This is a genomic window from Streptomyces sp. NPDC091972, from assembly GCF_044756385.1.
GTDB lineage: Bacteria > Actinomycetota > Actinomycetes > Streptomycetales > Streptomycetaceae > Streptomyces.
Genome location: NZ_JBIVSV010000008.1, coordinates 199,661 through 256,721, shown reverse-complemented (window position 1 = coordinate 256,721; position 57,061 = coordinate 199,661). Strand labels below are relative to the sequence as shown.

The window sequence follows — 57,061 nt, the reverse complement described above, 5'->3', positions numbered from 1 at the left end:
GACGTAGGTGTCGGCCGTGACCAGTCGCCGCTCGCGCGGGTCGCGCGCGGCGCCCGCGACACCGGCGGCGTCGCCCTGGATCACCCGCTCGTGGAGCAGCGGGACGGCCGCGTCCCGGGTGAGCACGGCGGCCTCGGCCGCGATGACCGCCGCGCGGCGGGCTTCCCCGACGGGGGCGTCGGCGGCCTTCCTCAGGGCCGCGTCGGCCGCCTCGTCGGAGAAGCGCGAGAGGTTGAAGGTGCCGTCGGAGGCGAAGTCGCTGTAGAGGTAGGCGGCCGGGTCGCCGGAGTCGAGGACGGTGGCCCGCGAGAGGACGAACGCGTCGAACTCGCCCGCGAGGGCGTCGGATTCGATGTTCGCGTACTCGCGGACGTCGAGCCTCACCCTGAACCCGGCCTTCTGGAGCTGCTGTTGCAGCGCGGCCGCGACCTCGGGCATCTCGGCGCGGTCGGTGTAGGTGCCGATGGTGACCGTCGCGCCCCGCGGGCTGCCCGCCTCGGTGCGCCGGACCGGCGAGCGCAGGTCGGCGGCCCAGGGCAGGGCGGGTCCGAGCAGCCCCTCGGCGGCATCGGCCCGTCCCTCGTACACGCCCTCGACCAGGGCACCGGCGTCGATCGCCTCGCGGGCGGCGGCGCGCAGCGAGGGGTCCGCGAAGGCGCCCTTGCCGGTGTTCAGGTACAGCGTGTTGGTGCGCGGCATGGGGACCTCGGTGATCAGGTCCTGGTCGAGGACGGCGGCCTGCGAGACCGGGATCGCCTCGACGATGTCGGCCTCGCCGCTGCGCAGGGCGGCCGCGCGGGCGGTGCCGTCGGGCACGAACCGCACGTCGATGCCGGGGGACTTGGCCTTGGCGCCCCAGTAGCCGTCGTAGCGGTCGAGGGTGGCGGAGGAGGTGCCGTTCACCTTCGTCAGCTCGAAGGGTCCGGTGCCGGCTCCGACCGGGTTCACGGTCCTGCCGGTGTACGCGCGCGCGGCGAGGATGGACAGCTGCGGGGAGCTGAGCCGCTGCGGGACCAGGGGGTCCTCGTGGGCGGTGGTGACGCTGACGGTGTCGGCGTCCACGGCCTTCGCCGTCAGTGTGACGCCGTCCAGGATGCGGGGCTTGGGGGCGGCGCCGGCGGCTCTGGTGAGGGAGCGCACGACCGCCCGGGCGTCGAGCCGGGTGCCGTCGTGGAAGGTGACGCCGTCGCGTATCTCGAAGGTCCAGGTCCGGCCCGACTGCCGCCACCGGGTGGCCAGGGCGGGCCGCGCGTCGCCGTTCGCGTCGAGCTCGACCAGGGTTTCCGCCGTCGACCAGCGCGACAGTTTGAACGCGTCGTCGGAGAGCGGGGAGAGGCCGGAGCGCGGGGGCTGCATCATCGCGACGCGCACACGCTTGCCGGTGCCGTCACCCCCGGCGGAGGCGCCCGAGAAGCAGCCGGTGAGCAGCAGGGTGGACGCCAGGGCGACGGGGAGCAGATGGCGGACGGGCAGGCGCACGGGACCCTCCGGGTAAAGGGGTGGTCAAGACGGTGAGGTGCGCCGACCGTAGCATGATGACAATCATTTTCAATAATCGTGTTCAGGTGCTGATCGCGCGCCGGACGGCGGACGTGGTTGTCCGGGGCGATGCGGCGGGACGGAGCGACCCGACTAGAGCCGCGCCGCCTTGAGCGCCATGTGCAGCAGCAGTCTGTCCTCGCCGTCGTCCAGGTCCAGGCCGGTGAGCTGTTCGACGCGGGAGAGGCGGTAGTAGAGGGTCTGCCGGTGGATGCCCAGTTCGGCGGCGGTGCGGCCGGCCTGGCCCGCGCAGTCGAGGTAGACCTCGGCGGTCCGGGCGAGCTCGCGGTGAGCGGGGGAGAGGAGGGGGCGTACGGCGGGGTCGTGGGCCGGGTCCGGGGGCAGCGCGGTCAGCAGACGGTACGGGCCGATGCCGGACCACTCCGCGACCGGCCCGAACCCCGGTTCCGCGAGCGCCGCCCGGGCCGCCGCCGAGGCCTCCTGCCAGGCCGTGGCCAGCTCGGCGAGGCCCACGCGGGCGGCGGCGACACCCGCGGCGGCACCGGCGGGCGCGGCACCCGGGGCCGGTCCGCTGCCGCCGCCCTTGTTCCCGGTCGGTGCGGACCGGCCGGCGTCGGTCACGCCGGGCCTGGGCGGTCCCGGCTCACCACCATCGCGACCGCCCCGCCCTTGACCGCCCTCGCGTCCCGCCTCCGCGGCCCGTGCCCGTTCCAGCAGCCGTCCCGCCGCCGAGGTCGCCGGTGTCAGGGTGTCCGTCGCGCGCAGGCGCACCAGCACGGCGAGGGACTGGGCCGAGGTGCCCCACGGCACCGTGCACAGGGCCGTCGCGTGCGGGACCGTACGCGCCGAGGGGGCGTCGTCCGGATCGGCGGACGGCCACGGGGCGACGCACACCACGGCGTACGGGCCGTCGGCGCGGGAGCCCAGCTCCGTGCGCAGGGCCGCCACCGCCATGTCGGCCTGCCAGCCGCGCTCGGCGGTCAGCACCGCCCGCAGCTCCCGGCTCAGGTCGGCCCCGTGCTGCGCCTCGTCCGCGAGCAGCGCGCCGATCCGGGCCGTCACCCGCATGGCCGCGTCCAGTTGCCGGTCGGTCGGACCGGGATCGGAGTCCAGGAGCCAGACGTAGCCGAGCACGACCCCCCGATGGCGTACGGGAAGGCAGATCCGCCCCCGGTACACCCCCGCCTCCGGGGTCGGCGGGATGCGTACCGGGGCGCTCGCCCGCGTGATGCCGAAGCCCTCGAACCACGTCCGGACCGCGGCCGTGGAGCGCCGGGTCAGGATCGAGCGGGTGCGGACGGGGTCCAGCGCCGACGGATCGAGGTCGCCCTCGCTGTCGTACACCCCGAAGGCGATCAGCTCGAAGTCACGGTTCTCCAGGGTCGCCGGCGCGCCCAGGAGCTCGGAGATCTCGTCGACCAGCTCCTGGTAGTCACCCTTGTAGTCCCCTGTCACCCGGGCATTCTCGCGCAAAAACACCACGCTTCATACATCTGTCTGAGATCTGCGGCACGGATGCGTGACAGGTGTCGATGGCCCACGATCGGAGGGATCCTTAGGTTTCACGGTGGTTCTATCTGCTGGTCTGTGGAGGTGCCCCGTGCTGGGTCCCGTGATTCTTGCCGCGTCGCGCAGCGACCGGATGCGACGTCTGATCTCGGCGGCCCCGGTGACCAAGCAGGTCGTCGACCGCTTCATCCCGGGTGAGAGCGTCGACGACGTGGTGCCGATCATCGAGGAGCTCACCGGCCGCGGCCTGGAGCTGACGATGGACGTCGTCGGCGAGGACATCACCACGCCCGAGCAGGCCGGCGCCGCCCGGGACGCCTACCTGGAGCTGATCGACCGGCTGCGCGACCTCGGTCTCGGCGAGCGGGTGGAGATGTCCGTCAAGCTGTCCATGTTCGGCCAGGCGCTCCACGGAGGCCACGAACTTGCGCTCGCCAACGTCCGGCCCGTCGTGGAGGCCGCCGCCGCCATCGGTACGACCGTCACCCTGGACGCCGAGGACCACACCACCCTCGACTCGATGTTCGCCATCCACGAGGAACTGCGGAAGGACTTCCCGCAGACCGGCTGTGTGATCCAGGCCTACCTCTTCCGCACCGAGGCCGACGCCCGCCGACTGGCCGAGGCCGGCAGCCGGGTGCGGCTGGTGAAGGGCGCGTACAAGGAGCCCGCCGAGGTCGCCTACCAGCAGAAGCACGAGATCGACAAGGCGTACGTCCGCGTCCTGCGCATCCTCATGGAGGGCGAGGGATACCCGATGGTCGGCTCCCACGACCCGCGCCTGATCTCCATCGCGCAGGAACTCGCCCGCCAGGCGGGCCGCAAGCCTGACGAGTACGAGTTCCAGATGCTCTACGGCATCCGCGGCGACGAACACCTGCGCCTGGCCGCCGAGGGCCACCGCATGCGCGTCTACACCGCCTACGGCACCGACTGGTACGGCTACTTCATGCGCCGCCTGGCGGAGAAGCCGGCGAACCTGCGTTTCTTCGTCCGCAGCATGATCAGCAAGGGCTGAGCCCGAACACCCGCTCAAGTTCAAGGAGTTACGGATCCCATGGACGCTGTGACCCAGGTCCCCACCCCCGTCAACGAGCCGGTGCACGGCTACGCCCCCGGTTCGCCCGAGCGGGCCCGGCTGGAGGCGAAGCTCAAGGAGCTGGCCGACAACCCGGTCGACCTGCCGATGACCATCGGCGGCGAGAAGCGCATGGGCGGCGGCGAGCCCTTCCAGGTCGTGCAGCCGCACAACCACAAGGCCGTCCTCGGCACCCTCCGCAACGCCACCCAGCAGGACGCCCGGGACGCCATCGACGCGGCCCTCGCCGCCGCGCCCGCCTGGCGCGCGATGTCCTTCGACGACCGTGCCGCGATCATCCTGCGCGCCGCCGAGCTGCTCTCCGGCCCCTGGCGCGAGACGCTCGCCGCCTCCACCATGCTCGGCCAGTCCAAGACCGCCCAGCAGGCCGAGATCGACACGCCCTGCGAGCTCGTCGACTTCTGGCGCTTCAACGTCAAGTACGCGCGTGACCTGCTCGCCGAGCAGCCCCCGGCGAACGCCCCCGGCGTCTGGAACCGCCTCGACCACCGCCCGCTGGAGGGCTTCGTCTACGCGATCACGCCGTTCAACTTCACGGCCATCGCGGGCAACCTGCCCACCGCGCCCGCGCTCATGGGCAACGTGGTCGTGTGGAAGCCGTCCCCGACGCAGACCCACGCCGCCGTGCTCCTCATGCAGCTCCTGGAGGAGGCGGGCCTGCCCAAGGGCGTCATCAACCTCGTCACCGGCGACGGCATCGCCGTGTCCGAGGTCGCCCTGGAGCACCGGGACCTCGCGGGCATCCACTTCACCGGTTCGACGAAGACCTTCCAGCACCTGTGGAAGACGGTCGGCGCCAACATCGAGAAGTACCGCACCTACCCCCGCCTGGTCGGCGAGACCGGCGGCAAGGACTTCGTGGTCGCCCACCCCTCGGCCGACCGCGCGATCCTCAAGACCGCCCTGACCCGCGGTGCCTTCGAGTACCAGGGCCAGAAGTGCTCGGCGACCTCCCGGGCCTACATCCCGGCGTCGATCTGGAACAGCGGCTTCCGCGAGGAGTTCGCGGCCGAGGTCGACGGCATCCGCATGGGTGACGTCACCGACCTGTCCAACTTCATCGGGGCGGTCATCGACGAGCGGGCCTTCGCCAAGAGCAAGGCGGCGATCGACCGCGCGAAGTCCGACCCCACCTGCACGATCGTCGCGGGCGGCACCTACGACGACTCGGTCGGCTGGTTCGTCCGCCCGACCGTCGTCGAGTGCACGGACCCGGAGAACGAGGTCTTCACCACCGAGTACTTCGGCCCCATCCTCGCGGTGCACGTCTACGAGGACGAGAAGTACGAGGAGATGCTGACCCAGATGGAGTCGGCGTCCGACTACGCGCTCACCGGCTCGGTGATCGCGTCCGACCGCGCGGCGGCGGCGTACACGATGGAGAAGCTGCGCTACGCGGCCGGCAACTTCTACATCAACGACAAGTCGACCGGTGCCGTCGTCGGCCAGCAGCCCTTCGGCGGCGGCCGCGCCTCCGGCACCAACGACAAGGCCGGCGCCCCCCAGAACCTCCAGCGCTGGACCCTGACCCGCGCCATCAAGGAGACCCTGGTCCCGCCGACCGACTACGGCTACCCGCACATGGGCTGACACCGCGTCAGCCGACGCGAAGGGGCCGGGCTGTCGCCCGGCCCCTTCGCGCGCACAATGCGGACATGTCGTGATCACCGAGGACGGCGTACGCCTGTGGGCCGAGCGTTCCGGGGCGGGGGAGCCGCTGGTCCTGTGCCACGGCGGGCCGGGACTGTGGGACATGTTCGAGGACCTGGCCGCGCTGCTCGACGACCGTGCCACCGTGATCCGTTGGGACCAGCGCGGCTGCGGCCGCTCGGAGCGGTGCGCCGGACCGTGGACGACGGACCGGTTCGCGGCCGACCTGGACGCCGTACGGCACCACTTCGGCCTGGACGGCATGACACCGCTCGGTCACTCCTGGGGTGCGCAACTGGCGCTGAGCCACACCCCCTCATCCACCCGGAGCGGGTGAGCACGCTGGTCCACGTCAGCGGGACGGGCATCGGACCGGTTTCGGACTGGCACGCCCGCGAGTGCCGCGGGCGGTTCTGTCGGACGCCGGGCACATGCCGTGGCTGGAGGCGCCGGAGGCCTTCCGGGGAGCCGTGTACGGGGCGCTCGCCCAGCCGGGCTTCACCGGCACCACCGCCTCTCGTCTCCGTGGCGGTGGCCCACCGGTCAGGAGGCCGCCCGTACCAGCGTCTTCCCGATGTTCCCGCCGCGCAGCATCAGCAGGAACGCCTCCACGATCCGGTCGAAGCCGTCCACCACCGTCTCGTCCGGGGTGAGGGTGCCGTCGAGCAGGCGGGGCACGGCGAACTCGTACAACTCCTGCTGCACATCGGTGTGGTCCCGGACCAGGAAGCCCTCCAGGCGCAGGCTCTTCTCCACCACGTCCGCGTGGTCGAACACGACGGGCGGGGCGACCGGGGTGTTGTACTGCGCGACCGTGCCGACGCGTACCACCCGTCCGCGGTCCCGCAGCGCGCTGATCGCCGCGGCCAGGTGCTCGCCGCCGACGTTGTCCACGAAGACGTCGACGCCGTCGGGGGCGGCGTTCGTCAGGAGGCCGACGACGGGACCCTCGTGATAGTCGAACGCCGCGTCGTAACCGACCCGTTCGGTCAGATGGCGGACCTTCGCCGGCGAGCCCGCGCTGCCGATCAGCCGGCCCGCTCCCAGCAGGCGCGCGAAACGGGCCGTCGCCGTGCCGACCCCGCCGGCCGCCGCCGAGACGAACACGTCGTCGCCCGCACGGAGCCGGGCGATCCGGGTGAGGGCGACGTACGCCGTGAGGCCCGTGCCGCCCAGCACGCTCAAGTGGGCGGAGAGCGGCACGCCTTCGTACCGGGGGAGGCGTCTGGACTCGGTCGCGGTGACCAGCGAGTGGGTGCGCCAGCCCTTGCGGTGGAAGACCAACTCGCCCTCCGGCAGCGACGGTTCGCGTGAGGCCACGACCCGGCCGAGGGCGCGGCCCTCCAGCGGGGCGTGCAACGCGAAGTCGCCGTCCATCATCTCGCGGTGGTAGGGGTCGACGGACCAGTACAGGTTCTCGACCAGGGCCGTACCCGGGGCGGGTTCCGGGATCGGCGACGCCACGAAACGGAAGTGCTCGGGGGTCGGGAAGCCGGTCGGGCGGGCGGTCTGGTGCACGGTGAGCGCGGTCATGACCGGGACCGTAGGCAGGAATGCGGGCGGGCGGTCAGGGGGTTGGGCTCATGGAACGGGCGGACACCTGAGCCGTCCTCATAGCAGCAGGTGGGGGACGTGGTGAGCGCTGCCGTCGATCTTGCGCCGCAGGAGTTGCGGACCCTCGTGGCGGTCGCCGAGGAGGGCGGGTTCTCGGCGGCCGCGCCCCGGCTCGGCACCACCCAGTCGGCCGTCTCGCACGCCGTGCGCGGCATCGAACGCAAGCTGGGAGCCGTGCTGTTCGAGCGCGGACGGTACGGCGCCCGCACCACCCCGGCCGGCGCCCGGACCGTGGCCCACGCCCGCCGCGTCCTGCGGATGCTGGAGATCCTGGCCGGGGAGGCCCGCAACGCCCCCGAGGCCGCGGTCGCCGGCCCGCTGCGCATCGCCGCCTTCCGCAGTGCCGCCCTGCATCTGCTGCCACCCGTCCTGGGGCGGCTGTCCGCACGGCACCCGGGGATCGAGGCGACCGTCACCGTCGTACGGGAGATCGGGGCCGGAACCGCCGGTGAGGTCGCCGAAGGGCGGGCCGACCTGGGGATCGCCACCTTCGGGACCGGTGCGAAGACCGCGCCGGACCTCGTCGGGGACGTACTCCTCGAAGAGCCCTACGCGCTGGTGCACCCGGCCGGGCACCCCGATCCGCGGTCGCTGCCCCTGGTCGACTGGCGGGAGAACTGCTCCTCGTACACCCGCGAGTGGTGGGCCGCGCAGGACTGGATCCCCTCGGCGACCGTCCGCGCCGAGGACGACGGGGCCGTGCTGTCGATGGTCGGCAGCGGGCTCGGGATGGCGATCATGCCCGCCCTCTCCCTCACCGCGGCCCCGCCCGGCACCGCGGTCACCGACCTCGGACCACACCGGCCCACCCGCCGCGTCGGGTACGTCACCACTCCCGAGCTCGCCGCCACGGCGGTCGTCCGCGCACTCGTCCGGGAACTCAGAGGATCGGTGAAACCGCAGGTCGACGTGGTGTGATCCACTCCGCCGTCTCAGATAGTAGGAAGTCCGAGTAATTGTGGAGACAGACCGGCCCTCCTCCCTTAGCTTTGTAGGAGCCGAACGTCTCGCTCGATCAAGCGAATGGCGGTCGTGAGCCGGGCCCCGCGCAGGCAACCCCTGCGGCCCGTCGCTCCCCGCCCCTCCGGCGTCTCGTTGTCCCCCTGCATGGTTCCCCGGAACCGAAGGAGTCGATTTCTCATGGCCGAGACGACCGCCCGCCGTCGAGTCCGTCACACCTCGCGTACGAGCGAGTCCGACCGCAAGAACGCCGCCGCGGCCCTCCAGCGCGCCCTCGACCGCCGTGACAACGGCGGCTCGACCGGGCACTGACCGGTCCCACCCAGCCGGGAGCCGCACCCGTAAGAGGTGCGGCGCGGGCCCGTCAGGCCCCGCGCCGCACCTCGAAGTGGTCGATCCGCTCCCCGTTCTGCGCGAGCGCCGACACCGTCAGCCGCGGCCGGGGCCCGCTCTCCGCCGCCACCGAGAGCAGTGAGAACCCGCGGTAGCGCACCCGCGACCACTCCACGGTCTCCTTCCGCTGCTGCTGCGACCTCGTCCACTGGAACGTCTCGACGGACTCGTGGTCGTGCACGTGTCCCTCGTAGCTCTCCTTCACCCCCGCGGGGAAGCCGTACAGGTCACGGCCGCCCCCGCCGGCCGTGACGTACACGATCCCGTCCCGCGTCGGGTCGGTGGCGCCGCCGACCGGCACCGGCCGGCCCACCTCGCCGCCGCGGATCGCGTCCGTGCGCTCGTACACGTGGTTGTGCCCGTTGATCACCAGGTCCACCTGGTGCTTCTCGAACAGCGGGAGCCACGCGGCGCGCACCCCGCCGTCGGAGGCGTGCGAGGACGTCGAGTACGCGCAGTGGTGGAAGCAGACGACGACGAAGTCGACATCCGCGGCCGCCCGCAGCTCACCCAGCCTCCTGTCCAGCCACTTCGTCTGCTTTCCGTCCGTGTGACCGAAGTTGGCGGGGATCTCGTACGACACGTCGTTCGCGTCCAGGGCGACGACGCCGACGTTGCCGTACGTGAAGGAGTACGCCCCCGGCGCCGAGCGCGGGTCGAAGCCGCTGTCCGGGAGGGACCAGCGGGCGAGCTGGCCGCCGTAGCCGTCGGGGGAGTACCAGGCCTCCATGTCGTGGTTGCCGGTGGTGACCATCCACGGCACGCTCCGCGCGACCTCCTCGTTCTGCTTGAGGAACAGGTCCCAGAAGCCCGGGTCGTAGCCGTCCGACGTCCGGCCCCGGCCGTTGGCGTCGGCGTAGCAGATGTCGCCGGCGTGCAGGTGGAAGGCGGGCTTCTGGCGCAGCAGGAGGTTGTCGTTGGCGGCCGCCGCGGTGCCGACGCCCTGGTCGCCGAAGGCGGTGAAGACGAACCGCTCCGGGCTCGCCGGGGCCGTGCGGAAGCTGGTGACGGTCGCGCGGTGCGCCGCGTCCGCCGGGTCGAAGCCCTCATGGCCGACGCCGTAGTAGTACGTCGTGCCGGGGAGCAGTCCGTCCAGGGCCGCGTGCAGGTAGTACTGGTCGAGAGCGAGGCGTACGCCGGTCTGCCCGGGGGTGTGCAGGTCGCGCAGCTCGGCCTCGATCCGGTGGCCCAGGTCGTCGGGCCTCGTGCCGACACGGACGTACGGCTTGCGTACCGCGAGCGAGACCTGCCACGAGATCCGCATCTGGGTCCTCGGGTCGGCGCCGAAGGCGAGATGGCGGCCGAAGGGCGCTACGGCCGAGCCGTGCACCGAGGTCGCGGGGGAGGGGCCGGCGGTGGACGACGCCCCGGTGGAGCAGCCCGTCAGCAGGCCGCCCGCCAGCGCGCCCGCGGTCACCAGCGTCCGACGGCGGGTCAGCCTCGTCCGCAGGTACTCGTGCTGCTCGGCCATGTTCATGCGGTGCGCGAGCGCGGGCGGAATGCCGAAGTCGGGGAGGTCCATGGCTGTGAAGTTCCCAGTGGACCTCAACGGCCGCCACACCTGAGGGTGAACGTCAGTCGAAGGGCTGACGCCCACGGCACGCGCGATGTCCGTATCGCGGACACGCGGTGTCATCCCATGGGACGAGGAGTAGGGTTCCCGCATGTCTCGCAGCATCAATCTCGCAGTGATTCCCGGTGACGGCATCGGCCAGGAGGTCGTGGCCGAAGGTCTGAAGGTCCTCTCCGCCGTCCTTCCGCAGGATGTGAAGCTGGAGACCAAGGACTTCGACTTCGGCGCCCGGCGCTACCACGCCACCGGTGAGACCCTCACCGACGCCGACCTCGACGCGCTGAAGAAGCACGACGCGATCCTGCTGGGCGCCATCGGCGACCCCTCGGTCCCGTCCGGTGTGCTGGAGCGCGGCTTCCTCCTCAAGCTCCGCTTCGCCTTCGACCACCACGTGAACCTGCGTCCCTCGAAGCTGCTCCCCGGCGTCGACACGCCCCTCAAGGGCGAGCCCGCCATCGACTTCGTGGTCGTCCGCGAGGGCACCGAGGGCCCCTACACCGGCAACGGCGGCACCATCCGCAAGGGCACCGAGCACGAGGTCGCCACCGAGGTCTCCGTGAACACGGCCTTCGGTGTCGAGCGCGTGGTCCGCGACGCCTTCGCCCGCGCCCAGGCCCGCCCCCGCAAGAAGCTCACGCTGGTCCACAAGAACAACGTGCTCACCTTCGCGGGCCACCTGTGGACGAACATCTTCAACAAGGTGGCCGCGGAGTTCCCCGAGGTCACCACCGACTACATCCACGTGGACGCGGCGACCATCTACCTGGTCACCGACCCCGCGCGCTTCGACGTGATCGTCACCGACAACCTCTTCGGCGACATCATCACCGACCTCGCCGCGGCCGTCTCCGGCGGCATCGGCGTCGCCGCCTCCGGGAACATCAACCCGAGCGGCGAGTTCCCGTCCATGTTCGAGCCCGTCCACGGCTCGGCCCCGGACATCGCAGGGCAGGGCAAGGCCGACCCCACCGCCACGGTCCTGTCCGTCGCCCTGCTGCTGCGCCACCTCGGCTACGAGGCCGAGGCCGCCCGCATCGAGGAGGCGGTCTCCGCCGACCTCGCCGAGCGCACCGGCAAGCCCGCCCGCTCCACGTCGGAGATCGGCGACGCGCTGGCCGTACGAGTAGCCGGCTGACCGGGCGGGCCACTCGAAAAGCATTCGAAGCCGCCGGGTCACTCGCACCCGGCGGCTTCCGCATGTCCCCCGCCGGGTGTCACCATCATCCCCTGGGTCGCATTTCACGCCGTTTCTTCCCCGGCTCCCCGCTTGCGATAATCGAACGCGGAGCCGCGGAATGAGGGAATGCTCGGACGTCCTAGCACTGGTCACTGACAGTAAAAGGGCGTGAGCGCGGCCCGTCACTACACAACCGGTGAAGGACAACCACTCATGACGACGCCCACGATCGAGCTCAAGCCCTCCGCCAGCCCGCTCTCCGCCGCCGAGCGCGAGGCGATCCTGGCCAACCCCGGGTTCGGCCGCCACTTCACCGACCACATGGTGACGATCAAGTGGACCGAGGGGCGCGGCTGGCACGACGCGCAGCTCGTCCCCTACGGGCCGATCTCCCTCGACCCCTCCACGCACGTGCTCCACTACGGCCAGGAGATCTTCGAGGGCCTGAAGGCCTACCGCCAGGCCGACGGCTCGGTCGCCGTGTTCCGTCCCGAGGCCAACGCGCGGCGCTTCCGCAACTCCGCCCGCCGGATGGCGATGGCCGAGCTGCCCGAGGAGCTGTTCATCGAGGCCCTGGACGCGCTGATCGGCCAGGACGCCGACTGGGTCCCGCCGCACGGCGGCGAGGAGTCCCTCTACCTGCGCCCGTTCATGTTCGCCACGGAGGCCGCGCTCGGCGTCCACCCGGCCAACGAGTACCTCTTCATGCTGATCGCCTCCCCGTCCGGCGCGTACTTCGCCGGGGGCGTCAAGCCGGTCACCATCTGGGTCTCCGAGGACCACGTCCGCGCGGTCCCCGGCGGCACCGGCGACGCCAAGACCGGCGGCAACTACGCGGCCTCCCTCCTCCCGCAGGCCGAGGCCGCCGCCAACGGCTGCGACCAGGTCGTCTACCTCGACGCGGTGACCCGCACCAAGGTCGAGGAGTCCGGCTCCATGAACATCGCCTTCGTCTACGGCGACCGGATCGTCACGCCGGCGCTGACCGGCTCGATCCTCGAGGGCATCACCCGCGACTCCCTCCTCCAGGTCGCCCGTGACCTCGGCTACACCGCCGAGGAGGGTGTGATCACCCTCGACCAGTGGCGTGCCGACGCCGCCTCCGGCGCCCTCACCGAGGTCTTCGCCTGCGGCACCGCGGCCGTCGTCACGCCGATCGGGCACGTCAAGACGAAGACGGACGCCTGGAGCCACGGCGACGGCACGCCCGGCGAGGTCACCCAGAAGCTGCGCGAGGCGCTCCTCGGCATCCAGCGCGGTGTCCGGGAGGACAAGCACGGCTGGATGCACAAGCTGGGCTGAGCCCCGAGCGACCCCACCACGGCCGGCCCCGGCCTCCGTCACGACGGAGGCCGGGGCCGTTGCCATGTCCGGGGGGCCGTCGGTTAGAGTGGCGCTCTAAAGTTTGAGCGGCGTTCAAAACGAAGGGTTCGAGATGCGGCTGACCCCCACCGAACGCGACCGGCTGCTCCTCTTCGGGGCCGCCGAACTGGCCCGGGCCCGCAGAGCCCGCGGGCTGCGGCTGAACGTCCCGGAGGCGACCGCGCTCATAGCGGACACCGTGTGCGAGGCCGCCCGGGACGGGGCGCGGCTGGCCGAGGCCGTCGAGCGCGCCCGGTCGGTGCTCGGGCCCGACGACGTCCTGCCCGGTGTCGCCGACGTCGTCACCGAGGTGCACGTCGAGGCGGTCTTCGACGACGGTTCGCGGCTCGCGGTCGTCAGCGACCCGATCGGCGGGGGCCTCGGCGAACGGGCGCCCGGCGCGCTGCTGCCGGGACCCGAGCACGCCGAGCCCGGGCCGGTCGTCCGGCTGACGGTCACCAACACCGCCGCCGTGCCCGTCTCCGTCACCTCCCACTTCCACTTCTTCGAGGCCAACCCGCGCCTGGACTTCCCGCGGGCCGAGGCGTACGGCATGCGGCTCGCCGTGCCCGCCGGCTCGTCGGTGCGGTTCGGACCGGGGGAGTCGGCCGAGGTCGGCCTGGTTCCGATCGGCGGGGCTCGGGTGGCCGTCGGCTTCGCGGGCCTGGTCGACGGACCGCTGGACGCGCCCGGTGCGCGCGAGGAGGCGCTGCGGCGGGCTGCGGCGTGCGGCTATCTGGGAGTGGCGGACGGGGAGGGGGCGCGATGAGCCGCGGTTGGGGAGGTGGTGCTGGTGTGGCCGTGGGGGTCGTCGCCGGCGCGGGGGCCGTGCCCGGCGAACGGTCCGGGAGCACTCGACGGGCGGGGTGCCCGATGAGCCGCACCGCACGCGTGGGCGTGGCGCCGATCGCCTCCGCCCGTGGCGAAGCGGCACGCGTCCACGAGGAGGTCGTCCGATGAGCCGCCCCGGAGGTCACCCCGCCGAGGCGCGCCGCCTCACCCCCCACGAGTACGCCGCCACCCACGGCCCCCGCGCCGGCGACCGGGTGCGCCTCGGCGACTCGGGGCTGGTGATCCGGGTCGAGGAGGACGCGCAGCGCTACGGCGACGAGTTCCTCGCCGGGTTCGGCAAGACCGCGCGGGACGGGCTGCACCTCAAGGCCGCCGCCGTGCGGGAGACCTGTGACGTCGTCATCAGCAACGTCGTCGTGATCGACGCCGTGCAGGGCATCCGGAAGGTCTCCATCGGCATCCGCGAGGGGCGGATCTGCTCGATCGGGCGGGCCGGCAACCCCGACACCCTCGACGGGGTCGACGTCGTCGTCGGCACCGGCACCTCCATCGTGTCCGGCGAGGGGCTCATCGCCACCGCGGGAGCGATCGACACCCATGTCCACCTGCTGTCGCCGCGGATCATGGAGGCCTCGCTGGCGTCCGGGGTGACCACGATCATCGGGCAGGAGTTCGGGCCGGTGTGGGGCGTCGGCGTCAACTCGCCCTGGGCGCTCCGTCACGCGTTCAGCGCCTTCGACGCCTGGCCCGTCAACATCGGCTTCCTGGGCCGGGGTTCGTCCTCCCACGAGGCCCCTCTCGTCGAGGCCCTCGCCGAGGGCGGCGCCTGCGGCTTCAAGGTGCACGAGGACATGGGCGCCCACACCCGTGCCCTGGACACCGCGCTGCGTACCGCCGAGGAGCACGACGTCCAAGTCGCCCTGCACAGCGACGGGCTGAACGAGTGCCTGTCCGTCGAGGACACCCTGAAGGTGCTGGAGGGCCGCACCATCCACGCCTTCCACATCGAGGGCTGCGGCGGCGGACACGTACCGAACGTCCTGAAGATGGCCGGCGTCCCGAACGTCATCGGCTCCTCCACCAACCCCACCCTGCCCTTCGGCCGGGACGCCGTCGCCGAGCACTACGGCATGATCGTCTCCGTCCACGACCTCAAGACCGACCTGCCCGGCGACGCCGCCATGGCCCGCGACCGCATCCGCGCCGGGACCATGGGCGCCGAGGACGTGCTGCACGACCTGGGCGCCATCGGCATCACCTCCTCGGACGCGCAGGGCATGGGGCGGGCCGGGGAGACGGTCCGGCGCACCTTCGCGACGGCCGGGAAGATGAAGGCCGAGTTCGGGGCGCCCGAGGAGCACGACAACGAGCGCGTGCTGCGCTACATCGCCAAGCTGACCGTCAACCCGGCCATCGCGCACGGCCTCTCGCACGAGGTCGGCTCGATCGAGGTGGGCAAGCTGGCCGACCTCGTGCTGTGGCGGCCGGAGTACTTCGGCGCCAAGCCGCAGCTCGTCCTGAAGTCCGGGTTCCCGGCCTACGGCGTGGTCGGCGACCCCGGCGCGGCCACCGACACCTGCGAACCCCTCGTCCTCGGACCGCAGTTCGGGGCGCACGGCGCCACCCCCGCCGAGCTCTCCGTCGCCTTCGTCGCCCGGGCCGCCCTCGACCAGGGCAACGACCGGATGCCCACCCGCAGGAGAAGGGTCGCCGTGCACGGCACCCGCGGCATCGGACCGGCCGACCTGCGCCTCAACTCCCGTACCGGAGCAGTGGACGTCGACGGACGCACCGGCCTGGTGACGCTGGACGGGGAGCCGCTCACCTCCGCGCCGGCCGACTCGGTCTCCCTCAACCGCCTGTACTTCCTCTAGGACACCCAGGATTTCCGATGACCTACCGCATGCCGCCCGAGTGGGCCCCGCACGAACGCACCTGGATGGCCTGGCCCGGCCCCAACCCGACCTTCGCCGACGACGGCGAACTGGCCGCGGCCCGCGCCGCCTGGGCGTCCGTGGCCCGCGCGGTGCGCCGCTTCGAACCGGTGACGATGGTGCACGGCCCCGGTCACGCCGAGTCCGCGCGCGCCCTGCTCGGCCCGGACGTGGAACTCGTGGAGCGCGAGCTCGACGACGCCTGGATGCGGGACATCGGCCCGACCTTCGTCAAGGACGAGCAGGGCCGACTGGCCGCCGTGGACTGGGTGTTCAACGGCTGGGGCGGCCAGGACTGGGCCCGCTGGGAGCACGACTCGAAGATCGCCCGCCAGGTCGCCGACCTCGCCGGGGTCCCGGTGCTCGGCAGCCCGCTCGTCAACGAGGGCGGCGCGATCCACGTCGACGGCGAGGGCACCGTCCTGCTCACCGACACCGTCCAGCTCGGCGCCGGCCGCAACCCCGGCTGGAGCCGGGAGCAGGTCGAGGCGGAGATCCACGCCAAGCTCGGCACCACCACCGCCATCTGGCTCCCGCGCGGCCTGACCGGCGACTACGGCAGGTACGGCACCCAGGGCCACGTCGACATCGTCGCCGCCTTCGCCCGCCCCGGCGTGGTCGTGGCGCACGTCCAGCCGGACCCGGCGCACCCGGACCACGAGGTGACCAAGGAGGTCGTAGGCCTGCTGAAGTCGGCGACCGACGCCCGCGGTCGCCGTCTGGAGGTCGTCGAGGTGCCCGCGCCGACCGTCCTGGAGGCCGACGGCCACTGGGTCGACCACTCCTACATCAACCACTACCTCTGCAACGGCGGCGTGGTGCTCTGCGGCTTCGACGACCCGCGTGACGAGATCGCGGCCGGCATCTTCCGGCGGCTGTTCCCCGAGCACACGGTGACGCTGGTCGACGCCCGTACGATCTTCGCGGGCGGTGGCGGCATCCACTGCATCACCCAGCAGCAGCCGAGGACCTAGGGCGAGGAGTTGGCACATGGCCGGTGGGCGCAGGCAGGCCCCGCCCCGCGAGGAGGTCCTCGCGGCGGCCATGGAGATGATCGCGGAACGCGGCCTGGAGAAGCTCACCATGGCCGCGCTCGGCCGCGAGGTCGGCATGAGCAGCGGCCATCTCCTCTACTACTTCCGCTCCAAGGACGAACTGCTGCTGCGCACCCTGGAGTGGAGCGAGGGGCGGCTCGGCGCCGAGCGCGCCCGGCTGCTCACCCGCACGGCGACCGCCCGCGAACGGCTCGACGCCTACGTCGACCTGTACGTACCGGACGGCCACCGGGACCCGCACTGGACCCTCTGGCTGGAGGTCTGGAACCGCTCGCAGAACGCCGACGCCGATGCCCGTGACCGGCAGGCCGCGATCGAGGGCGCCTGGCACCGCGACCTGGTCGCGCTGCTCGCGGAGGGGATCTCGCTGGGCGAGTTCCGCGCGGTCGACCCGGACCGTTTCGCGGCCCGGCTGCGGGCCCTCCTGGACGGCTTCTCCATCCACGTGGCGATCGGGCTGCGCGGGACGGACCGGGGGATGATTCTCGGCCACGTACGGGAGTTCCTCGACGAGAGCCTCCTCGCGGACGCGTGACCTTCCGCCCGGGTTGTACGCAATAAGGCCGATTGACCCTGTGGTCGGTGGTGGGTTTGCCTCGAAAGGACCACCAGCGTTCCTGGACACCACAGGGGGGAACATGTCCAGAGCCGCCGTGTGCCTCTTAGGCGCGGCCCTGCTCGTCGCGACCGCCGGCGCCGACGTCGCCGCCGCATCCCACGCCGACCGTCTCACCACCGCATCCCGAACCGAGCGCGTGAGCACCGACGCCGACGGCGGCCAGGCCGACGGACCGTCGGGGGACGCCGCGATCAGCGCCGACGGCCGCCGAGTCGCGTTCGTGTCCCGCGCCCCGGGCTTCGGCTGCGCCCGCTTCACGCCCTGCCTGCTCGTGAAGGACGTGTCCGGCGGCGAGGTCACGAAGATCGACCTCGGCAGCGGCCACACGTACAGCTCTCCGCAGCCGAGCGCCGACGGGAGCCGTGTCGCCTTCTCGGCGGGCACCCGCTTCCCGGCCCCGTACCTGTACGACCACGCCACCGGCCGTGCGGAGAAGCTGTGGCCCGAGGACCCGCCCGGCTCCGACGAGTCGGGGCGCGCGGAGTCGATCAGTCCGGACGGCACGCACGTCGCGTACACCCTCGGGAACCGCAACGGCGACGCGAGCACCCGACTGCTGTACGTCCGCGACACGGCCACCGGCACCGACGCACTGGTCTCGCCGGGCGAGGAGGGCCAGAAGATCGGGGCCTCGGTGAGCGGCGACGGCACGCGGGTCGCGTACGGTCTGCGCGTCGACAGCGAGCAGGATCCCGCCGACGTCTACGTCCGGGACCGGACGACGGGCGAGCGGACCCAGGTGGACACCGGCCTCGGAGCCGCCCACCTGGTCCGCATCACCGCGGACGGCCGCCGGGTCCTCCTCGACGCCGAGAGCGGCCTGTACGTCCACGACCTGCGCACCGGCACCTCGCGGCGGGTGGCCGACGGGAACCCGGGCCCGGCCACGGCGGACGGCCGCTACGCCGTCGTCTCCGGCGAGGACGGCACGCGTGTGCGGGACCTGCGCACCGGGGCGCGCGGGGCCGCTCTGCCGCGGGACGCGCAGGTGCCGGACCACGGGCTGACCGCCGAGGGCCGTGCGGTGGTGTTCAGTTCCTCGGCCTCCCATCTGGTGCCGGGCGACACCAACGCGGAGTCCGACGTGTTCGTCTTCTCCGGCGGCCTGCGGAGGAACCCGGCGCCCATGCCCTCCGTCACCGAGCGGATCGCCGGCCCCGCCGGGGCGTCCCACGACCCGGTGATGGGGGAGAACAAGGTGGTCTCCTTCACCTCGGGGGGCGACGTGTTCGTGAGCACCCCCGGCTTGTTCTCGAAGGTCAACTCGGACGACCAGAAACCCTCGTCCGAGGGCACGCCCTGCTACAGCGGCCGCATGGTCGGCTATGTCGCCCCCGCCGCCGACGGCGGCCCGGGCGTCCACGTCCGCAACCGCGCGGTCGGCAAGCTCACCACCCTGGGCTCCTACCAGGGCGTCCGCTTCACCTGGACGGGACAGCCCGTGGTGAACCCCACCTGCCAGTGGCTCACCTTCGCGGCGACCCTCCCCGCCACCGACGCCGATCCGGATCCGCAACCCCGTGTGTACCGCTTCGAGTTCAACGGCGGTGACATCGACGTGGTCAGCGCCCTCACCGGCGAGGCCGCGGGGCGTCCGTCGATCGACTACTCCGGCCGGTACGTCGCCTTCGAGCAGGGCGGCTCCGTGTACGTCCGCGACCTGGACACCGGCGCCCTGGAGAAGGCCGCGGCGCACGCGACGGCACCCTCCCTCGGCGCGGACGGCCGCACGATCGCCTACCAGCAGGGCCGCACCTCCGCCGTCCGTGATCTCGACACCGGCACCACGACCCGGGTCGGGGGTACCGAGCCCTCGCTGTCGGGAGACGGCAGCCGGGTGGCGTACACCTCGGGCCGGTCCGTGTACGCGCTCGAACTCGCCACGGGGAAGCGTCAGTTGATCAGCGTCGACCGCTGGGGCGGCCGCAACGACCGGCCGGCCGGACACCCCTCCGTCAACGCCGACGGCACGGTCGTCGCGTTCGAGTCGGCGTCACCCGATCTGGTGGAGGGGGACACCGACGGGGTGGCGGACGTGTTCCTGCGGACAGTGCAATGACGACGACCGGCCACGGGGGAACCACCATGCTCAGCAGGAAACGCGACGGCACCGACGTGTTCGTACGACACCTCCGATGAGCTGCGCAGTGCTCGCATCCTGAGACGGAGGGTGAGCACGGGGGCGGTCTGTGCCAGACTTCCCCCGTGCTCTCGTTCGCCATGATTATTGGCAGCAGGCGCGCCGGTCCGCAGTGACCGCCACGTACGACCAGGTACGGGCGGACACCGTCGTCCTCGACCCGCGCGCAGACCTCTCGCACCCGCGAGGGGTTTTTCGCTTTTTCTGGCCCACCCGCAGCCGGAGGCGAGAGCGCGAGGGAGTACGTGGGGGCGGTGGAGCCGGTCATTCCGGTACGACCGAGATCCAATCCTCAGGAGCCTTGAGACCATGACCGCAACCAGCGAGCTCGACGATCAGTTCCACGTCTTCGACACCACCCTGCGCGACGGCGCCCAGCGGGAGGGCATCAACCTCACCGTCGCGGACAAGCTGGCCATCGCACGGCACCTGGACGACTTCGGCGTGGGCTTCATCGAGGGCGGCTGGCCCGGCGCCAACCCGCGGGACACCGAGTTCTTCGCCCGGGCCCGCGAGGAGATCGACTTCAAGCACGCCCAGCTCGTCGCGTTCGGCGCCACCCGCCGCGCGGGCGCGAAGGCCTCCGAGGACCCGCAGGTCAAGGCGCTCCTCGACTCCGGCGCCGAGGTGATCACCCTGGTCGCCAAATCGCACGACCGGCACGTCGAGCTGGCCCTGCGGACCACCCTGGACGAGAACCTGGAGATGGTCCGCGACACGGTCTCCTTCCTGACGGAGCAGGGCCGCCGCGTCTTCGTCGACTGCGAGCACTTCTTCGACGGCTACCGCGCGAACCCCGAGTACGCGAAGGCCGTCGTACGGGCGGCCGCGGAGGCCGGCGCCTCCGTCGTCATCCTCTGCGACACCAACGGCGGCATGCTCCCGGCGCAGGTCCAGGCCGTGGTCTCCACCGTCCTCGCCGACACCGGCGCCCGCCTGGGCATCCACGCCCAGGACGACACGGGCTGCGCGGTCGCCAACACCCTCGCCGCCGTGGACGCGGGCGCCACCCACGTCCAGTGCACGGCCAACGGCTACGGCGAGCGGGTCGGCAACGCCAACCTGTTCCCGGTGGTCGCGGCCCTGGAGCTCAAGTACGGCAAGAAGGTCCTCCCCGACGGCAGGCTCCGCGAGATGACGAGGATCTCGCACGCCATCGCCGAGGTCGTCAACCTCACCCCCTCCACCCACCAGCCCTACGTCGGCGTCTCGGCCTTCGCCCACAAGGCAGGACTGCACGCCTCGGCGATCAAGGTCGACCCCGACCTCTACCAGCACATCGACCCCGAGCAGGTCGGCAACACCATGCGGATGCTGGTCTCCGACATGGCGGGCCGCGCCTCGATCGAGCTCAAGGGCAAGGAGCTCGGCATCGACCTCGGCGGCGACCGCGAGCTGGTCGGCCGGGTCGTCGAGCGGGTCAAGGAGCGCGAGCTCAGGGGCTACACGTACGAGGCGGCGGACGCCTCCTTCGAACTCCTGCTGCGCGCCGAGGTCCAGGGCGGGCCCCTCACGTACTTCTCCGTCGAGTCCTGGCGCGCGATCGTCGAGGACCGCCCCGACGGCTCCCACGCCAACGAGGCCACGGTCAAGCTCTTCGCCAAGGGCGAGCGCATCGTCGCCACCGCCGAGGGCAACGGCCCGGTCAACGCCCTCGACCGCGCCCTGCGCGTGGCCCTGGAGAAGATCTACCCCCAGCTCGCCAAGCTCGACCTCGTCGACTACAAGGTCCGCATCCTCGAAGGCGTCCACGGCACCCAGTCCACCACCCGCGTCCTGATCTCCACGTCGGACGGCTCGGGCGAGTGGTCGACGGTCGGCGTCGCCGAGAACGTCATCGCGGCCTCCTGGCAGGCACTGGAGGACGCGTACACCTACGGGTTGCTGCGGGCGGGCGTGGAGCCGGCCGAGTAACTCCCCCCGGTTCAGCAGGAGTCCTCGGCGAACTCGCCGGCCTCGCCGAGGGCTCATGGCCGACGGGTGTCTTGACGGACCCGCGTGCCCTCAGTTCACTCACGCCGTGAGGTAAGTCCTGAGTGAATCCTGAGAGCCGAGGGAAGGTCCATGCGAAGAACCGCCCTGCTCGTCTCCGCCGCCCTGCTCACCTCCCTGCTGCCCCTGGCCGTCGCCCGGGCCGCCGACGATCCGCCCCCGGTCCCCGTCGACCGCTTCGAGGGCGAGGTGCCCTTCGCGAACCCGCCCGCGGGCGGCATCTTCACCTGGGGCGGCGACACCGACGACCCGCCGACTCTCGCGCTGAGCAAGCGGGACGACGCCCCCGAGGGGGACCAGGTCCTCTCCGGCACCTACGACATCAGCGGCTACGGCGGCTTCACGCACGACTTCGCCTTCGCCGAGCCCGCCCACGACTGGTCCGCCCACAAGGGCATCCGCCTGTGGTGGGAGGGGCAGGACAACGGCAGGAAGATCGCCCTCGAACTCAAGGACGGCGGCGCCAACGGCGAGGCCTCCGAGCTGTGGACGACGTCCTTCACCGACGACTTCTCCGGCTGGAAGCAGATCGAGATCCCGTTCACGGACTTCGTGTACCGCACCGACTACCAGCCCGTCGGCGGCATCGACCACGTCCTCGGACTGACGCAGATGTGGGGCTACGCCCTCACCCTGCCCGCCGGCGCTCCGGGCCGGTTCGCCCTGGACGGCGTCGAGTTGTACGGGAAGGCCGACCAGTCGCTGCGCGCCTCGGTGCTCACCGACTCCGCCGTGTACCCGGTCCACGAGGGCGGCACCGCCACCGTGAAGGTCACCGTCGCCACCACCGGATCCGCACCGATCGACGAGCCCGTGACCGTCGCCTACGAGACGGCCGGCGGCACCGCCTCGACCTCCGACTACACGCCTGTCAAGGGCGAGTTGACCTTCCCGGCGGGCACCGCCTCCGGCACCACCCGGACCGTCCGGGTCCACACGCTCAAGGACAAGGCGGCCGCCGAGACCGCCGAGACCGTCCCGCTCGGGCTCACCGTGACCGGCGCCAAGGCCCCCGCCGAGACCCCGCAGGTCGTGATCGACGCGCGCGGGCTGCCGTATCTCAACGCCGAGCTCCCGGTGCGCAAGCGGGTCGCGGACCTCCTCTCCCGCATGTCCCTCGCGGAGAAGGCCGGCCAGATGACCCAGGCCGAGCGCGGAGCCGTCGGGACCGGGGCCGACATCACCGCCGAGGACCTCGGCTCGCTGCTCTCCGGCGGCGGCTCGACCCCCACGCCCAACACCCCCGAGGCGTGGGCGAGGATGATCGACTCCTTCCAGCTCCGGGCACAGGCGACCCGGTTCCAGATCCCGCTCATCTACGGCGTCGACGCCGTGCACGGCCACAACAACCTGGTCGGCGCCACGGTCATGCCGCACAACATCGGCATCGGGGCGACCCGCGATCCCCGGCTCGCCGAGCGGACCGGGGCCGTGACCGCCGCCGAGGTCCGGGCCACCGGCGTCCCCTGGGACTTCGCGCCCTGCCTCTGCGTCACCCGTGACGAACGCTGGGGCCGCTCCTACGAGTCCTTCGGCGAGGACCCGGCCCTCGTCGAGTCCATGGAGACCGTCATCCAGGGCCTCCAGGGCGCCCGCGACGGACGCGACCTGAAGGACGACGACAGGGTCCTCGCCACCGCCAAGCACTTCGTCGGCGACGGCGGCACCGCGTACGGCTCCTCCACCACCGGCACCTACACCATCGACCAGGGCGTCACCACGGTCACCCGCAAGCAGCTGGAGGCGGTCCACCTCGCCCCCTACAGGACGGCCGTGGACCGGGGCGTCGGCACGGTCATGCCGTCGTACTCCTCGCTCGACATCGTCGGCGACGGCCTGGGCCCGGTGAAGATGCACGCCCGCGCCGACATGATCAACGGGGTCCTCAAGGGCAGGCTCGGCTTCGACGGGTTCGTCATCAGCGACTGGAACGGCATCGACCAGATCCCCGGCGACTACGCCTCGGATGTCCGGACCTCCGTCAACGCCGGTGTCGACATGGTCATGGCGCCGTACGCCTACAAGGACTTCCGCAGCGCGCTCGTCGCGGAGGTGCGGGCCGGGCGCGTCAGCGAGCGGCGGATCGACGACGCCGTCTCCCGCATCCTCACGCAGAAGTTCCGGCTCGGGCTCTTCGAGAAGCCGTACGCCGACACGAGCGGCGCCTCGAGGATCGGCTCCGCGGGCCACCGGGCCGTGGCCCGGGAGGCCGCCGCCGCCTCGCAGGTGCTGCTGAAGAACGCCGGGGGCGTGCTCCCGCTGAGGAAGTCGCAGAGGGTGTACGTCGCCGGATCGAACGCCGACGACATCGGCAACCAGAGCGGCGGCTGGACCGTCACCTGGCAGGGCTCCTCCGGTGACATCACCCCCGGCACGACGATCCTGGAGGCGATGCGGAAGAACTCCGCCGCGCTGACGTACTCCCAGGACGCCTCCGCCCCGACCGCCGGCCACGACGTCGGTGTGGTCGTCGTCGGCGAGACCCCGTACGCCGAGGGCGTCGGGGACGTCGGCAACGGCCACGACCTGGAGCTGTCCGCCGCCGACCGGGCCGCCGTCGACAAGGTGTGCGGGGCCATGAAGTGCGCGGTGCTGATCGTCTCCGGACGGCCGCAGCTGATCGGCGACCGGCTCGACGACATCGACGCCCTGGTCGCCTCCTGGCTGCCGGGGACCGAGGGCGACGGCGTCGCGGACGTCCTGTACGGCAGGCGCCCCTTCACCGGCCGGCTCCCCGTCACCTGGCCGAGGTCCGAGGCCCAGCTGCCGATCAACGTGGGCGACCCGACGTACGACCCGCAGTTCCCGTACGGCTGGGGCCTGACCACCCTCACCGAGGTTCCGCGGGGCGGGGCGGCCACGCTCCGGGCGCTTGCGGTCGCGGCCGGGGCCGCCGAGCGGGCCGGTGCCGACGGCAGGGGCCGCGCCCTGGTCGAGAAGGCCCGGCTGATCGTCCAGCGGAAGGCGGACGGGCGGATCACCGCCGCCTTCGCCGCGCCCTTCGCCGACGCCGACCACCTCCTCGCGACCGGACGCTACGGAGAGGCGGTGCGGAAGCTGACGGAGGCGTACCGGGCGGCCTGAGGGCGGCCGGGCAGGTCTCTTTCGGGAGGCTTCGGGTAGCGTCGAAGTATGAAGGCCACCGCGCAGGCCGTAGTACGGACCCGAAGCCTTCCGGGGCTGCTGTTCGCCCTGGTGCTCATGGCGCTGGCCGCCCTGGCGGGGGCCGCCCCGCCCGCGTCGGCCGCCCCGGCCGCCCCGGCCGCCACCAGCGTCTCGGAGATCGGCCGGGCCCTCCGCGAGAGCCCGGTCTACGTCGATCCGGCCGCCGCGGCCCAGCTGTCCGCCAAGGACGCGGACGCCCTGGCGGACCGGATCACGAAGGCGGACAAGCCGCTGTTCGTCGCGGTGCTGCCCGCCGACTACCCGAGGCAGGACCTGTTCACCAAGCTGCGCACGGCGACCGGCATCACCGGCGTCTACGCGGTCCGGCTCGGCGACGCCTTCGACGCCCGCGCCGACTCCTCGGTCCTGCCCGCCACGGCCGTGCGGAACCTCGTGACCACCGTCGCGGGCGAGGACACCCGCACCCAGTTGACCGACTTCACCGCCGCCGCGGTCACCAACATGGGCGGCTCCGCCCCCTCGACCTGGCGCTCCGCGGACGACGGCGGCGGGGTGTCGAGCACGGCCCTGCTCACCGTCGGCGCGGTGCTCGTGGCCGGTGGCGCGGGCGCGTACACGCTGGTGCGGCGCAACCGGCGCCGGCACGCGGAGGAGCAGCGGGCCGCGCTGGAGAAGCTGCGGGTCGTCGTGGACGAGGACATCACGGCGTTCGGCGAGGAACTGGACCGGCTGGACTTCCACCCCGCCGAGGCCGGCGCCGACGACGCCATGCGCGCCGACTACGAGCGGGCGCTGGACGCGTACGAGCAGGCGAAGTCGTTGATGGCCGCGGCCACCCGGCCCGAGGACGTGCGGGCGGTCACCCAGGCCGTGGAGGACGGCCGCTTCTCCCTGGCCCAGCTCGCCGCGCGCCGGGAGGGCCGGCCGCTGCCCGAGCGCCGGGTCCCCTGCTTCTTCGACCCCCGTCACGGTCCCTCCGTCACCGACGCCACCTGGACGCCGCCGGGCGGCGCCCCGCGCGAGGTCCCGGTCTGCGCCGCGGACGCCACCCGGCTGGCCGACGGCCGCGACCCGGTGATGCGCGAGGTCGACACCGACCAGGGCCGCCGCCCCTACTGGGACGCGGGCCCGGCCTACGGCCCCTGGGCCGGCGGCTACTTCGGCGGCGGCCTGCTGCCCGGCCTGCTGGTCGGCACGGTCCTCGGCAGCATGATGGCCACGCCCGCCTACGCGGCCGACTACGGCTCCGGTTACGGCGACTTCGGCGGCGGCTACGAGGGCGGCGACCTGTCCGGCTCGGACTTCGACTCCGGCGACTTCGGCGACTTCGGGGGCGGAGGGGACTTCGGCGGTGGCGGGGACTTCGGAGGCGGCGGGGACTTCGGCGGGGGTGGCGATTTCGGCGGGGGCGGCTTCTGAGGGTCACCGCCTCCGACGTTCCATCTCAGCCCCTCCGGCGTTCGAGGAGCGGGGGTCCGGGCGCAGCGCCCCCTGGGGACGGGACGGGCAGGGGCGGCGGGGGCGGGAACCGCAGGCCCGGCCCACACCGCACCGGACCCGCGGAACACCGTACTGAACCCTGAAACCCCGTCACCTCACAGCGAGGCCGCCGCCGAAGCGATCGCGGAGGCGAAGGTGGACACCTCCGTGTAGACACCGGGCGCGTTGGGCCGGGCGCAGCCTATGCCCCAGCTCACGATGCCCACCTGGACCCACGCGTTCGCCGAGTCCCGCCGGAACATCGGCCCGCCGGAGTCCCCCTGACAGGTGTCGACGCCACCCGAGGTGTACCCCGCGCAGATCTCCTCGTCGGCGATGAGCCCGCTGTACCCGCTGTATCCCCGGCAGGTCGCGTCGCTCACGAACGGCACGGTGGCCTTCAGCAGGTACCGCTGCTGGGCCCCGCCCTCGGTGGCCGCGCCCCACCCGGCGACCGTGAAGGTCCCGGTGTTGTACTGGGTCGTCGTCGCGATCTTCAGCGTGGGCAGGTTGATCGGGGCCGCGAGCTTGATGAGCGCCCAGTCCTTGCCGTCGCCGTTGTAGCCAGGCGCCCGGTAGACGTACGTCGACCTCACCTGCACCCGCCCGGTGCCGGACTGGAGGTCCACGACCCCGGCGGTCGCGGTGATGCCGGTGTTCGCGCCAGTCCGGCTGACGCAGTGCGCGGCGGTGAGCACGATCTGCTGGGTGTACAGCGCCCCGCCGCACCCCATGGACAGCCGCACCATGAACGGGAACTCGCCCTGCGCGGCACGGGTGCCGCCGACGACGGGCGCGGGCGCGGCCTGGGCGGCCGACACGGGCTGGAGGCTGGCGATCGCGAGCGCGGCGGCCGCGACCGCCAGACATCTCTTGACGGCCGTGAGGAGGTTCTTCAAGGGGATGCCTCTTCCAGGTGGGGGTGACTATGACGAGTCCATGCCAAGTCCGGGCATCAAAGTTCCGCCCACATTCCTGACATGGGCCGGTCAAATCTGTTGATGGATTATGAGAATCCTGTGAACCCCCGCACAAGGGGTGCGATCCGGCCACACCCGGCCGCGGTGCGGCTCAGTGCGCCCGACGGCTCAGGGCGTAGCGCTCCCCGGCGGCACGCCACCACCCCGGGGGCGGGGGCCCGGCGACCGCGGAGGACGGCTGATCCGGGTGCAGTCCGAGCCGCCACAACGCCTCCGCGGCCACCTCAACCCGGAACCACCCCCGCCATCGCCCGTCCTCCCCGGGCCCGCACGCGAGACCGAACCGCACCTCGCGCTCGACGACGAAGGGCATCCAGTCGATCCCGCGCTCCCGCAGTCAAGCCCGCACGGCGGCCAGAGGGGCCGGACGGCCGGGGACGTTCTCGTACGACACGACGGTGATCCAGTCGGGAGCGTGGGTCATACGGCCCATGATGCGGGTCAACGGCCCCGCAGCGCACGCCGATTCGGGCCGCGACCGCCGGCACCACCGCCACGGGCCCCGCGCTCACCGCCACGGCGACCGATAGCCGACCCGGAACGGGCCTGCCTGAGCACGGGATTGCCGATCCGTCAGGCCAGGGTCACGGCCGGCCACGCAGGCCACCCCGGTCCGCGTAGACCGAGCCACCGGCTCGGTACGGGGCGGCCGTATCAGCAAGGGCGGCGAGCCGCGCGTGCAGGTGCTGGACACCCGCACAGGGCGGGTGTTTCACGAGCCGCCGACGCGGCCGTGTCCCGGATGACCCGGGGGAGAGGGGAGGACCGGACGTCACGGTGTGGGACCTCGGAGCCCGGCGCGCCCGGGCCACCGTGGCCGTGCGCCGCCCAGGACGGTTCCCCCGCGATGAAGACCGTGCGCAGCGGCCGGCCCGGTGACGTCGTCACCTCCGGCTCGGAGGGCGTGGGCCCGGCCCTGCGGACCGGCGGAGCCGGCATGGTCACCGGGCGACGAGATGCGCGCCCTGGCGTTCGGCGCCGACGGCACGCTCTACGCCTCCGGCGTCCACGTCCCCGTCCAGCGGTACGACCTGGAGCCGCTGCAACTGCTCAGCGAGGTCTGCGAGCGCGCCGGTTCGGGCCCGTCCGAGGCCGTCCGGAAGACGTACCTGCCGGATGTCCCGTACCGGCGCACCTGCTGAGCCGCGGCGACAAGGTCACGCGTTGCGGATCGCGGAGATGTCGAAGTTGAGCTTGATCTTGTCGGAGATCAGGACGCCACCGGTCTCCAGGGCCGCGTTCCAGGTCAGGCCCCACTCGGAGCGCTTGATCTCGGCCTTGCCCTCGAAGCCCACGCGCTCGTTGCCGAAGGGGTCCTTGGCGGCGCCGTTGAACTCGAGGTCGATGGTGAGCGGCTTGGTGGTGCCGAGGATGGTCAGGTCACCGGTGATGCGGTAGTCCTCGTCGCCGAGCGCCTCCGCCTTGGTGGAGCGGAAGGTCATCGTCGGGAACTCCTCGATCTTGAAGAAGTCCGCGCTCTTGAGGTGCCCGTCGCGGTCCTCGGAGCCGGTGTCGATGCTGTCCATCTTGACGTCGATGGTGGCCGTCGACGCGGACGGGTCGCCGCCGTCCAGGTGCAGCCAGCCGCTGAAGTCGTTGAACTTGCCCTTGACGTTGGTGACCATGGCGTGCCGCACGGTGAAGCCGATGGTGGAGTGGGCGGCGTCGATCGTGTAGTCGCCGGTCAGTGCGGTCAGGTCGGTGTTCGCCATGACGGAGCTCCCTTGAATGAGGATGTTGAACGTTGAACCAGTCAACGCGAACGACCGTAGACCTATTCCATACAAGTTTCAACATCATCCGCACGGTGTTGGCGTGATCCCCCCGCGGTGGTAGACGGCCCTGTATGAACCCGCAGCGCAGAGACCCCGCACGGCCCACCCGCAGAGCCGTCTTACTCGCGGCGGCACTCCTGGCCACCGCCACGGCCACCGCCACCCCGCCCGCCCGCGCCGCGACGGCCGACCCCTACGACACCCTCCGCCGACGCTGGCTCGACATCGCCCTCGGCACCGGTTACGACCCTGCGGCCGAGCCCTACGCCTCCCGCCTCGCCGAGACCGGCGAACTCGCCCGCGGCCACCGCGCCTCCATGGCCCCCGCACCCACCTCCCTCTGGCCCGGCCTGCCCTACGACCCCCCGTCCGGCATCACCCGCAGCTACAGCCGCCTGTGGACCATGACCCAGGCGTACGTCCAGCAGGGGACCGGTTCGACCGGCGACGAGACCCTCCTCGCGGACGTCCTCCGGGGCCTCGACCACCTCTCCGCCACCGTCTACAACCCCACGACCGCCCGCTACGGCAACTGGTGGGAATGGCAGATCGGCAGCCCCCGGCTCCTCATGGACGTCACGGCCGCCCTCCACGACCACCTCACGGACGCCCAGCGGGCCGCGGCCTGCGCCGCCGTCGACCACTTCATCCCCGACACCATGCTCACCGACTACTCCGGCACCTCCACCGGCGCCAACCGCGTCGACCTGTGCCGATCCGTCGCCCTGCGCGGCGTCCTCGGCCGGGCCCCCGACCGGATCGCCCTCGCCCGCGACGCCCTCTCGCCGGTCTTCCCGTACGTCACGAAGGGCGACGGCCTCTACGCCGACGGCTCGTTCGTCCAGCACACCTGGGTCGCCTACTCCGGCACCTACGGCCAGGTCCTGCTCGACGGCCTCGGCCGCCTCTTCGCCCTGCTCGCCGGCTCCGCGTGGGAGGTGACCGACCCGAACCGGCAGACCGTCCTCGACAGCGTCGAGCGCGCCTACGCCCCGCTGATCCACGACGGGCTGGTGATGGACAGCGTCAACGGCCGCGCCATCAGCCGGGGGCACCTCAAGGGCGACGAGCGCCAGGTGCTGCGCGGCGACCACTACCACGGCCAGGGGATCATCGCCGCCGTCGCCCTGCTCGCGGACGGGGCGGGCGAGGCGCAGCGAACCCGCTGGCACGGCCTGGTCAAGGGCTGGATCGAACGGGACACCGTGGCGCCGATCCTGACGGCACGCCAGTTCGGGGTGGCCGACCTCGCCCGGCTGCACGCGGTGGCCGCGTCCCCCGTCCCGCCCGCCCCCGAGCCCGTCGGGCACACCCTCTTCGCCGCCATGGACAGGGCCGTCCACCGCCGCCCCGGGTTCGTCGCGAACATCGCCATGGCGAGCGACCGGATCGCCGCCTACGAATGCGGCAACGGCGAGAACCCGCGCGGCTGGCACACCGGCGCCGGAATGCTCTCCTGGTGGGCCGCCGACTCGGGCCAGTACACCGACTGGTACTGGCCCACCGTCGACTGGTACCGCCTCCCGGGCACGACCGTCTCCACCAGACGGCTTCCCGACCGGGCCGGGGGTGAATGGGGCGAGCCCAAGCCGGACGTCCGCTGGGTCGGCGGCACCACCGACGGCGAGTACGCGGCGATCGGCCAGCACCTCAAGGGGCTGGAGTCGACGCTCCAGGCACGCAAGTCGTGGTTCTGCGTCGCGGACGCGGTGATCTGCCTCGGTGCCGGCATCACCTGCGCCGACGGCGTCCCGGTCGAGACGGTCGTCGACAACCGCAACCTGGGGGAGGGCGGCACCCAGGCGTTCGTACGAGGGCGGGGCTGGGCGCATCTGGAGGGGCACGGAGGCTGGCTCGTCTCCGACGGCCTGCGCGCCCTGCGCGAGGACCGCACCGGCGCCTGGTCCGACATCAACACCTCCGGTACCACCGAGCGGCGCACCCGGCGCTGGCAGACCCTTTGGCTCGACCACGGCACCGACCCCGTGGACGCCTCGTACGCCTACGTCCTGATGCCCGGGGCCTCCCGCCGCACGGTCGCCGCCCGCGCCGCCGACCACCGCTGGCTGTCGGTCCTCGCCAACGACAGCGCGTGCCAGGCGGTCCACGTCGACCGCCGGGGCCTGACCGCCGCGAACTTCTGGCGGGCCGGCACGGCGGGCCCGCTCACCGCGTCGGCGGGGGCGAGCGTGCTGGTCCGCCGCACCGGTCGTACCGCTACCCTCTGCGTGAGCGAGCCACCCCGTTCGGGCGAACCGCTGGAGATCGTCTGGAACCGGCCCGTGCGCTCGGTCCTGCGGGCCGACGACACGGTCGAGGTGCTCGCCACCGGCCGCCTGCTGCACCTGCGTGTCACTCCGGGGATGGCATGCGCTTCTCACGAATGTGAGGTGGCTCTCACGCTCTGACTTTGTGCGACCCCTACAAGGGGCAGGCCCCCTGAGCAGTCGGAACGCCTGCATGGTTCCAGGGTTCTGTTCGGTCGCACCAGGAAAACGGGCCGGAGACTGTGAGGAGTCGACGGCTCGCTTTTCTCGCGGGTCTTCGTAAGGTCGCTACATGACCGTTTTGGATGAGGCGCCGAGTGAGTCGACGGGCGAGCCGACGGACGCGCGCGGGCGGGTCGCCGAGCTGCACGAGATCCGTGCGACGGCCCTGGCCGGCCCCAGCGAGAAGGCGACCGAGGCGCAGCACGCCAAGGGCAAGCTGACCGCGCGGGAGCGCATCGAGCTGCTCCTCGACGCGGGTTCCTTCCAGGAGGTCGAGCAGCTCCGCCGGCACCGGGCGACAGGGTTCGGCCTGGAGGCCAAGAAGCCGTACACCGACGGTGTCATCACCGGCTGGGGCACCGTGGAGGGCCGTACGGTCTTCGTCTACGCCCACGACTTCCGCATCTTCGGCGGCGCGCTGGGCGAGGCCCACGCCACGAAGATCCACAAGATCATGGACATGGCCATCGCGGCCGGCGCGCCCCTGGTGTCGCTGAACGACGGCGCGGGCGCCCGTATCCAGGAGGGCGTCAGCGCCCTCGCCGGCTACGGCGGCATCTTCCAGCGCAACACCAAGGCCTCGGGTGTCATCCCGCAGATCTCGGTGATGCTCGGCCCGTGCGCCGGCGGCGCGGCCTACAGCCCCGCCCTCACCGACTTCGTCTTCATGGTCCGCGAGACGTCCCAGATGTTCATCACGGGACCGGACGTCGTGAAGGCGGTCACCGGCGAGGAGATCACCCAGAACGGCCTCGGCGGCGCGGACGTGCACGCCGAGACCTCCGGGGTCTGCCACTTCGCCTACGACGACGAGGAGACGTGCCTCGCCGAGGTGCGCTACCTGCTGTCGATGCTCCCGCAGAACAACCGGGAGAACCCGCCGCGCGTGGAGTCCTCCGACGCGGCCGACCGGCGCGGCGAGGTGCTCCTCGACCTGGTGCCCGCGGACGGCAACCGGCCGTACGACATGGCCAAGGTCATCGAGGAGATCGTCGACGACGGCGACTACCTGGAGGTCCACGAGCGCTGGGCCCGCAACATCATCTGCGCGCTGGCCCGTCTCGACGGCCAGGTGGTGGGCATCGTGGCCAACCAGCCCTCGACGCTCGCCGGTGTCCTGGACATCGAGGCATCGGAAAAAGCTGCGCGCTTTGTCCAGATGTGTGACGCTTTTAACATCCCGATCGTCACTTTCCTGGACGTCCCCGGGTTCCTCCCGGGCGTCGACCAGGAGCACGGCGGAATCATCCGGCACGGCGCGAAGCTGCTGTACGCCTACTGCAACGCCACCGTGCCGAGGATCTCCCTGATCCTGCGCAAGGCCTACGGAGGCGCCTACATCGTCATGGACAGCCAGTCCATCGGCGCGGACCTCACCTACGCCTGGCCGACGAACGAGATCGCGGTGATGGGTGCCGAAGGTGCCGCCAACGTCATCTTCCGGCGCCAGATCGCCGAGGCCGAGGACCCCGAGGCCATGCGGGCCCGCATGGTCAAGGAGTACAAGTCCGAGCTCATGCACCCGTACTACGCGGCGGAGCGTGGCCTGGTGGACGACGTGATCGACCCGGCGGAGACCCGCGAGGTCCTGATCCGGTCCCTGGCGATGCTCCAGTCGAAGCACGCCGACCTGCCCTCCCGCAAGCACGGCAACCCCCCGCAGTAACCCCGCGGACCCTCCGCGACACCCTCGCGGAAACCTCTCTCACGGAGACTGTGACCTATGAGCACCCCTGACATCCGCGTCGAGAAGGGCCACGCCGAGCCCGAGGAAGTCGCCGCCATCACGGCGATCCTCCTGGCTCGCGCGGCGGCCGCCCCGTCGTCCGTCCCGACCCACCGAGGCCGCCCCAAGGCCGGCTGGCGCCGCCTGGAGCGCGAGGGCGGCTTCCGCGCCCCGCACAGCTGGCACTGAGCCCGGACACACAACGCCTGGGGCCCCCTCTCGCAAGAGAGGGGGCCCCAGGCGTTGTTCAGGGGCGCGGGGAACTGCGCGACAAGCCACGGGCTGCCCGCAGACGGCGTACAACCGCCCGGGGCAGCCCAGCAGCCGCACACCGATTACCGCAAGCGAGCCATGAGCGCGTGCTCCACGAGAGTGATCAGCGCAGACTTCGCATCCGCCCGATGCCGCGCGTCCGTCGTGATGATCGGAGTGTCCGGCCCGATCTGCAGCGCTTCCCGCACCTCGTCCGGGTTGTACGGCTGCTGGCCGTCGAAGCCGTTGAGGGCGATCACAAAAGGAAGCCCCGAGTTCTCGAAGTAGTCGACGGCCGGGAAGCAGTCGGCAAGGCGCCTCGTGTCGACGAGGACGATCGCACCGATGGCGCCGCGGACCAGGTCGTCCCACATGAACCAGAAGCGGTCCTGTCCGGGCGTACCGAAGAGGTACAGGATCAGGTCCTGGTCCAGGGTGATGCGGCCGAAGTCCATGGCGACCGTGGTGGTCGTCTTGTCCCCGGTGTGGGTGAGGTCGTCGATGCCGGCCGACGCGGACGTCATCACGGCCTCTGTGCGCAGCGGGTTGATCTCCGAGACGGCGCCGACGAACGTGGTCTTGCCCACGCCGAAGCCGCCAGCCACCACGATCTTCGCGGACGTGGTGGAGCGGGAAGGCCCTCCGCTAGAGCTTGCGAAGTCCACTGAGCACCCTTTCGAGCAGTGTCACGTCTGGCTGGCCGCCGGCGCTCTCGTCGCCGCCGGGCTGATGGATGGCGACCAGGCCCGCCTCCGCCAAGTCGGCGACGAGGATCCTGGCCACGCCGAGAGGGATCGTCAGGAGTGCCGAGATCTCGGCCACCGACTTGATCTCACGGCAGAGGTTGCAGATCCGCTGATGCTCGGGCAACTGGCCCTGCATCTGGTGCGGCTGCGCGGTGGTGTGCACCAGCGCCTCGATGGCGAGCTGGTAGCGCGGGCGAGTCCGGCCGCCGGTCATGGCGTACGGACGCACCAAGGGGTTGTTCGACGCCCCGGCGGGCGCCGGCTCGGAGCGCCGCTGCGGCTGCACGGGCTGGATGCGCGGGGCCGGCGGCTGGTCGTACGGCGACGGCCCGGGGCCCTGGGGCGTGTACGGCTGCTGCGGCCGCTGGCTCGGTGCGGAGGGGAAGTTGTAGCGGTTCGGGTTCTGGGAACCGTCGTTCTGACCCTGGCCAGGGCCGTACGACCAATTGCCAGATGAACCACCTGGGGGTGTTGCCACTTTCTCTCCTCCTCCGACTGTGCCAGGCACCCATCACTCTGTGTGGAGCCGCGTCCCGAAACCTTACGGCCCCGGGACGCCAAAACGCACCGTCTGTCTGTCAGTTGAGCAGGCTGCCCTGGAGCTCCGCACGCAGATCGGGCGTCAGAACCGTACCGGCACGGTCCACCAGGAGAGCCATCTCGTACCCGATGAGGCCGATGTCCGCCTCCGGATGTGCGAGAACCGCGAGCGACGAACCGTCGGAGATGGACATGATGAACAGGAATCCCCGCTCCATCTCCACAACGGTCTGGTTCACGCTGCCGCCCTCGAAGATCCGCGAAGCACCCGCGGTCAGCGAGGTCAGACCGGAGGCGACGGCCGCCAACTGGTCGGCACGGTCGCGAGGAAAGCCTTCGGACATCGCCAGAAGGAGTCCGTCGGCGGAGACCACCACCGTGTGGGACACCCCCGGGGTGTTGTCCACGAAGTTGGTGATCAACCAGTTCAGGTTCTGCGCCGCCTGGCTCATCGGGCTCACACTAACGCTCCTGGTTGTAGGTGCTGTCAGGACCGAAGCCCTGGCCGTTCGTTTCACTGCCTGCGTTGCGGCCCCGCTGGACACCGCGGCGCAGGTTGCTCAGCCTGCCCCGGACGTCCTCGGGGGCGCGGGAGACCTGTGGGCCTCCCTGGTGGGTGGCTTCGGCGGCTCCCTCGACCAGGTTGGCCTTGGGGACCCGCCGCGGCAGACCGGAGGAGGTGACCCCGCCCGCCTTGGGCTTCCGGAGCTGGGAGGCCTGCTGCCACCGCGCGTCGTTGGCCGAACGCCACACGTCGCCGCCGCCGTTGCTCTCGGGCGCCGATGCCGACGGCTCCTGGTTCGCGTTCCGCGTGCCGTTCGAGCCGTTCGCGGCGCTCCCGGTGGAGCCACGGCGGGGGAGCCCGGCGTCGGTCAGCTCGTGACCCACGGAGGCGGGGGCCGGCCCCGGACGGTCGAAGCCTACGCGGTCACGCTCACTCACGTCAGCGGCCTGTACGGATTCCGCTTCCGGAGCGTACTGGTCCGGGTAGCCGCCCCGGTAACCGTCCGACTGCGGCCAGTCATCCTGGTAGCGGCGCTCCTCGAAGCCCGAGAAGGTCTCCGGGGCGGCGGCGTGCACCGCCGCGGGCTCCTCCTGGACGGGCTCCGCATAGGAGGGCTCCGGGTAGCCGCCGCCCTGCGAGAACGTGTCGTTCTGCGGCAGGCCGCCGTTCTGCGCGAAGTACGGCTCCTCGTACGCAGGACGGTTCGGCTCCTCGTACGCCGTCTGCCGCTGCTCTCCGTACGGAGCCTGCTGCGTCTCCTCGTACGGCGTCTGCTGGTCGTACGAGGCCGGCTGCTGCTCGGGGTAGCCGTTGCGACCGTTGTCGTAGCCGTTCTGCTGGGCGCCGGGGGAGGCGTCGAACCCGTCGCCGTACGACGGCTCAGGGCCCTGCAGGGCGGTCGGCTGGTCCTGGTTCTGGGACTCCAGGGCCGCGCGCCGCTCCTCGCGCATCAGGGAGCGGCCGACCGGGTCCAGCTCGCGTATGTCGTCCGGGACCTCGGAGTAGCGGCTGTCGTCGAAGCCGAGCTCCGCGGCCGTACGCATGGGCAGACCGTTGTTGAAGTCCTCGCCCTGGTACTGCTGCTCCGGCATGATCTGCGAGACGGTGAACTCGTCGCCCGCGGGCTGCTGCTCGCCACCGCCACCGTGGGTGATCGCGTCGGGCAGCATGACCAGCGAGGTGGTGCCGGCCTGCTCGCCCGAGGGGCGGAGCTGGACGCGGATGCCGTGCCGGTCGGACAGCCGGCCGACCACGAACAGACCCATGCGCTGCGAGATCGCGGCGTCCACGGTCGGCGGGTTGGCCAGCTTGTGGTTGATGTCCGCGAAGTCCTCGGCGGTCAGGCCGATGCCCTTGTCGTGGATCTCGATCATGATGCGGCCGTCGGGCAGCCGGGTCGCGGTGACGCGGACCTTGGTCTGCGGCGAGGAGAACGTCGTGGCGTTCTCCAGGAGCTCGGCGAGCAGGTGCACGAGGTCGGTGACCGCGCGGCCGTGGATCTCGGCCTCCGGGACACCGGACAGCTCGATGCGCTCGTACTGCTCCACCTCGGAGGAGGCGGCGCGCAGCACGTCGACCAGCGGGACCGGCTGGTCCCAGCGGCGGCCGGGCTCCTCGCCGGCGAGGACCAGGAGGTTCTCGCCGTTGCGGCGCATACGGGTCGCGAGGTGGTCCAGACGGAAGAGGTTCTCCAGCTGGTCCGGGTCCGCCTCGTTGTTCTCCAGGTCGGTGATCAGGGTGAGCTGGCCCTCGATCAGCGACTGGTTGCGGCGGGACAGGTTGGTGAAGATCGCGTTGATGTTGCCCCGCAGCAGGGCCTGCTCGGAGGCGAGCCGGACGGCCTCGCGGTGGACCTGGTCGAAGGCGCGGGCGACCTCGCCGATCTCGTCCTTGGTGGTGATCGGGATCGGGGCGACCCGGGTGTCGACGCGTCCGGGGTCGGTGCGCGAGAGCTGGTCGACCAGCATCGGCAGGCGCTGCTCGGCGATGCCGAAGGCGGCGTTGCGGAGCTGGCGCATCGAGCGGGACATCTGCCGGGCGACCGCTCCGGCCAGGATGAACGCGAGGAGCAGGGCGACCACGACGGCGGCACCCACGATGAACGCGTCACGCTTGGCGCTGTCGGCGATGCTCGCGGCCTCGTTCACCGCGGTGTCGGCGAGGTCGGTCTCGATCTGGCGGTAGGCGTTGTACTTGAGGGTGTTGACCGCCCACCAGTTCTCGGCGGTGACGCCGTCCTTGCCGAGCGCCTGACGGGCGCTCTCGTCCATCGACGGGAGCTGCGCGATGCTCGCGACCATCTCCGTCGGGTTGGACGGCGGCGGGACGTAGTCGGGGTTCTTGGCGGCGGCCTCCTTGGCCAGCGCCGCGCCCTCCGTCTGGATCTGCTTCTTCGCGGTGTCGAGCTTGGCCGCGTCGGCCTCGGTGCCACCGCCGACGTACTCCTCGACGGCGATGCCCTCCAGGTACGCGTACGAGGACAGGGCGACCTTCTGGCTGGCGAAGCTGCTCAGCCCGGGGCCCGGCTTGATCAGCAGGTGCATGCCGATGGAACGCTGCAGCGACAGCGCCGCCTTGGTGAGCTCGATGGCGTAGACGGTACGGCCGTAGCTGGTGATGTTTCCGGTGCCGAGACCGAGCTCGTTGGCGAACTCGGTCAGCGGGTGCGCGACCTGGGTGTAGCCCTCCTCGGTCTTCACACCGGTCAGCTTGGAGGAGGTGTAGGCGCCGGCGCGCAGCGTCTGGAGGCTTCCCTCGCCGTCCCGGAACAGCTTGAGGCGGCGCTCCAGGCCCGCCTTCCGCGGCATGTTCTGGGCGGCCTCGTCGAAGACGTCCGCGGCCTGGTCGGTCTTCTTGCGGGCGGCGACGACCGTGGCGTTGTCCTGCCCCTGGCCGCTGAGCAGCGGGGCGGCGGTGCTGTCACGCTCGTTGTAGAGGGCGTCGGCGTAGCTGAGGGCGGCCCGCACCAGACGCGCGGTGCTCTCCGCGTCCTCGGCCTCCCGCCAGGTGTCGATCGAGCTCTTGACCTGGAAGCCGCCCATGACGAGGCCGACGATCACGGGTATGAGCAGGATCGCGTTCAGCCGGGTGGGCACCCGCCAGTTGCGCGGGGAGAACCGGCCGCCGCCGGACGGCGGAGCGGCCGTCGGCTCGGGACCGGGCACAGGGGCGGGCGCCGCTCCGCGCGGCGGCGGGGTGAAGTTGCCCCGGGCCGACGGCTCGGGACCGTTCTTGCTTCGCCTCACTCGACCAACAACCTCTCGGAGGGGTCGGCACCTACGTTGTGCCGCAGTCTCTCAGAGCCCAGTACGTCATCGACTAGTGAGTACGTCTTTGACTATTGGGCAGTTCAGGCATTCCAGCACGACGGCCAGCGCACCTCCAAACAGTGGTACGCGGGGATTCCGCGTGATGTAAGCCCCAGATAAAACGGTCATAAAGAGCGAGCCCCGTCAAATGACGGGGCTGTCGTGCGCGCAGCGAGACCGGTTGGCAACCACGCGTGGCCGTACCACCCGATTCCTCTGCCGAAACGTTATGAACACCGGGGCCGACCGTGTCCAAGGCCACAGCCGGCTCCGGCACATCTACGACAACTGCCGTATGACGCTTTTGATTTGGGAGCTGATCGACATGTCCTCGGGGCGTTACCGCAGACGTGCCATGAGGGCGTGCTCGACCAGCGTGATCAGGGCACTCTTGGCGTCCGACCGGTGCCGGGCGTCCGTCGTGATGATCGGTGCGTCCGGCCCGATCTGAAGGGCCTCGCGCACCTCCTCGGGAGCGTACGGCTGGTGCCCGTCGAAGCCGTTGAGGGCCACGACGAAGGGCAGGCCGCTGTTCTCGAAGTAGTCGACGGCCGGGAAGCAGTCGGCAAGGCGCCGGGTGTCGACCAGGACGACCGCGCCGATGGCGCCGCGGACCAGGTCGTCCCACATGAACCAGAAGCGGTCCTGTCCGGGCGTACCGAAGAGGTACAGGATCAGGTCCTGGTCGAGCGTGATGCGGCCGAAGTCCATGGCGACCGTGGTGGTGGTCTTGTCCCCGGTGTGAGTGAGGTCGTCGATGCCCGCGCTCGCGGACGTCATCACGGCCTCCGTGCGCAGCGGGTTGATCTCGGAGACCGCGCCGACGAACGTGGTCTTGCCCACGCCGAAGCCGCCGGCCACCACGATCTTCGCGGACGTGGTGGCCCGCCCCGCGTCAGAGCTTGCGAAGTCCACTGAGCACCCTTTCGAGCAGCGTCACATCGGGAGCGCCGCCGTTGTTCTCGTCGCCGCCCGGCTGGTGGATGGCCACCAGGCCGGCCTCGGCGAGGTCCGCGACGAGGATCCTGGCCACCCCGAGCGGCATGGCGAGCAGTGCCGAGACCTCGGCGACCGACTTCACCTCACGGCACAGGTGGCAGATGCGCTGGTGCTCGGGGAGGAGCCCCATCAGTGCCGCCGGGTCGGCCGTGGTGCTGATCAGGGCCTCGATGGCGAGCTGGTAGCGCGGCCGGGTCCGGCCGCCGGTCATCGCGTACGGACGTACCAGCGGCTGGTCGCCCTCATCCTCGTACGGCTCCGCGTACGGATCATGAGAGGCGGTGGGCGGGGTCATGAATCCTCCGGGCGGGACAGCAAGTCGATCTGGCTAGCCGTCTGGTGGGGCCGGTGGGGGGATTGTGGCGGCCGGACGGTGATTTGGTGAGACGGGTGGATCCGGTCGGGTCAGTGGAGCAGACTGCCTTGCAGCTCGGCTCGCAGATCCGGCGTGAGCACTGCTCCCGCACGGTCGACGAGCAGTGCCATCTCATAGCCGACGAGGCCGATGTCGCATTCCGGGTGCGCGAGGACCGCGAGCGAGGAACCGTCCGAGACGGACATGAGGAAGAGGAATCCCCGCTCCATCTCCACGACGGTCTGGGCCACGCTGCCGCCCTCGAAGATCCGGGAGGCGCCCGCCGTGAGCGAGGTCAGCCCCGACGCGACGGCCGCCAGCTGGTCGGCACGGTCGCGCGGGAAGCCCTCGGACATCGCCAGCAGAAGGCCGTCGGCGGACACGACGACGGTGTGGGACACCCCTGGGGTGTTGTCCACGAAGTTGGTGATCAACCAGTTGAGGTTCTGTGCCGCCTGGCTCATCGGGCTCAACTAACGCTCCTGCTGGTGAGTGGGGTTCGGGAAACTGCCCGTCTGGCCGTTGCCGCCGACCTGACGACCTTGCGCGATACCCCGACGGAGATTGGTCAGCCGGCCGCGCACGTCGTCAGGCGCACGCGAGACAGCAGGACCGCTTTGGTGCTGTTGCTGCTGAGCCGTGCCCGGGACGAGGTTCGCCCGGGGCACCCGGCGCGGCAGACCGGAGGTGGTGACACCGCCCGCGGCCGGCTGCCGGACGCGCTCCGCCTGCCGGACGAGGTCGTCGTTCGGCGAGCTGCGCCAGGCCGCGGAGGCCGCGGGACGCTGGGGGGCCGCCGGAGCCTGCTGCTGCCGCGGGGCCTGCGCGGGGGAGGAGCCGCCGTTGGCCGGCTGCCCCTGTCCCTGCTGCTGGCTGCCGTGGAACCAGTTGGTCTCCAACGTGTCGTACAGCGGCGTACGGCCGTCTCCGGGACCCGCGGGCGGCAGCGCCTCCGGCTCCGGGCGGACCTGCCGCTGCTGGGGCCGCGGCGGCATGGGCGGCCGCGGGGCGCCGAAGTCGGCGCCGTTGGTCTGGGGGCGCTCGAACTGGCCCGTGGAGGACGGGTCCTGACGGCCCGGCAGGGAGTGCCGGCCGGTGGAGCCGTTGTCGTAGCCCGGCGTCGGGAACTGGCCCGTCGAGCCGTTGTCGTACGCCTGCGGGGCCGCGAACTGCCCGGTCTGCGAGCCGTTGTTCGCGGGCTGAGCGCCGAAGATGTCCGAGCGGACGAACTGCCCCGTGTTCTGTGGGTCGTTGGCGCCGGGACGCGGGAACTCGCCGGTGTCCTGAGGGCCGTTGGAGCCCGGCCGCGGGTACTGGCCGGTGTTCTGCGGGCCGACCGCACCCGGACGGGGGAAGTCGCCCTGCGGGCCGTTCGCACCCGGTCGCGGGTACTGGCCGGTGTTCTGCGGGGCGTCGAAGTCCGGGCGGGGGAACTCGGAGGTGCTCGCCGGGCCCTGGTGGTCCTCGATCCGCGGCATCCGCGAGGTGGCGGCGGGGTCCTGCTCGTCGTGGCCGCGCGGGACGTCGAGAGAGGCGCGCGGCACCGGCGGCTGTGCGTTCTCGTCGCTCCAGCTCGGCGTGCGGGGCTGCTGGTTGCCACCGGGCAGCTCGGCCCGCGCACCACCGCGGCCCGGCAGCTGCGGCCGACGGCGCCGGCCCTGCTGCTGCTCGGGGGCCTGGCCCTGGTTCGGGGCCTGCGACTGCGGGGGCACGGGGCCCCGGCCGCCGAAGGCGTCCTGGCCGCCGCCGAAAGCGTCCTGAGCGCTGAAGGCGTCCTGGCCCGGACCGCCCGTGCCCGCGGCCTGGAGGCCCTGCGGAGCACCCTGCGCCTGGCCGCCGAAGCCGGCACCGGCCGGAGCGGGCCGGCCCTGCGGGGCAGCGCCCGGACCCTGCGGTCCACGCGGTCCGCCCGGCGCACCGGGGCGACCGCCCTGGCCACCGCTGCCGGGCAGCGCGGCCCGCGCTCCCGGACCGGCGTTGAGCCGTCCGCCCGAGGGGGCACCGGCGCCGAGAGCGCCACCGCCCGGACCACCGGGCGCACCGCCGAGGGCGCCGCCGCCCTGGCCGTTGCCGCCCCGGCGGGCCGCGGCCACACCGGCCGCGGCCTGGGCCGCGGCGGGGGCGCCGGGGGCACCCTGGCCGGGCTTGGGCTGGGGCTTCTTGCCGCCCTGGGCGACATCGACGGGCAGCATGACCAGCGCGGTCGTACCACCGGAGTCGGACGGGCGCAGCTGGATGCGGATGCCGTGGCGCTGGGACAGCCGGCCGACCACGAACAGGCCCATGCGGCGGGAGACGGAGACGTCCACGGTGGGCGGCGAGGCGAGCCGCTCGTTGATCGCGGCGAGGTCCTCGGGGGAGAGGCCGATGCCGGTGTCGTGGATCTCGATCAGGACGCGGCCGTCGGGCAGCGCGTGACCGGTGACCTTGACCTTGGTCTGCGGCGAGGAGAACGAGGTCGCGTTCTCCAGCAGCTCGGCGAGCAGGTGCACGAGGTCGTTGACCACGCGGCCGGCCACTTCGGTGGTCGGCACGGCGGCCAGCTCGATGCGCTCGTACTGCTCCACCTCGGACGCGGCGGCGCGGAGCACGTCGACCAGCGGGACCGGACGGGTCCAGCGGCGACCGGGCTCCTCACCCGCGAGGACGAGGAGGTTCTCACCGTTACGGCGCATACGCGTCGCGAGGTGGTCGAGCTTGAAGAGCGAGGAGAGCTGGTCCGGGTCGGCCTCGCGGGACTCCAGTTCGGAGATGAGCGAGAGCTGACGCTGGATGAGGCCCTGGGAGCGGCGCGAGAGGTTGGTGAACATCGCGTTGACGTTGCCCCGCAGGAGGGCCTGCTCGGCGGCGAGGCGGACGGCCTCGCGGTGCACGTCGTCGAAGGCCGCGGCCACGCGGCCGATCTCGTCCCGGGAGTGAACACCGACCGACTCCACGGACGTGTCGACGTCCTGCGGGTCGGACTCGGAGAGCTGCTTGACCAGCTCGGGCAGACGGTCCTGGGCGACCTTGGTGGCGGTCTCCTGGAGGCGGCGCAGCGAGCGGATCATGGACCGGGCGACGACGAAGGCGCCGACCAGGGAGACACCCAGCACGATCAGGATCAGCGCACCGGCGATGATCGCGTCGCGCTCGGTGGCGCTGCGCAGCTCGCGGGCCTTCTGCTCCATGTCCTCGAGCAGCGTGTGCTCGATGCGGCCCATCTCCTGGATCTTGGTCGAGCTGTCGTCGACCCAGTCCTTGTAGGAGCGGCGGTCCAGGTCGGCGAGGCCCTCGGGGCGGCCGAAGGCACGGCCCGCGTACTGGTCCGCGGCCTCGATGGTCGAGCTGCCGTTCTCGACAGGCTTGAGGAGTTCCTCGGCGCCGTCGTCGCCGTAGATGCTCCGGAAGCTGTTGAGGTCGGACTCCTCGCTCTCCAGGGCGCCCTGGGCGTACAGCCGGTCGTTCTCGCTGAGGTCGCCGAGGGTCGTCTTGTTGGCCGGCAGGGCCGCGGCGAGGATCGCGCGCTGGACCGACGCGTACTCCTTGGCGGAGGAGAAGGCCGCCAGGGCGCGGGTGCGCTGGATCATGTCCGGGTTGCTGGTGGCCTCGGCCATGTCCTGGGAGAGGTCCAGCAGGTGGGTGATCAGGCGGTGGTAGGACTCCACCGTCTGGGTGGCGTTGCCCTGGGTCTCGTAGGCGTCGCTGCGGATCTTGCTGAGCGTGTCCAGGTCGCGGACCAGGCCGACGAGGCTGTCGCGGACGCCCTGGAGGTTGCCGTCCTTGCTGGAGGTGTCGATGTCCTCCGCGGCGGCGATGAAGTTGGTCGCGGCCCGGTCCGTCTTGTTCCGGTAGCCCTTGACCGTGATGTTGCTCGCCGTGGAGTTGTGCGCCAGCGGGCCGGCCGACTGGTCGCGCTCCTCCTGGAGGGCGGCGGCCAGCTCGGTGGCCTGCTTGGTCATCTCCGTCAGCAGCTTCATGTTGTCGAGCTGCTGGATGTCGTCCATGGAGTCGTTGATGCGCAGCGCGCCCAGCGAGGTGGCCGCCACGACGGGGAGCGCGAGCAGCGACACCAGGCGCGTGGAGATGCGCCAGTTGCGCAGGGCTATGCGCGACCCCGGGCCGCTCGGGCCCTTCGGGGGCTTGACCGTCGGCACGGCCGCCGGGCCCGGGGACGCCGACGTGCCGAGGCGCGCGGTGCCGGAACCGCCGTCGCCCGACGGGCCCGGGTTCTGGGCGTGCTGGGCGGAGGAACTGCCGACATTGGGGCCAGTCCCGCCGTGCCGCTCCGGCTCGGCCGAAGCGCTGCCATCCCTCTTGAAACGTCCCTGCACTAGCGTCGCAACCTCTGGACCAGGCGCTCCTCCGCAGGACGGCGGAGCACGGTGTCGGCGTTGTGGGGAGCGCCCTGAATACGCACCCCGGGTGGTCGTGAGTGACCGGCGCTGGCTCCCCCTTGCTCACCGCCGCTCGGCGCTTCTCAGCGCCCCCTGTGCGCCGGTTCGATCCCGCGGCGGTCCGTGGAATTCCAGCACAGTGCAGGATCTCCAACAAGGTCCGTGGGTCAGACCGTGACCTACGTGACACCACGTAAGGGACGGGTCACCGGGAGTGGAATGCGTTCTCGGTGATAACGGACATAAACCCGCGAGTCTCCCCGCGGGGGTGAGTGTCCCAGTCGCCATGATCAGGAGCGGAATGATGGCTTCAGGGAGTCAATGTCCGTTTCGTTGGGGTGAGTTGTGGCTGTGGATTGTCCGTTTTGCCCCTACGTGAGTGAGCAAACTCACACGCCGATCATGGGGTCTTCGCGAGTTCGGAGGGGAATGGCATGTTTAGCCTGACGCTTTACAAGAAGGCTCCATCTGCCCAACCCACCACATCCGAGGTCGAGTACAACCGTGAAGACGACGATGATGTTCCGCAACATTGCCAACCCGCGGCGCACGACGCTGGCGCACCTCGAGGACGCCGACGCCCTGCAGATCCCGGAGCAGCCGGAGCACCCGCTCGACCTCCCCGCCCAGACCGCCAACCCCCGCCGCACGATCCTGACGGAGATCCCGGCCTCCGCGGCCAAGTAACCGTATCGCGCCCGGATCACCGCCCTCCGGGCAGGTGACCCGGGCGTATTGCGCGAGGCACCGCCCCCTCCCCGCGTTAGCCTGGAGCGTCAGTCTCCAGCCGGCCGAGTAGAGGGGCGCCCAGATCCCGTGCGCATCGCCAGATTCTCCATCGACGGGAACGTCGCCTTCGGCGCGGTCGAGGGCGACAGGCCGGACGAGCTCGTCCTCGACATCATCAAGGGCATCCCGTTCGCGGACTTCGAGCTCTCCGGTACGAAGGTCCCGCTGAGCAAGGTCAGGCTGCTGCCGCCGGTGCTCCCCAACAAGGTCGTGGCGTACGGCCGCAACTACGCCGACCACGCGAAGGAACTGGGCAACGAGGTCCCGGACGTCCCGTTCGCCTTCTTCAAGCCGTCCACCTCGGTCATCGGCCCCGGCGACGAGATCCAGTACCCGTCCTTCTCCGCGGACGTCCACCACGAGGCCGAGCTGGCCGTCGTCATCGGCCGCCTGTGCCGCGAGGTCCCGCGCGAGCGCGTCAAGGACGTGATCTTCGGCTACACCTGCGCGAACGACATCACCGCCCGGGACGTCCAGAAGCGCGAGAAGCAGTGGGCGCGGGCCAAGGGCTTCGACACCTCCTGCCCGCTGGGTCCCTGGGTGGAGACCGGCATGGACCTGGAGACGGCCTCCGACCTGACGATCCAGCTCACCGTCAACGGCGACCAACGCCAGCTCGGCCGCACCAGCGAGATGATCCACCCGATCGAGGATCTGATCGTCAACATCTCCGAGGCCATGACGCTGCTCCCCGGCGACGTGATCCTCACGGGCACCCCGGCAGGCGTCGGGCCGCTCACCGTCGGCGACGAGGTCGCCGTCACCATCGAAGGCATCGGCACTCTCACCAACAAGGTTGTCAAGCGTGGCTAGCGCACCCGTCCGCGTACGTTTCTGTCCTTCGCCCACCGGTAACCCCCATGTGGGCCTGGTCCGCACCGCCCTGTTCAACTGGGCGTTCGCCCGGCACCACCAGGGCACGCTCGTCTTCCGCATCGAGGACACCGACGCGGCCCGTGACTCCGAGGAGTCCTACAACCAGCTGCTCGACTCGATGCGCTGGCTGGGCTTCGACTGGGACGAGGGCCCCGAGGTCGGCGGCCCGCACGCGCCGTACCGCCAGTCGCAGCGCATGGACCTCTACAAGGACGTCGCCGCGAAGCTGCTGGACGCCGGTCACGCCTACCACTGCTACTGCTCCCAGGAGGAGCTGGACACCCGCCGCGAGGCCGCCCGCGCGGCCGGCAGGCCGTCCGGCTACGACGGCCACTGCCGCGACCTCAGCGACGAGCAGGTGGCGGAGTACCGGGCCCAGGGCCGTACGCCCATCGTCCGCTTCCGCATGCCCGACGAGACGATCACCTTCACGGACCTGGTCCGCGGCGAGCTGACCTTCACCCCGGAGAACGTCCCGGACTACGGGATCGTACGAGCCAACGGGGCGCCCCTGTACACGCTCGTGAACCCGGTCGACGACGCGCTGATGGAGATCACGCACGTCCTGCGCGGCGAGGACCTGCTGTCCTCCACCCCGCGCCAGATCGCCCTGTACAAGGCGCTGATCGAGCTCGGCGTCGCGAAGACCGTGCCCGCCTTCGGCCACCTGCCGTACGTGATGGGCGAGGGCAACAAGAAGCTCTCCAAGCGCGACCCGCAGGCCTCGCTCAACCTCTACCGCGAGCGCGGCTTCCTCCCCGAGGGCCTGCTCAACTACCTGTCCCTGCTCGGCTGGTCGCTCTCCGCGGACAAGGACATCTTCGGCACCGACGAGCTGGTCGCGGCCTTCGACATCGCGGACGTCAACCCCAACCCGGCCCGCTTCGACCTGAAGAAGTGCGAGGCGATCAACGCCGACCACATCCGGATGCTGGACGTGAAGGACTTCACGGAGCGCTGCGCCCCGTGGCTCAAGGCCCCCTTCGCCCCCTGGGCGCCGGAGGACTTCGACGAGACCAAGTGGCAGGCGATCGCCCCGCACGCCCAGACCCGCCTCAAGGTCCTCTCGGAGATCACCGACAACGTCGACTTCCTGTTCCTCCCCGAGCCGGTCTTCGACGAGCCCTCCTGGACGAAGGCGATGAAGGAGGGCTCCGACGCCCTCCTGCGCACCGCTCGCGAGAAGCTGGAGTCGGCGGACTGGACCTCGCCGGAGTCGCTCAAGGAGGCCGTCCTGGCCGCCGGTGAGACCCACGGCCTAAAGCTCGGCAAGGCCCAGGCCCCGGTCCGTGTCGCCGTCACCGGCCGCACGGTCGGCCTGCCCCTCTTCGAGTCCCTGGAGATCCTGGGCAAGGAGACGACGCTGGCGAGGATCGACGCCGCGCTGGCGAAGCTCGCCGCGTAGCGGCACACGCGCGTGGAGGGGCGGTGGCCGTGGCGGCCGCCGCCCCTCGGCGTTGTCAGTGGGGCGCACTAGGGTTCCGGCATCGAACTCAAGATCCGGAAGGGCCCCGCCATGCCGATGTCCCCTCGTGACCACACCTGGCTGTTCACCCCGGGCAGCACGTTCTCCTACGAGTCCGGGCAGACCGGTGTCATCGACCTGGCCGACGGCGGGATGCTCGACCTGCCCACCGGACGGGTCGTCGCCTGCGACCCCTTCGTCCACCTCGGGTCCGGGGACATCGAGCCGTTCACCGTCACCGTCGCCCCCGGCCGTTACCGCGTCGACGCGGCCGTCGCGACCCTCACCCGCCCCGGGGAGCCCCCGGCCGAGCACCCCCACCGGCGAGTGGCGGCGGCCCGCCTGGTGATCCGCGACGAGCCCACCGCGACCTGGGAGTTGGCCCTCCAGCCGGAACAGGACGCCGCCGAACTCGAGGGCGACGAGTTCTTCGGCTACGGCGTCGACGCCGGCACCGGCTGCTTCTACGACGCCGCGGCGGAGGAGGGTTTCCCGGAGGCACAGGAGGACGAGGGCCCGCTGTGGGACGCCTTCGAGGACAGTGACTGGTCGGGCGGCCCGCACCTGGTCACCTCGCCCTCCACCGGTCACACCCTCGCCGCCTTCACCTCCGGCTGGGGAGACGGCTCCTACCCCACCTGGATCGGGCGCACCGCCTCCGGCGAGGTCACCTGCTTCCTGACGGACTTCTTCGTGGCGCCCGATCCCTCCTGAGGCACCACGAACGCCGGACGTGCCCGAGGGTGCCGGGATACCGTCGGATCATGAGCATTCGGGCCGTGGTCTGGGACGTGGACGACACCCTCTTCGACTACACAGGGGCCGACCGCGTCGGAATGCGCCTGCATCTGGCGGCCGAGGGGCTGCTGGAGGCGTACGGGAGCGCCGAGCAGGCCATCGCGCGCTGGCGGGCGGTCACCGACACCCAGTGGGCACGGTTCTCGGCGGGCGAGGTCGACTTCCAGGGGCAGCGGCGGGACCGGGTGCGGGCGTTCCTCGGCGCGGACCTGACCGACGCGGAGGCCGACGCCTGGTTCCAGCGGTACGTCGCGCACTACGAGACCGCCTGGGCCCTCTTCCCGGACGTGCTGCCCGTCCTCGACGCCCTGGCGACCAGCCACCGGCACGCCGTGCTGTCCAACTCCAGCATCCACGTCCAGGACCACAAACTGCGCGTCCTCGGCGTCCACGACCGCTTCGAGGTCATCCTGTGCGCCGCCGAGCTGGGTGTCTCCAAGCCCGAGGCCGGCGCCTTCCTCGCGGCCTGCGAGGCCCTGGAGCTGGCCCCGCACCAGGTGGCGTACGTCGGCGACCACCCGGAGATCGACGGCCGGGGCGCCGCGGACGCCGGGCTGCTCTCGGTCTGGATCGCCCGCGAGGGCCCGTACGCGACCATCGAGGCACCCGACGGCACTCACCGCATCGCCTCCCTCGCCGAACTCCCCGCGATCCTCGGCGCCGATACCCGTTTTGGAGCCCCGTCCACCTTCGGGTAATGTTCTTCCTGCGCCGCCGGAGAGCGGGCCGAAAGGCCGGGAACCGGAGGAGCAGAACTAGAACAAGATCCCCGTAGGGGCTTGCGTTCCAGTGGCCTATGGTGTAATTGGCAGCACGACTGATTCTGGTTCAGTTAGTCTTGGTTCGAGTCCAGGTAGGCCAGCTCGCAGAGCTCATCTGCAGGCGGAGATCAACTCCGCGAAGCCCCCGTTGTGTAGCGGCCTAGCACGCTGCCCTCTCAAGGCAGTAGCGCCGGTTCGAATCCGGTCGGGGGTACAGATCCTTCCCGGAGGGTCAGTCAGGGTCGCACCCACTGACTCTCATGCAGGATCGCTAGGGCCCCCGTTGTGTAGCGGCCTAGCACGCCGCCCTCTCAAGGCGGTAGCGCCGGTTCGAATCCGGTCGGGGGTACGGAACTGGTCTAAACCACATTGGTCTATGGTGTAATTGGCAGCACGACTGATTCTGGTTCAGTTAGTCTTGGTTCGAGTCCAGGTAGACCAGCTCGGACCTGCGGCGATGCAGTACTGAACGCCAGCAGGCTCCACGCCCCCGTTGTGTAGCGGCCTAGCACGCCGCCCTCTCAAGGCGGTAGCGCCGGTTCGAATCCGGTCGGGGGTACCACAGGAAGGCCCTTCGCTTCGGCGGGGGGCCTTCGTCGTGTCCCCGGGTTCATGCGTCGCCGTACCTCCGCGCCGACTCCTCCTCCTGTGCCAGCCGGTGCAGGGCTCGGAGCATCGGCTCGACGAGCACCACGCCGAGCACCGCGACCTCGGCCTTCTCCGTCTCCGAGACCTGGGACTCCATGAACGCCATGTCCAGCTCGGCCACCTGTCGCATCAATCGCGCGTAGGGCACGAGGGTTTCGGGACTCCAGTCGTAGCCGAGCCGCCGCAGCGCGGCCGCCGCCACCACCAGGGAGCGGAACGCGGGGGAGATGCCCGTCATGGCCTGGGCGTGCGTCCACCCCAGTGTCCTCAGCAACTCTTCCATCGCGCCCCGCGCACCCCGCACGAACTCGTCGTCCGCGTCCGGCTCCGGCACCTGGGGCAGCGCCCAGACCGCCGCGCCCAGGCGCATCGTGCGGGGCAGGGAGTCGTCGTCGACGTGCCGCAGGACCTCCCTGACGGTGGCCACCGGGACCTTGCCGACCTGGATCATCGCCCGCACCAGCCGCAGTCGGCGCAGATGGGCCTCGTCGTACTCGGCCGTGGTGGCGTTGAGCCGGCGGCCCGGCGGCAACAGCCCTTCGCGCAGGTAGTACTTGATCGTCGCGGTGGACACACCGCTGTGCTCGCTGAGTTCGGTCAGCCGCATCTCTTGCGCCCTCTCTCGGATACCGGCACTATCCAAGCATCCATCGTCGGATAGTGCCGCTCGCCAACCAGGGGGTCCCATGTTCGGGAAGAAGGTCACCGCAGGCCGCACCACCGCGTCCACGCAGGGGGACGTGGTCGTCCTGCTGATCGGGGTGCGCATCAACCACTTCTGGGCCGTGCACCACTGGGGCCCGGTCCTCTTGGCGATGCCGAGGATGCTGCGGGAGCTGTCGCGGGCGCCGGAGCGGGGGCTGCTCTCCCATGTCCTGCTGACCGCCTCACCACGGACGTACTACGTCGTCCAGTACTGGGAGTCGAAGGAGAAGCTGTACGCCTACGCGCACTCGCCGGAGATGTTCCACCACCGCGCGTGGGCGATCGTCAACCGCAAGGAGAGGGCGGGGAAGGCGCGTCAGCACGTGGGGCTGTGGCACGAGGCGTACGTGGTGCCGGAGGGCTCGTACGAGTCGATCTACGCGGACATGCCGGCGTTCGGGCTGGCGGCGGCGCACGGGCAGGTGCCGGTCGCCGCGCGCGGGCGGTACGCGAAGGAGAGGTTCGCCTATCGGGCCAGGAGCATGTGACGCATTCAGGGACGCGGGGAACTGCGCGATCAGCCCCGGCCGGCCGTCAGCCGACCGACTCGGGGTGTGGCCGGTCGCGCAGTTCCCCGTGCCCCGAGAAGGTCGGACGATCCCCTGTCGATCCAAGACCTGCCGCGGCGTTGAGGCCGGACTTCGGATCGACAGGATGCCCTCAACCCGTACGGCGAAGTGCCTCGGAGAGGCGGGCGGCGGCGTCGATGACCGCCTGGGCGTGCATGCGGCCCGGGTGGCGGGTCAGCCGCTCGATGGGGCCGGAGACCGAGACGGCGGCCACCACGCGGTTGGAGGGGCCGCGGACGGGCGCGGAGACGGACGCGACGCCCGGCTCGCGCTCGCCGATGGACTGGGCCCAGCCGCGACGTCGTACGCCGGACAGGGCCGTCGCCGTGAAGCGGGCGCCCTGGAGGCCGCGGTGCAGGCGCTCCGGCTCCTCCCAGGCCATCAGGATCTGCGCCGAGGAGCCCGCCTTCATGGTGAGCGTCGAGCCGACCGGGACCGTGTCCCGCAGACCCGACAGGCGCTCCGCCGCGGCGACGCAGATGCGCATGTCGCCCTGGCGGCGGTAGAGCTGGGCGCTCTCGCCGGTGATGTCCCGCAGGTGCGTGAGCACCGGGCCGGCCGTCGCGAGGAGGCGGTCCTCGCCGGCGGCCGCGGCCAGCTCGGCGAGGCGCGGGCCGAGGATGAAACGGCCCTGCATGTCGCGTGCCACCATGCGGTGGTGTTCCAGAGCCACGGCCAGCCGGTGGGCCGTGGGTCGTGCCAGTCCGGTGGCCGCGACCAGTCCTGCGAGGGTGGCGGGTCCGGACTCCAGAGCGCTCAGAACAAGGGCTGCCTTGTCCAGAACGCCGACGCCGCTACTGTTGTCCATGAAACGATACTCACGTCTCACTCTGTGAAACGCAAGTTCCTTTTTTCGTGAGACGCGCAACCCTTGTAGGCACAGCGGCCCGCGGACCACCGGGCCAGGCGGCGGGTGCCCGGGAACAGGGGCCCAGGGCGTCGCCTCCACGAGATCTTCTAGTTGGGTCGGCGCGGCTCTGCCGACCGGAGGGAAAGCGATGGGTAGGACACTCGCGGAGAAGGTCTGGGACGACCATGTCGTCCGGCGCGCCGAGGGCGAGCCCGACCTCCTCTACATCGATCTGCACCTGCTGCACGAGGTGACCAGCCCGCAGGCCTTCGACGGGCTGCGCAAGAGCGGCCGCCAGGTGCGCCGGCTCGACCTGACCATCGCCACCGAGGACCACAACACCCCGACCCTCGACATCGACAAGCCGATCGCCGACCCGGTCTCGCGCGTCCAGTTGGAGACGCTGCGCAAGAACGCCGCCGATTTCGGGGTGCGCCTGCACCCGCTGGGCGACGTCGAGCAGGGTGTCGTGCACGTCGTCGGCCCGCAGCTCGGCCTGACCCAGCCCGGCATGACCGTGGTGTGCGGCGACTCCCACACCTCCACGCACGGCGCCTTCGGCGGTCTGGCCTTCGGCATCGGCACCTCCCAGGTCGAGCACGTGCTGGCCACCCAGACGCTGCCGCTGGTCCGTCCGAAGACCATGGCCATCACGGTCAACGGCGAACTGCCCGACGGCGTCACCGCCAAGGACCTGATCCTGGCGATCATCGCCAAGATCGGCACCGGCGGCGGCCAGGGCTACGTCCTGGAGTACCGCGGCTCCGCCATCGAGAAGCTCTCGATGGAGGCCCGCATGACCATCTGCAACATGTCGATCGAGGCCGGTGCCCGCGCGGGCATGATCGCCCCCGACCAGACCACCTTCGACTACCTCGAGGGCCGCCCGCACGCCCCCAAGGGCGAGGACTGGGACGCGGCCGTCGCGTACTGGAAGACGCTGAAGACGGACGAGGATGCCGAGTTCGACGCCGAGGTCGTCATCGAGGCCGCCGAGCTGTCGCCGTTCGTCACCTGGGGCACCAACCCGGGCCAGGGCGCCCCGCTTTCGGCGAGCGTCCCCGATCCCGCTTCGTACGAAGACGCTTCGGAGCGCCTCGCCGCCGAAAAGGCCCTGGAGTACATGGGGTTGGAGGCCGGCCAGCCGCTGCGCTCCATCAAGGTGGACACCGTCTTCGTAGGTTCGTGCACCAACGGTCGCATCGAGGACCTGCGCGCCGCCGCCGAGCTCGTCAAGGGCCGCAAAGTCGCCGACGGCGTACGGATGCTGGTCGTCCCGGGCTCCGCGCGCGTGGGCCTGCAGGCCGTCTCCGAGGGTCTGGACGTGGTCTTCAAGGAGGCCGGCGCCGAATGGCGGCACGCGGGCTGCTCGATGTGCCTCGGCATGAACCCGGACCAGCTCGCCCCCGGTGAGCGCTCCGCGTCCACCTCCAACCGCAACTTCGAGGGCCGGCAGGGCAAGGGCGGTCGTACGCACCTGGTGTCGCCGCAGGTCGCGGCCGCGACCGCCGTGCTGGGCCACCTGGCTTCGCCCGCCGACCTGTCCGACGCCCCTGTCGCCGCTGGAGTCTGAGAGTCATGGAAGCATTCACCACGCACACCGGCCGGGCCGTCCCGCTGCGCCGCTCGAACGTCGACACCGACCAGATCATCCCTGCTCACTGGCTCAAGAAGGTGACCAGGGACGGCTTCGAGGACGGACTGTTCGAGGCCTGGCGCAAGGACGAGAAGTTCATCCTCAACCAGCCCGAGCGCAAGGGTGCGACCGTCCTGGTCGCCGGCCCCGACTTCGGCACCGGCTCATCCCGTGAGCACGCGGTGTGGGCGCTGCAGAACTACGGCTTCAAGGCCGTGATCTCCTCCCGCTTCGCAGACATCTTCCGCGGCAACTCGCTGAAGAACGGCCTGCTCACGGTGGTTCTGGACCAGAAGATCGTGGACGCGCTCCAGGAGCTGAGCGAGAAGGACCCCGAGGCCGAGATCACCGTCGACCTGGAGGCCCGCGAGGTGCGCGCCGAGGGCATCACGGCGAGCTTCGAGCTGGACGAGAACTCCCGTTGGCGACTGCTGAACGGCCTGGACGACATCTCCATCACCCTCCAGAACGAGGCGGACATCGCCGCGTACGAGGCCAAGCGGCCCTCGTACAAGCCGCGGACGATCGAGGTCTGACCCGGAGCCGTCCAACAGGTCGAATTCCGGCCACCGCAACACCCCCGCCGTACCCCCGATCAGCCCGATCGGGGGTACGGCCGTGTCTGCCCCCGGACGCCCTCGCACCGTGCGCCTCGCCCGCTCAACTTCCCACGTTACGAAGGGGGTTGTCGGGGTACGCGACCCTTGTAGTCGTGACTCCCGGATGAGCCCGGAAGGCCGTTTGAGGCGGCAGTTGCACCCCTGGCAGGCGACAACTCGCCCCAGATGGCACAATCTGTGCATGGAACACGACGGCCAACTCGAGCTCTATGCGGCGGTCGCGGACCAACTGAAGGAAGCGCACGCAAGAGTGCGCGCACTGCAAGTCCCGGAGGGCGTACGGATGGCGCTGACCCGGAAGCTGCTGGTCATTACGGCCGCGGCCAAGCACGACGTCGTCGAAGCGACAAGGCGTCTGGAGGGGTTCATGGCCGACCTCGACGCGGGTCGAATCCCGGAAGAGGAACGCTGAACAAGTCCAGAGCAGCCGAGTTCGTTGCGGCACAAGGGTGATAAGCCCGTTTCGTGTTTGATTTGCGGTATATATCTGCCTAACGTGCGAAAAAGCTTGAACAGTTTCGTTCGGGCGATGTCTCCGAAGGGGAAGACGTGAACAAGGCGCAGCTCGTAGAAGCGATTGCCGACAAGGTGGGCGGCCGCCAGCAGGCCGCCGACGCGGTCGACGCGGTCCTGGACGCCATCGTCCGCGCGACGGTTGCGGGCGACCGGGTCTCGGTCACCGGCTTCGGTTCGTTCGAGAAGGTCGACCGGCCGGCCCGTTACGCCCGCAACCCCCAGACGGGCGAGCGGGTTCGGGTCAAGAAGACCTCCGTTCCGCGCTTCCGCGCGGGCCAGGGCTTCAAGGACCTGGTGAGCGGCACGAAGAAGCTCCCGAAGAACGACGTCGCGGTCAAGAAGGCGCCCAAGGGCAGCCTGACCGGCGGTGCTTCGGCCACGGTCAAGAAGGCGGCCGCGAAGAAGGCCACCGCCAAGACCGCCACGGCCAAGAAGACCACCGCGAAGAAGACGACGGCCAAGAAGACCACGGCCACCGCCAAGAAGACGACGGCGAAGAAGGCCCCCGCCAAGAAGGCGACCGGCACCGCCGCCAAGAGCACCGCCGCGAACAAGACCGCCGCGAAGAAGACGACGGCCAAGAAGGCCCCGGCGAAGAAGGCCACCGCCAAGAAGGCGCCCGCCAAGAAGTCGGCCGCGCGCACCACCACCGCCAAGAAGGCCACGGCCCGCAAGAGGTAAGGGCACAGGGGCACTCACGCGCCGGGCCGGACTCCGCATCGGAGTCCGGCCCGCGGCGTGTGCGAGGGGGTTCAGAAGGTCTGCAGGGTCACCAGAGTGATCTTGTCCCCGGTCATCTCGACGCGCACGCGCTGGCCGGGACGCAGCAGCCGCAGCCCGCCCGCGTCGAAGGCCGGCGCGTCGAAGGGCACCGGGGTGCCGTCGTCGAGGAGCACCTGCCCGCTGCGGCTTTCGGGGTCGTACGTGTACGCGGTCGCCTGCATGGCCGCAGCCTACTGCCCGGGGATCAGCAGCCGCGCCGCGGCGGCGGCCGTCCGGGGGCCCACCCCGAGCGTGAGCGCGGCCCGCAGGTCCTCGCCGGTGTCCACGTCCTGCCGTACGGAATCGACCTCGGCGAGGGGGAGTTCCGCCGCCCCCGAGGCGCGGTGCCGTGCGCGCGAATCGGGGCCGAATGCGGGGCGCAATTCCGCGCCCGGCCGCGCCGCCAGCAGGGTGGTGCCCATTGCCGCGGCGTCCGCGAGAAAAGCGCGCGGGAATTCGGCGGCCGCGTCGAGCACCCGGGCCAATTCCAGGGGTCGCAGCGCCGGAAGATCGGCGTTCAGGGCGGCGAGGGCGCTTTCGGGGCGTGCCGACCGCACGACGGCCGCCGCGTGCGCCAGGGCCGCGTTCAGGCCCCCTCGCGGCTCGTCCGGGACGATCCGGGCACCCAGGGCCGCCAGCTCCCGGCCGGCGAGGGCGTCGTCCGTGACGACCGCCACATCCGCGACCGCCGGGCAGGCCAGCGCGGCCGCCACGGTGTCCTGGGCGAAGGCGAGGGCCAGACCGGGCCGCACCCCGTCGTCGGCGGTGTCCGAGAGCCTGCTCTTGGCCCGCGCCAGGGGCTTCAGCGGGATGACCAACGTCCACTGCACGAGGGCTCCGTCCTTCTCTTCTCGCGGCCATTGTCACTCAGTCGTCACGCGCCCCATCTGGCGGTGTCGGCGGCGGGGCGTACGGTGTTCTCGACAGACAGACGGCCCGGGGCGACACTTGTGCGGCCCCCCAGGCCCTAGAGGAAGGTGTCCGCGTGCCCCGCCGCAGAATCGGCTTCTGGTACCGCCTGGCAGCGGTGATCGCCAAACCGCCGCTCGTGGTTCTGCTCAAGCGGGACTGGCGTGGAATGGAGCACATTCCGACTGACGGCGGATTTATCACCGCGGTCAACCACAATTCGCACATCGATCCCTTCGCGTACGCGCACTTCCAGTACAACACCGGACGCGTTCCGCGATTCCTCGCGAAGAGCGGTCTTTTCAACAAGGGATTCGTCGGCGCCGTCATGCGCGGCACGGGGCAGATTCCCGTCTACCGCGAGACCACGGACGCGCTCAGCGCCTTCAGGGCCGCCATCGACGCCGTGGAGCGCGGTGAATGCGTCGCGTTCTACCCCGAGGGCACCATCACCCGCGACCCCGCCCAGTGGCCCATGACCGGCAAGACCGGCGCCGCGCGCGTGGCCCTGCAGACCAAGTGCCCGGTGATCCCGGTCGCGCAGTGGGGCGCCAACGAACTGCTGCCGCCGTACGCAAAGAAGCTGCACTTCCTGCCGCGCAAGACCTCGCACGTCCTCGCGGGACCGCCCGTGGACCTGTCGCCGTTCTACGACCGTGAGATGACCCCGGACCTCCTGAAGGAGGCCACCGCGGTCATCATGGCCGCCGTCACCGCGCAGCTCGAGATCATCCGGGGCGAGAAGGCACCCGCGACGGCGTACGACCCGCGCCGCGAGCGGATCGAGCAGCGGCGCCGGACCCAGGCGCAGAGCGGGCACGAGGGGGAGAAGAGCAAGTGAGCAAACCCGTCAAGGCGGCGGTTCTCAGCGCCGGTTCATGGGGCACGGCCTTCGGTGTCGTCCTCGCCGACGCGGGCTGCGAGGTCACCCTCTGGGCACGTCGTCCCGAGGTCGCCGAGGCCATCAACTCCGGCCGGACGAACCCCGACTACCTCCCCGGCGTGGAGCTCCCGCAGGGGATCAGGGCGACCACGGACCCCGCCGAGGCAGCGGCCGGCGCCGACTTCACCGTCCTGTCGATCCCCTCGCAGACCCTGCGCGCCAACCTCGCCGAGTGGACCCCGCTGCTCG

50 protein-coding genes and 5 tRNA genes (2 of these 55 cut by a window edge) are annotated in these 57,061 nt (G+C 71.3%); 36 read left to right on the top strand and 19 right to left on the bottom strand.

From position 1 onward, the window contains the following. Together ACIQJT_RS24975 and ACIQJT_RS24970 are read right to left on the bottom strand one after the other, a co-directional pair. On the bottom strand, window positions 1–1,479 hold the 5' portion of the coding sequence (locus ACIQJT_RS24975; protein WP_402646882.1) for an ABC transporter substrate-binding protein. The gene continues 6 nt to the left of window position 1, outside the view; only the first 1,479 of its 1,485 coding nucleotides appear in the window; its start codon is at window positions 1,477–1,479; its stop codon lies beyond the left edge, outside the window. 153 nt (window positions 1,480–1,632) lie between these two features. After that, on the bottom strand, window positions 1,633–2,955 hold the full coding sequence (locus ACIQJT_RS24970) for a PucR family transcriptional regulator (RefSeq protein WP_402646879.1): 1,323 nt from the start codon (window positions 2,953–2,955) through the stop codon (window positions 1,633–1,635). A gap of 145 nt (window positions 2,956–3,100) precedes the next feature. Between ACIQJT_RS24970 and ACIQJT_RS24965 the strand changes: the two genes are divergently transcribed. The 3 genes from ACIQJT_RS24965 to ACIQJT_RS24955 all read left to right on the top strand — a co-directional run bounded on the left by ACIQJT_RS24965 (window position 3,101) and on the right by ACIQJT_RS24955 (window position 6,095). Then, window positions 3,101–4,027: a proline dehydrogenase family protein gene (locus ACIQJT_RS24965; protein WP_053849349.1), complete on the top strand. Its 927-nt coding sequence runs from the start codon at window positions 3,101–3,103 to the stop codon at window positions 4,025–4,027. 39 nt (window positions 4,028–4,066) lie between these two features. Continuing rightward, entirely contained in the window at window positions 4,067–5,698 is a 1,632-nt protein-coding gene (gene pruA, locus ACIQJT_RS24960; protein WP_365460416.1) for an L-glutamate gamma-semialdehyde dehydrogenase, read from the top strand. A gap of 70 nt (window positions 5,699–5,768) precedes the next feature. Continuing rightward, window positions 5,769–6,095 carry an alpha/beta fold hydrolase gene (locus tag ACIQJT_RS24955; protein ID WP_402646875.1) on the top strand — a complete coding sequence of 109 codons (327 nt, stop codon included), beginning with the start codon at window positions 5,769–5,771 and terminating at the stop codon, window positions 6,093–6,095. Window positions 6,096–6,301: 206 nt separating this feature from the next. On the opposite strand, the gene ACIQJT_RS24950 is transcribed toward ACIQJT_RS24955, so the two are convergent. Next, window positions 6,302–7,291, bottom strand: coding sequence for an NADP-dependent oxidoreductase (locus ACIQJT_RS24950; RefSeq protein WP_402646872.1), 990 nt, complete (start codon window positions 7,289–7,291; stop codon window positions 6,302–6,304). 102 nt (window positions 7,292–7,393) lie between these two features. Here ACIQJT_RS24950 and ACIQJT_RS24945 point away from each other — a divergent pair, with 102 nt between their 5' ends. Together ACIQJT_RS24945 and ACIQJT_RS24940 are read left to right on the top strand one after the other, a co-directional pair. Then, entirely contained in the window at window positions 7,394–8,290 is an 897-nt protein-coding gene (locus tag ACIQJT_RS24945) for a LysR family transcriptional regulator (RefSeq protein WP_402646867.1), read from the top strand. Window positions 8,291–8,512: 222 nt separating this feature from the next. Next, window positions 8,513–8,644 carry a hypothetical protein gene (locus tag ACIQJT_RS24940; protein ID WP_020121043.1) on the top strand — a complete coding sequence of 44 codons (132 nt, stop codon included), beginning with the start codon at window positions 8,513–8,515 and terminating at the stop codon, window positions 8,642–8,644. Window positions 8,645–8,696: 52 nt separating this feature from the next. On the opposite strand, the gene ACIQJT_RS24935 is transcribed toward ACIQJT_RS24940, so the two are convergent. Next, window positions 8,697–10,247, bottom strand: a complete 1,551-nt coding sequence (locus ACIQJT_RS24935) for a purple acid phosphatase family protein (protein WP_402646864.1) — start codon at window positions 10,245–10,247, stop codon at window positions 8,697–8,699. Between the two features lie 142 nt (window positions 10,248–10,389). Between ACIQJT_RS24935 and ACIQJT_RS24930 the strand changes: the two genes are divergently transcribed. The 10 genes from ACIQJT_RS24930 to ACIQJT_RS24885 all read left to right on the top strand — a co-directional run bounded on the left by ACIQJT_RS24930 (window position 10,390) and on the right by ACIQJT_RS24885 (window position 25,914). Beyond that, window positions 10,390–11,433, top strand: a complete 1,044-nt coding sequence (locus ACIQJT_RS24930; protein WP_284437626.1) for a 3-isopropylmalate dehydrogenase — start codon at window positions 10,390–10,392, stop codon at window positions 11,431–11,433. 255 nt (window positions 11,434–11,688) lie between these two features. After that, entirely contained in the window at window positions 11,689–12,777 is a 1,089-nt protein-coding gene (locus ACIQJT_RS24925; protein ID WP_365460431.1) for a branched-chain amino acid aminotransferase, read from the top strand. A 133-nt stretch (window positions 12,778–12,910) separates the two neighbouring features. Next, window positions 12,911–13,606 (top strand): urease subunit gamma, encoded by a 696-nt coding sequence (gene ureA, locus ACIQJT_RS24920; RefSeq protein WP_365460434.1) that lies wholly within the window; start codon window positions 12,911–12,913, stop codon window positions 13,604–13,606. A gap of 187 nt (window positions 13,607–13,793) precedes the next feature. Further along, the gene (locus ACIQJT_RS24915; protein WP_402646858.1) at window positions 13,794–15,503 is read left to right on the top strand and encodes an urease subunit alpha; all 1,710 of its coding nucleotides are present in this window, start codon (window positions 13,794–13,796) and stop codon (window positions 15,501–15,503) included. A gap of 17 nt (window positions 15,504–15,520) precedes the next feature. Next, a complete protein-coding gene (locus ACIQJT_RS24910; RefSeq protein ID WP_402646855.1) occupies window positions 15,521–16,537 on the top strand; it encodes an agmatine/peptidylarginine deiminase in 1,017 nt (338 codons plus the stop codon). 16 nt (window positions 16,538–16,553) lie between these two features. Beyond that, window positions 16,554–17,153: a TetR/AcrR family transcriptional regulator gene (locus tag ACIQJT_RS24905; RefSeq protein WP_365460443.1), complete on the top strand. Its 600-nt coding sequence runs from the start codon at window positions 16,554–16,556 to the stop codon at window positions 17,151–17,153. Window positions 17,154–17,256: 103 nt separating this feature from the next. Further along, window positions 17,257–19,296 (top strand): hypothetical protein, encoded by a 2,040-nt coding sequence (locus ACIQJT_RS24900; protein ID WP_402646852.1) that lies wholly within the window; start codon window positions 17,257–17,259, stop codon window positions 19,294–19,296. 390 nt (window positions 19,297–19,686) lie between these two features. Next, the gene (gene cimA / locus ACIQJT_RS24895; protein ID WP_365460449.1) at window positions 19,687–21,291 is read left to right on the top strand and encodes a citramalate synthase; all 1,605 of its coding nucleotides are present in this window, start codon (window positions 19,687–19,689) and stop codon (window positions 21,289–21,291) included. Window positions 21,292–21,441: 150 nt separating this feature from the next. After that, window positions 21,442–24,453 (top strand): glycoside hydrolase family 3 protein, encoded by a 3,012-nt coding sequence (locus ACIQJT_RS24890; RefSeq protein ID WP_402646848.1) that lies wholly within the window; start codon window positions 21,442–21,444, stop codon window positions 24,451–24,453. A gap of 48 nt (window positions 24,454–24,501) precedes the next feature. After that, complete coding sequence (locus ACIQJT_RS24885; RefSeq protein WP_402646845.1) at window positions 24,502–25,914, top strand: hypothetical protein; 1,413 nt, start codon at window positions 24,502–24,504, stop codon at window positions 25,912–25,914. 176 nt (window positions 25,915–26,090) lie between these two features. Here the strand turns inward: ACIQJT_RS24885 and ACIQJT_RS24880 are convergent, their stop codons facing one another. Together ACIQJT_RS24880 and ACIQJT_RS24875 are read right to left on the bottom strand one after the other, a co-directional pair. Then, window positions 26,091–26,873 carry a serine protease gene (locus ACIQJT_RS24880; RefSeq protein WP_365460458.1) on the bottom strand — a complete coding sequence of 261 codons (783 nt, stop codon included), beginning with the start codon at window positions 26,871–26,873 and terminating at the stop codon, window positions 26,091–26,093. Window positions 26,874–27,045: 172 nt separating this feature from the next. Continuing rightward, window positions 27,046–27,267, bottom strand: a complete 222-nt coding sequence (locus ACIQJT_RS24875) for a hypothetical protein (protein WP_365460461.1) — start codon at window positions 27,265–27,267, stop codon at window positions 27,046–27,048. A gap of 643 nt (window positions 27,268–27,910) precedes the next feature. Between ACIQJT_RS24875 and ACIQJT_RS24870 the strand changes: the two genes are divergently transcribed. Next, window positions 27,911–28,096, top strand: coding sequence for a hypothetical protein (locus ACIQJT_RS24870; protein ID WP_402646841.1), 186 nt, complete (start codon window positions 27,911–27,913; stop codon window positions 28,094–28,096). 15 nt (window positions 28,097–28,111) lie between these two features. On the opposite strand, the gene ACIQJT_RS24865 is transcribed toward ACIQJT_RS24870, so the two are convergent. Beyond that, window positions 28,112–28,666, bottom strand: a complete 555-nt coding sequence (locus ACIQJT_RS24865; protein WP_402646838.1) for a YceI family protein — start codon at window positions 28,664–28,666, stop codon at window positions 28,112–28,114. A 134-nt stretch (window positions 28,667–28,800) separates the two neighbouring features. Between ACIQJT_RS24865 and ACIQJT_RS24860 the strand changes: the two genes are divergently transcribed. From ACIQJT_RS24860 to ACIQJT_RS24850, 3 genes are all read left to right on the top strand, one after another. Continuing rightward, window positions 28,801–31,137: a polysaccharide lyase 8 family protein gene (locus tag ACIQJT_RS24860; RefSeq protein WP_402646835.1), complete on the top strand. Its 2,337-nt coding sequence runs from the start codon at window positions 28,801–28,803 to the stop codon at window positions 31,135–31,137. A 151-nt stretch (window positions 31,138–31,288) separates the two neighbouring features. Next, window positions 31,289–32,884, top strand: coding sequence for an acyl-CoA carboxylase subunit beta (locus ACIQJT_RS24855; RefSeq protein WP_365460473.1), 1,596 nt, complete (start codon window positions 31,289–31,291; stop codon window positions 32,882–32,884). A gap of 57 nt (window positions 32,885–32,941) precedes the next feature. Then, window positions 32,942–33,133, top strand: a complete 192-nt coding sequence (locus tag ACIQJT_RS24850; protein ID WP_365460476.1) for an acyl-CoA carboxylase subunit epsilon — start codon at window positions 32,942–32,944, stop codon at window positions 33,131–33,133. 146 nt (window positions 33,134–33,279) lie between these two features. Here ACIQJT_RS24850 and ACIQJT_RS24845 read toward each other — a convergent pair whose 3' ends face one another. From ACIQJT_RS24845 to ACIQJT_RS24810, 8 genes are all read right to left on the bottom strand, one after another. Further along, complete coding sequence (locus ACIQJT_RS24845) at window positions 33,280–33,861, bottom strand: ATP/GTP-binding protein (RefSeq protein WP_009314218.1); 582 nt, start codon at window positions 33,859–33,861, stop codon at window positions 33,280–33,282. Further along, a complete protein-coding gene (locus ACIQJT_RS24840; protein WP_365460479.1) occupies window positions 33,842–34,420 on the bottom strand; it encodes a DUF742 domain-containing protein in 579 nt (192 codons plus the stop codon). Before ACIQJT_RS24840 ends, ACIQJT_RS24845 begins: the two co-directional genes overlap by 20 nt. Before the next feature lie 100 nt (window positions 34,421–34,520). Then, window positions 34,521–34,934, bottom strand: a complete 414-nt coding sequence (locus ACIQJT_RS24835; RefSeq protein WP_004983065.1) for a roadblock/LC7 domain-containing protein — start codon at window positions 34,932–34,934, stop codon at window positions 34,521–34,523. A 10-nt stretch (window positions 34,935–34,944) separates the two neighbouring features. Next, entirely contained in the window at window positions 34,945–38,232 is a 3,288-nt protein-coding gene (locus tag ACIQJT_RS24830) for a nitrate- and nitrite sensing domain-containing protein (RefSeq protein WP_365460482.1), read from the bottom strand. A gap of 402 nt (window positions 38,233–38,634) precedes the next feature. Beyond that, on the bottom strand, window positions 38,635–39,210 hold the full coding sequence (locus ACIQJT_RS24825; RefSeq protein ID WP_007384912.1) for an ATP/GTP-binding protein: 576 nt from the start codon (window positions 39,208–39,210) through the stop codon (window positions 38,635–38,637). Further along, entirely contained in the window at window positions 39,191–39,589 is a 399-nt protein-coding gene (locus tag ACIQJT_RS24820) for a DUF742 domain-containing protein (RefSeq protein WP_003973454.1), read from the bottom strand. The genes ACIQJT_RS24825 and ACIQJT_RS24820 overlap by 20 nt, the downstream gene beginning before the upstream one ends. Window positions 39,590–39,699: 110 nt before the next feature. After that, complete coding sequence (locus ACIQJT_RS24815; RefSeq protein WP_003993189.1) at window positions 39,700–40,113, bottom strand: roadblock/LC7 domain-containing protein; 414 nt, start codon at window positions 40,111–40,113, stop codon at window positions 39,700–39,702. A gap of 9 nt (window positions 40,114–40,122) precedes the next feature. Next, window positions 40,123–43,962 (bottom strand): nitrate- and nitrite sensing domain-containing protein, encoded by a 3,840-nt coding sequence (locus ACIQJT_RS24810; RefSeq protein WP_365460485.1) that lies wholly within the window; start codon window positions 43,960–43,962, stop codon window positions 40,123–40,125. Window positions 43,963–44,529: 567 nt separating this feature from the next. On the opposite strand from ACIQJT_RS24810, the gene ACIQJT_RS24805 reads away from it, so the two are divergent. From ACIQJT_RS24805 to ACIQJT_RS24760, 10 genes are all read left to right on the top strand, one after another. Continuing rightward, the gene (locus ACIQJT_RS24805) at window positions 44,530–44,712 is read left to right on the top strand and encodes a hypothetical protein (RefSeq protein ID WP_365460488.1); all 183 of its coding nucleotides are present in this window, start codon (window positions 44,530–44,532) and stop codon (window positions 44,710–44,712) included. Window positions 44,713–44,841: 129 nt separating this feature from the next. Continuing rightward, entirely contained in the window at window positions 44,842–45,627 is a 786-nt protein-coding gene (locus ACIQJT_RS24800) for a fumarylacetoacetate hydrolase family protein (RefSeq protein ID WP_365460491.1), read from the top strand. Beyond that, the gene (gene gltX / locus ACIQJT_RS24795) at window positions 45,611–47,095 is read left to right on the top strand and encodes a glutamate--tRNA ligase (protein WP_402646829.1); all 1,485 of its coding nucleotides are present in this window, start codon (window positions 45,611–45,613) and stop codon (window positions 47,093–47,095) included. Before ACIQJT_RS24800 ends, gltX begins: the two co-directional genes overlap by 17 nt. A 111-nt stretch (window positions 47,096–47,206) precedes the next feature. After that, window positions 47,207–47,869: a DUF4241 domain-containing protein gene (locus ACIQJT_RS24790; protein WP_402646827.1), complete on the top strand. Its 663-nt coding sequence runs from the start codon at window positions 47,207–47,209 to the stop codon at window positions 47,867–47,869. A gap of 50 nt (window positions 47,870–47,919) precedes the next feature. Continuing rightward, on the top strand, window positions 47,920–48,651 hold the full coding sequence (locus ACIQJT_RS24785) for an HAD family hydrolase (protein WP_402646825.1): 732 nt from the start codon (window positions 47,920–47,922) through the stop codon (window positions 48,649–48,651). A gap of 92 nt (window positions 48,652–48,743) precedes the next feature. Then, a tRNA-Gln gene (locus ACIQJT_RS24780) sits at window positions 48,744–48,815 on the top strand. A gap of 40 nt (window positions 48,816–48,855) precedes the next feature. Beyond that, window positions 48,856–48,928: transfer RNA gene (locus ACIQJT_RS24775), tRNA-Glu, on the top strand. Between the two features lie 62 nt (window positions 48,929–48,990). Beyond that, window positions 48,991–49,063: transfer RNA gene (locus tag ACIQJT_RS24770), tRNA-Glu, on the top strand. Window positions 49,064–49,084: 21 nt separating this feature from the next. Beyond that, window positions 49,085–49,156 (top strand) — tRNA-Gln (locus ACIQJT_RS24765). 44 nt (window positions 49,157–49,200) lie between these two features. After that, a tRNA-Glu gene (locus ACIQJT_RS24760) sits at window positions 49,201–49,276 on the top strand. 48 nt (window positions 49,277–49,324) lie between these two features. On the opposite strand, the gene ACIQJT_RS24755 is transcribed toward ACIQJT_RS24760, so the two are convergent. Continuing rightward, entirely contained in the window at window positions 49,325–49,969 is a 645-nt protein-coding gene (locus tag ACIQJT_RS24755) for a MerR family transcriptional regulator (protein WP_365460503.1), read from the bottom strand. Window positions 49,970–50,048: 79 nt separating this feature from the next. Here ACIQJT_RS24755 and ACIQJT_RS24750 point away from each other — a divergent pair, with 79 nt between their 5' ends. After that, the gene (locus tag ACIQJT_RS24750) at window positions 50,049–50,555 is read left to right on the top strand and encodes a DUF4188 domain-containing protein (RefSeq protein WP_402646822.1); all 507 of its coding nucleotides are present in this window, start codon (window positions 50,049–50,051) and stop codon (window positions 50,553–50,555) included. Window positions 50,556–50,727: 172 nt separating this feature from the next. Here ACIQJT_RS24750 and ndgR read toward each other — a convergent pair whose 3' ends face one another. Further along, window positions 50,728–51,444 (bottom strand): IclR family transcriptional regulator NdgR, encoded by a 717-nt coding sequence (gene ndgR, locus ACIQJT_RS24745; protein ID WP_007384919.1) that lies wholly within the window; start codon window positions 51,442–51,444, stop codon window positions 50,728–50,730. A gap of 190 nt (window positions 51,445–51,634) precedes the next feature. Here ndgR and leuC point away from each other — a divergent pair, with 190 nt between their 5' ends. The 4 genes from leuC (at window position 51,635) to ACIQJT_RS24725 (ending at window position 54,939) form a co-directional block, all read left to right on the top strand. Next, window positions 51,635–53,059, top strand: a complete 1,425-nt coding sequence (gene leuC / locus ACIQJT_RS24740; RefSeq protein WP_365460509.1) for a 3-isopropylmalate dehydratase large subunit — start codon at window positions 51,635–51,637, stop codon at window positions 53,057–53,059. 5 nt (window positions 53,060–53,064) lie between these two features. Then, window positions 53,065–53,658, top strand: a complete 594-nt coding sequence (gene leuD, locus ACIQJT_RS24735; RefSeq protein WP_365460512.1) for a 3-isopropylmalate dehydratase small subunit — start codon at window positions 53,065–53,067, stop codon at window positions 53,656–53,658. 265 nt (window positions 53,659–53,923) lie between these two features. Then, entirely contained in the window at window positions 53,924–54,154 is a 231-nt protein-coding gene (locus ACIQJT_RS24730; protein ID WP_007384922.1) for a hypothetical protein, read from the top strand. Between the two features lie 137 nt (window positions 54,155–54,291). Then, entirely contained in the window at window positions 54,292–54,939 is a 648-nt protein-coding gene (locus tag ACIQJT_RS24725) for an HU family DNA-binding protein (protein ID WP_365460515.1), read from the top strand. 71 nt (window positions 54,940–55,010) lie between these two features. On the opposite strand, the gene ACIQJT_RS24720 is transcribed toward ACIQJT_RS24725, so the two are convergent. Then, window positions 55,011–55,202: a hypothetical protein gene (locus ACIQJT_RS24720; protein WP_053850552.1), complete on the bottom strand. Its 192-nt coding sequence runs from the start codon at window positions 55,200–55,202 to the stop codon at window positions 55,011–55,013. A gap of 9 nt (window positions 55,203–55,211) precedes the next feature. Further along, window positions 55,212–55,850, bottom strand: a complete 639-nt coding sequence (cofC, locus tag ACIQJT_RS24715) for a 2-phospho-L-lactate guanylyltransferase (protein ID WP_402646817.1) — start codon at window positions 55,848–55,850, stop codon at window positions 55,212–55,214. A gap of 155 nt (window positions 55,851–56,005) precedes the next feature. Here cofC and ACIQJT_RS24710 point away from each other — a divergent pair, with 155 nt between their 5' ends. Next, complete coding sequence (locus tag ACIQJT_RS24710; protein ID WP_365460521.1) at window positions 56,006–56,770, top strand: lysophospholipid acyltransferase family protein; 765 nt, start codon at window positions 56,006–56,008, stop codon at window positions 56,768–56,770. Next, window positions 56,767–57,061, top strand: the 5' portion of a protein-coding gene (locus ACIQJT_RS24705) for an NAD(P)H-dependent glycerol-3-phosphate dehydrogenase (protein ID WP_402646813.1). 716 nt of this gene lie beyond the right edge of the window; 295 of the gene's 1,011 nt are visible here — the first part of the coding sequence; its start codon is at window positions 56,767–56,769; the stop codon falls past the right edge of the window. The genes ACIQJT_RS24710 and ACIQJT_RS24705 overlap by 4 nt, the downstream gene beginning before the upstream one ends.

Excerpts from the sequence above, each read along its gene's own strand:
- ACIQJT_RS24950 (WP_402646872.1), bottom strand. The coding sequence starts at position 7,291 with ATGACCGCGCTCACCGTGCACCAGACCGCCCGCCCGACCGGCTTCCCG.
- ACIQJT_RS24730 (WP_007384922.1), top strand. The coding sequence starts at position 53,924 with ATGGAACACGACGGCCAACTCGAGCTCTATGCGGCGGTCGCGGACCAA.
- ACIQJT_RS24870 (WP_402646841.1), top strand. The coding sequence starts at position 27,911 with ATGCGCGCCCTGGCGTTCGGCGCCGACGGCACGCTCTACGCCTCCGGC.
- ACIQJT_RS24865 (WP_402646838.1), bottom strand. The coding sequence starts at position 28,666 with ATGGCGAACACCGACCTGACCGCACTGACCGGCGACTACACGATCGAC.
- ACIQJT_RS24940 (WP_020121043.1), top strand. The coding sequence starts at position 8,513 with ATGGCCGAGACGACCGCCCGCCGTCGAGTCCGTCACACCTCGCGTACG.
- ACIQJT_RS24905 (WP_365460443.1), top strand. The coding sequence starts at position 16,554 with ATGGCCGGTGGGCGCAGGCAGGCCCCGCCCCGCGAGGAGGTCCTCGCG.
- cimA (WP_365460449.1), top strand. The coding sequence starts at position 19,687 with ATGACCGCAACCAGCGAGCTCGACGATCAGTTCCACGTCTTCGACACC.
- ACIQJT_RS24890 (WP_402646848.1), top strand. The coding sequence starts at position 21,442 with ATGCGAAGAACCGCCCTGCTCGTCTCCGCCGCCCTGCTCACCTCCCTG.
- ACIQJT_RS24875 (WP_365460461.1), bottom strand. The coding sequence starts at position 27,267 with ATGCCCTTCGTCGTCGAGCGCGAGGTGCGGTTCGGTCTCGCGTGCGGG.
- ureA (WP_365460434.1), top strand. The coding sequence starts at position 12,911 with ATGCGGCTGACCCCCACCGAACGCGACCGGCTGCTCCTCTTCGGGGCC.
- ACIQJT_RS24820 (WP_003973454.1), bottom strand. The coding sequence starts at position 39,589 with ATGACCCCGCCCACCGCCTCTCATGATCCGTACGCGGAGCCGTACGAG.
- ACIQJT_RS24835 (WP_004983065.1), bottom strand. The coding sequence starts at position 34,934 with ATGAGCCAGGCGGCGCAGAACCTGAACTGGTTGATCACCAACTTCGTG.
- leuD (WP_365460512.1), top strand. The coding sequence starts at position 53,065 with ATGGAAGCATTCACCACGCACACCGGCCGGGCCGTCCCGCTGCGCCGC.
- pruA (WP_365460416.1), top strand. The coding sequence starts at position 4,067 with ATGGACGCTGTGACCCAGGTCCCCACCCCCGTCAACGAGCCGGTGCAC.
- ACIQJT_RS24850 (WP_365460476.1), top strand. The coding sequence starts at position 32,942 with ATGAGCACCCCTGACATCCGCGTCGAGAAGGGCCACGCCGAGCCCGAG.
- ACIQJT_RS24750 (WP_402646822.1), top strand. The coding sequence starts at position 50,049 with ATGTTCGGGAAGAAGGTCACCGCAGGCCGCACCACCGCGTCCACGCAG.
- ACIQJT_RS24930 (WP_284437626.1), top strand. The coding sequence starts at position 10,390 with ATGTCTCGCAGCATCAATCTCGCAGTGATTCCCGGTGACGGCATCGGC.
- ACIQJT_RS24755 (WP_365460503.1), bottom strand. The coding sequence starts at position 49,969 with ATGCGGCTGACCGAACTCAGCGAGCACAGCGGTGTGTCCACCGCGACG.
- ACIQJT_RS24785 (WP_402646825.1), top strand. The coding sequence starts at position 47,920 with ATGAGCATTCGGGCCGTGGTCTGGGACGTGGACGACACCCTCTTCGAC.
- ACIQJT_RS24815 (WP_003993189.1), bottom strand. The coding sequence starts at position 40,113 with ATGAGCCAGGCGGCACAGAACCTCAACTGGTTGATCACCAACTTCGTG.
- ACIQJT_RS24860 (WP_402646835.1), top strand. The coding sequence starts at position 28,801 with ATGAACCCGCAGCGCAGAGACCCCGCACGGCCCACCCGCAGAGCCGTC.
- ACIQJT_RS24900 (WP_402646852.1), top strand. The coding sequence starts at position 17,257 with ATGTCCAGAGCCGCCGTGTGCCTCTTAGGCGCGGCCCTGCTCGTCGCG.
- ACIQJT_RS24925 (WP_365460431.1), top strand. The coding sequence starts at position 11,689 with ATGACGACGCCCACGATCGAGCTCAAGCCCTCCGCCAGCCCGCTCTCC.
- ACIQJT_RS24935 (WP_402646864.1), bottom strand. The coding sequence starts at position 10,247 with ATGGACCTCCCCGACTTCGGCATTCCGCCCGCGCTCGCGCACCGCATG.
- ACIQJT_RS24790 (WP_402646827.1), top strand. The coding sequence starts at position 47,207 with ATGCCGATGTCCCCTCGTGACCACACCTGGCTGTTCACCCCGGGCAGC.
- ACIQJT_RS24720 (WP_053850552.1), bottom strand. The coding sequence starts at position 55,202 with ATGCAGGCGACCGCGTACACGTACGACCCCGAAAGCCGCAGCGGGCAG.
- leuC (WP_365460509.1), top strand. The coding sequence starts at position 51,635 with ATGGGTAGGACACTCGCGGAGAAGGTCTGGGACGACCATGTCGTCCGG.
- ndgR (WP_007384919.1), bottom strand. The coding sequence starts at position 51,444 with ATGGACAACAGTAGCGGCGTCGGCGTTCTGGACAAGGCAGCCCTTGTT.
- ACIQJT_RS24910 (WP_402646855.1), top strand. The coding sequence starts at position 15,521 with ATGACCTACCGCATGCCGCCCGAGTGGGCCCCGCACGAACGCACCTGG.
- ACIQJT_RS24855 (WP_365460473.1), top strand. The coding sequence starts at position 31,289 with ATGACCGTTTTGGATGAGGCGCCGAGTGAGTCGACGGGCGAGCCGACG.
- ACIQJT_RS24915 (WP_402646858.1), top strand. The coding sequence starts at position 13,794 with ATGAGCCGCCCCGGAGGTCACCCCGCCGAGGCGCGCCGCCTCACCCCC.
- ACIQJT_RS24885 (WP_402646845.1), top strand. The coding sequence starts at position 24,502 with ATGAAGGCCACCGCGCAGGCCGTAGTACGGACCCGAAGCCTTCCGGGG.